This window comes from Halorubrum sp. SD612, assembly GCF_002135005.1.
This window is the reverse complement of record NZ_NEWI01000004.1, coordinates 1-49,759: the sequence shown is the minus strand read 5'-3', so window position 1 is coordinate 49,759 and position 49,759 is coordinate 1. Positions and strand designations below refer to the sequence as shown.

47 protein-coding genes and 2 pseudogenes are annotated in these 49,759 nt (G+C 70.1%); 26 read left to right on the top strand and 23 right to left on the bottom strand.

The features are described 5' to 3' along the window. Nucleotides 1-503, top strand: a pseudogene (locus tag B9G38_RS01225) (DNA topoisomerase VI subunit B); the annotation flags it as partial. Then, nucleotides 503-1,588 carry a DNA topoisomerase IV subunit A gene (locus tag B9G38_RS01220; RefSeq protein WP_049929589.1) on the top strand — a complete coding sequence of 362 codons (1,086 nt, stop codon included), beginning with the start codon at nt 503-505 and terminating at the stop codon, nt 1,586-1,588. The pseudogene B9G38_RS01225 and the gene B9G38_RS01220, both read left to right, overlap by 1 nt. Nucleotides 1,589-1,620: 32 nt before the next feature. Here the strand turns inward: B9G38_RS01220 and B9G38_RS01215 are convergent, their stop codons facing one another. Continuing rightward, nucleotides 1,621-1,857 (bottom strand): CDGSH iron-sulfur domain-containing protein, encoded by a 237-nt coding sequence (locus B9G38_RS01215; RefSeq protein WP_086219209.1) that lies wholly within the window; start codon nt 1,855-1,857, stop codon nt 1,621-1,623. A 107-nt stretch (nt 1,858-1,964) separates the two neighbouring features. Here B9G38_RS01215 and msrB point away from each other — a divergent pair, with 107 nt between their 5' ends. Continuing rightward, nucleotides 1,965-2,375 (top strand): peptide-methionine (R)-S-oxide reductase MsrB, encoded by a 411-nt coding sequence (gene msrB / locus B9G38_RS01210; protein ID WP_049929592.1) that lies wholly within the window; start codon nt 1,965-1,967, stop codon nt 2,373-2,375. Nucleotides 2,376-2,402: 27 nt separating this feature from the next. Here the strand turns inward: msrB and B9G38_RS01205 are convergent, their stop codons facing one another. The 4 genes from B9G38_RS01205 to B9G38_RS01190 form a co-directional block, all read right to left on the bottom strand. Next, entirely contained in the window at nt 2,403-3,149 is a 747-nt protein-coding gene (locus tag B9G38_RS01205; RefSeq protein WP_086219208.1) for a sensor histidine kinase KdpD, read from the bottom strand. A 68-nt stretch (nt 3,150-3,217) separates the two neighbouring features. Beyond that, nucleotides 3,218-4,372 carry an acyl-CoA dehydrogenase family protein gene (locus tag B9G38_RS01200; RefSeq protein ID WP_049929594.1) on the bottom strand — a complete coding sequence of 385 codons (1,155 nt, stop codon included), beginning with the start codon at nt 4,370-4,372 and terminating at the stop codon, nt 3,218-3,220. 152 nt (nt 4,373-4,524) lie between these two features. Next, a complete protein-coding gene (locus tag B9G38_RS01195; protein ID WP_086219207.1) occupies nt 4,525-5,664 on the bottom strand; it encodes a pyridoxal phosphate-dependent aminotransferase in 1,140 nt (379 codons plus the stop codon). Beyond that, nucleotides 5,661-6,149 (bottom strand): Lrp/AsnC family transcriptional regulator, encoded by a 489-nt coding sequence (locus tag B9G38_RS01190; RefSeq protein ID WP_049929596.1) that lies wholly within the window; start codon nt 6,147-6,149, stop codon nt 5,661-5,663. The genes B9G38_RS01195 and B9G38_RS01190 overlap by 4 nt, the downstream gene beginning before the upstream one ends. 131 nt (nt 6,150-6,280) lie before the next feature. On the opposite strand from B9G38_RS01190, the gene B9G38_RS01185 reads away from it, so the two are divergent. After that, on the top strand, nt 6,281-7,147 hold the full coding sequence (locus B9G38_RS01185) for an aldo/keto reductase (RefSeq protein WP_086219206.1): 867 nt from the start codon (nt 6,281-6,283) through the stop codon (nt 7,145-7,147). A gap of 31 nt (nt 7,148-7,178) precedes the next feature. On the opposite strand, the gene B9G38_RS01180 is transcribed toward B9G38_RS01185, so the two are convergent. Beyond that, a complete protein-coding gene (locus B9G38_RS01180; protein ID WP_086219205.1) occupies nt 7,179-8,585 on the bottom strand; it encodes an adenylosuccinate synthase in 1,407 nt (468 codons plus the stop codon). 304 nt (nt 8,586-8,889) lie between these two features. On the opposite strand from B9G38_RS01180, the gene B9G38_RS01175 reads away from it, so the two are divergent. Next, nucleotides 8,890-9,195 (top strand): hypothetical protein, encoded by a 306-nt coding sequence (locus B9G38_RS01175; RefSeq protein ID WP_049929599.1) that lies wholly within the window; start codon nt 8,890-8,892, stop codon nt 9,193-9,195. Between the two features lie 83 nt (nt 9,196-9,278). On the opposite strand, the gene B9G38_RS01170 is transcribed toward B9G38_RS01175, so the two are convergent. From B9G38_RS01170 to B9G38_RS01155, 4 genes are all read right to left on the bottom strand, one after another. Continuing rightward, a complete protein-coding gene (locus B9G38_RS01170; protein ID WP_086219204.1) occupies nt 9,279-11,546 on the bottom strand; it encodes a hypothetical protein in 2,268 nt (755 codons plus the stop codon). 131 nt (nt 11,547-11,677) lie between these two features. Further along, nucleotides 11,678-12,151 carry an NUDIX hydrolase gene (locus B9G38_RS01165; protein ID WP_086219203.1) on the bottom strand — a complete coding sequence of 158 codons (474 nt, stop codon included), beginning with the start codon at nt 12,149-12,151 and terminating at the stop codon, nt 11,678-11,680. 81 nt (nt 12,152-12,232) lie between these two features. After that, nucleotides 12,233-13,210: a transcription initiation factor IIB family protein gene (locus B9G38_RS01160; protein WP_086219202.1), complete on the bottom strand. Its 978-nt coding sequence runs from the start codon at nt 13,208-13,210 to the stop codon at nt 12,233-12,235. A 270-nt stretch (nt 13,211-13,480) separates the two neighbouring features. Continuing rightward, complete coding sequence (locus B9G38_RS01155) at nt 13,481-14,137, bottom strand: hypothetical protein (RefSeq protein WP_086219201.1); 657 nt, start codon at nt 14,135-14,137, stop codon at nt 13,481-13,483. Nucleotides 14,138-14,256: 119 nt separating this feature from the next. Here B9G38_RS01155 and B9G38_RS01150 point away from each other — a divergent pair, with 119 nt between their 5' ends. From B9G38_RS01150 to B9G38_RS01140, 3 genes are all read left to right on the top strand, one after another. Further along, complete coding sequence (locus tag B9G38_RS01150) at nt 14,257-15,426, top strand: Xaa-Pro peptidase family protein (protein WP_086219200.1); 1,170 nt, start codon at nt 14,257-14,259, stop codon at nt 15,424-15,426. Nucleotides 15,427-15,510: 84 nt separating this feature from the next. Next, complete coding sequence (locus tag B9G38_RS01145; protein WP_086219210.1) at nt 15,511-16,695, top strand: MFS transporter; 1,185 nt, start codon at nt 15,511-15,513, stop codon at nt 16,693-16,695. Nucleotides 16,696-16,849: 154 nt separating this feature from the next. Continuing rightward, on the top strand, nt 16,850-17,971 hold the full coding sequence (locus tag B9G38_RS01140) for a hypothetical protein (RefSeq protein WP_086219199.1): 1,122 nt from the start codon (nt 16,850-16,852) through the stop codon (nt 17,969-17,971). A 72-nt stretch (nt 17,972-18,043) separates the two neighbouring features. On the opposite strand, the gene B9G38_RS01135 is transcribed toward B9G38_RS01140, so the two are convergent. Beyond that, on the bottom strand, nt 18,044-18,280 hold the full coding sequence (locus B9G38_RS01135) for a hypothetical protein (protein ID WP_008442562.1): 237 nt from the start codon (nt 18,278-18,280) through the stop codon (nt 18,044-18,046). Nucleotides 18,281-18,351: 71 nt separating this feature from the next. Between B9G38_RS01135 and B9G38_RS01130 the strand changes: the two genes are divergently transcribed. Continuing rightward, the gene (locus B9G38_RS01130) at nt 18,352-18,738 is read left to right on the top strand and encodes a hypothetical protein (RefSeq protein ID WP_086219198.1); all 387 of its coding nucleotides are present in this window, start codon (nt 18,352-18,354) and stop codon (nt 18,736-18,738) included. Between the two features lie 84 nt (nt 18,739-18,822). On the opposite strand, the gene B9G38_RS01125 is transcribed toward B9G38_RS01130, so the two are convergent. The 7 genes from B9G38_RS01125 to B9G38_RS01095 all read right to left on the bottom strand — a co-directional run bounded on the left by B9G38_RS01125 (nt 18,823) and on the right by B9G38_RS01095 (nt 26,013). Further along, nucleotides 18,823-19,425, bottom strand: a complete 603-nt coding sequence (locus B9G38_RS01125; protein WP_086219197.1) for a CDP-alcohol phosphatidyltransferase family protein — start codon at nt 19,423-19,425, stop codon at nt 18,823-18,825. Nucleotides 19,426-19,451: 26 nt separating this feature from the next. After that, nucleotides 19,452-20,009 (bottom strand): adenylate kinase family protein, encoded by a 558-nt coding sequence (locus B9G38_RS01120; protein WP_086219196.1) that lies wholly within the window; start codon nt 20,007-20,009, stop codon nt 19,452-19,454. Then, the gene (gene hisC, locus B9G38_RS01115) at nt 20,006-21,100 is read right to left on the bottom strand and encodes a histidinol-phosphate transaminase (protein WP_086219195.1); all 1,095 of its coding nucleotides are present in this window, start codon (nt 21,098-21,100) and stop codon (nt 20,006-20,008) included. Before hisC ends, B9G38_RS01120 begins: the two co-directional genes overlap by 4 nt. Before the next feature lie 83 nt (nt 21,101-21,183). After that, nucleotides 21,184-22,629 carry a GTPase gene (locus tag B9G38_RS01110; protein WP_086219194.1) on the bottom strand — a complete coding sequence of 482 codons (1,446 nt, stop codon included), beginning with the start codon at nt 22,627-22,629 and terminating at the stop codon, nt 21,184-21,186. 280 nt (nt 22,630-22,909) lie between these two features. Beyond that, complete coding sequence (locus B9G38_RS01105) at nt 22,910-23,653, bottom strand: fumarylacetoacetate hydrolase family protein (RefSeq protein WP_086215868.1); 744 nt, start codon at nt 23,651-23,653, stop codon at nt 22,910-22,912. A gap of 95 nt (nt 23,654-23,748) precedes the next feature. Beyond that, nucleotides 23,749-24,876: a zinc ribbon domain-containing protein gene (locus tag B9G38_RS01100; RefSeq protein WP_086219193.1), complete on the bottom strand. Its 1,128-nt coding sequence runs from the start codon at nt 24,874-24,876 to the stop codon at nt 23,749-23,751. Between the two features lie 39 nt (nt 24,877-24,915). Continuing rightward, nucleotides 24,916-26,013, bottom strand: coding sequence for a sensor histidine kinase (locus tag B9G38_RS01095; RefSeq protein WP_086219192.1), 1,098 nt, complete (start codon nt 26,011-26,013; stop codon nt 24,916-24,918). Nucleotides 26,014-26,258: 245 nt separating this feature from the next. Between B9G38_RS01095 and B9G38_RS01090 the strand changes: the two genes are divergently transcribed. From B9G38_RS01090 to B9G38_RS01080, 3 genes are all read left to right on the top strand, one after another. Next, nucleotides 26,259-26,981 carry a metal-dependent hydrolase gene (locus B9G38_RS01090; RefSeq protein WP_049929617.1) on the top strand — a complete coding sequence of 241 codons (723 nt, stop codon included), beginning with the start codon at nt 26,259-26,261 and terminating at the stop codon, nt 26,979-26,981. A 315-nt stretch (nt 26,982-27,296) separates the two neighbouring features. Next, a complete protein-coding gene (locus tag B9G38_RS01085; RefSeq protein ID WP_086215872.1) occupies nt 27,297-28,694 on the top strand; it encodes a sugar porter family MFS transporter in 1,398 nt (465 codons plus the stop codon). A 94-nt stretch (nt 28,695-28,788) separates the two neighbouring features. Continuing rightward, entirely contained in the window at nt 28,789-29,187 is a 399-nt protein-coding gene (locus B9G38_RS01080; protein WP_086219191.1) for an OsmC family protein, read from the top strand. Between the two features lie 39 nt (nt 29,188-29,226). Here B9G38_RS01080 and B9G38_RS01075 read toward each other — a convergent pair whose 3' ends face one another. Both B9G38_RS01075 and B9G38_RS01070 read right to left on the bottom strand, forming a co-directional pair. After that, a complete protein-coding gene (locus B9G38_RS01075) occupies nt 29,227-31,818 on the bottom strand; it encodes a PAS domain S-box protein (RefSeq protein WP_086219190.1) in 2,592 nt (863 codons plus the stop codon). A 218-nt stretch (nt 31,819-32,036) separates the two neighbouring features. Continuing rightward, on the bottom strand, nt 32,037-32,702 hold the full coding sequence (locus tag B9G38_RS01070) for an O-methyltransferase (RefSeq protein ID WP_086219189.1): 666 nt from the start codon (nt 32,700-32,702) through the stop codon (nt 32,037-32,039). Between the two features lie 131 nt (nt 32,703-32,833). On the opposite strand from B9G38_RS01070, the gene B9G38_RS01065 reads away from it, so the two are divergent. Next, on the top strand, nt 32,834-34,507 hold the full coding sequence (locus B9G38_RS01065) for a methylmalonyl-CoA mutase (RefSeq protein ID WP_086219188.1): 1,674 nt from the start codon (nt 32,834-32,836) through the stop codon (nt 34,505-34,507). A gap of 39 nt (nt 34,508-34,546) precedes the next feature. Here the strand turns inward: B9G38_RS01065 and B9G38_RS01060 are convergent, their stop codons facing one another. After that, entirely contained in the window at nt 34,547-35,350 is an 804-nt protein-coding gene (locus tag B9G38_RS01060; RefSeq protein WP_086219187.1) for a formate/nitrite transporter family protein, read from the bottom strand. Between the two features lie 112 nt (nt 35,351-35,462). Here B9G38_RS01060 and mce point away from each other — a divergent pair, with 112 nt between their 5' ends. Further along, on the top strand, nt 35,463-35,849 hold the full coding sequence (mce, locus tag B9G38_RS01055; RefSeq protein ID WP_049929624.1) for a methylmalonyl-CoA epimerase: 387 nt from the start codon (nt 35,463-35,465) through the stop codon (nt 35,847-35,849). A gap of 31 nt (nt 35,850-35,880) precedes the next feature. Here the strand turns inward: mce and B9G38_RS01050 are convergent, their stop codons facing one another. Next, nucleotides 35,881-38,043, bottom strand: coding sequence for a S9 family peptidase (locus B9G38_RS01050; protein ID WP_086219186.1), 2,163 nt, complete (start codon nt 38,041-38,043; stop codon nt 35,881-35,883). A 132-nt stretch (nt 38,044-38,175) separates the two neighbouring features. On the opposite strand from B9G38_RS01050, the gene B9G38_RS01045 reads away from it, so the two are divergent. The 9 genes from B9G38_RS01045 to B9G38_RS01005 all read left to right on the top strand — a co-directional run bounded on the left by B9G38_RS01045 (nt 38,176) and on the right by B9G38_RS01005 (nt 45,900). After that, nucleotides 38,176-38,853 carry a cyclase family protein gene (locus B9G38_RS01045; protein WP_080508532.1) on the top strand — a complete coding sequence of 226 codons (678 nt, stop codon included), beginning with the start codon at nt 38,176-38,178 and terminating at the stop codon, nt 38,851-38,853. A gap of 101 nt (nt 38,854-38,954) precedes the next feature. After that, entirely contained in the window at nt 38,955-39,236 is a 282-nt protein-coding gene (locus B9G38_RS01040) for a 50S ribosomal protein L44e (RefSeq protein WP_086219185.1), read from the top strand. Nucleotides 39,237-39,238: 2 nt separating this feature from the next. Further along, complete coding sequence (locus B9G38_RS01035; protein WP_086219184.1) at nt 39,239-39,412, top strand: 30S ribosomal protein S27e; 174 nt, start codon at nt 39,239-39,241, stop codon at nt 39,410-39,412. 18 nt (nt 39,413-39,430) lie between these two features. Beyond that, nucleotides 39,431-40,231, top strand: coding sequence for a translation initiation factor IF-2 subunit alpha (locus tag B9G38_RS01030; RefSeq protein ID WP_086219183.1), 801 nt, complete (start codon nt 39,431-39,433; stop codon nt 40,229-40,231). A gap of 52 nt (nt 40,232-40,283) precedes the next feature. After that, nucleotides 40,284-40,463 carry an RNA-protein complex protein Nop10 gene (locus B9G38_RS01025; RefSeq protein WP_049929627.1) on the top strand — a complete coding sequence of 60 codons (180 nt, stop codon included), beginning with the start codon at nt 40,284-40,286 and terminating at the stop codon, nt 40,461-40,463. A gap of 77 nt (nt 40,464-40,540) precedes the next feature. Then, nucleotides 40,541-41,293: a proteasome assembly chaperone family protein gene (locus tag B9G38_RS01020; protein ID WP_086219182.1), complete on the top strand. Its 753-nt coding sequence runs from the start codon at nt 40,541-40,543 to the stop codon at nt 41,291-41,293. Between the two features lie 127 nt (nt 41,294-41,420). Continuing rightward, nucleotides 41,421-42,587, top strand: a complete 1,167-nt coding sequence (locus tag B9G38_RS01015; RefSeq protein WP_086219181.1) for a thiolase domain-containing protein — start codon at nt 41,421-41,423, stop codon at nt 42,585-42,587. Further along, nucleotides 42,584-43,048: a Zn-ribbon domain-containing OB-fold protein gene (locus B9G38_RS01010; RefSeq protein ID WP_086219180.1), complete on the top strand. Its 465-nt coding sequence runs from the start codon at nt 42,584-42,586 to the stop codon at nt 43,046-43,048. The genes B9G38_RS01015 and B9G38_RS01010 overlap by 4 nt, the downstream gene beginning before the upstream one ends. A gap of 140 nt (nt 43,049-43,188) precedes the next feature. Beyond that, nucleotides 43,189-45,900, top strand: coding sequence for a PAS domain S-box protein (locus B9G38_RS01005; RefSeq protein ID WP_086219179.1), 2,712 nt, complete (start codon nt 43,189-43,191; stop codon nt 45,898-45,900). A 41-nt stretch (nt 45,901-45,941) separates the two neighbouring features. Here B9G38_RS01005 and B9G38_RS01000 read toward each other — a convergent pair whose 3' ends face one another. Next, complete coding sequence (locus B9G38_RS01000; protein ID WP_049929632.1) at nt 45,942-46,709, bottom strand: VOC family protein; 768 nt, start codon at nt 46,707-46,709, stop codon at nt 45,942-45,944. 449 nt (nt 46,710-47,158) lie between these two features. Here B9G38_RS01000 and B9G38_RS00990 point away from each other — a divergent pair, with 449 nt between their 5' ends. From B9G38_RS00990 to B9G38_RS00980, 3 genes and pseudogenes are all read left to right on the top strand, one after another. Then, a complete protein-coding gene (locus B9G38_RS00990) occupies nt 47,159-48,937 on the top strand; it encodes a histidine kinase N-terminal 7TM domain-containing protein (RefSeq protein WP_086219177.1) in 1,779 nt (592 codons plus the stop codon). A gap of 30 nt (nt 48,938-48,967) precedes the next feature. Next, on the top strand, nt 48,968-49,408 hold the full coding sequence (locus B9G38_RS00985; protein WP_049929634.1) for an EamA family transporter: 441 nt from the start codon (nt 48,968-48,970) through the stop codon (nt 49,406-49,408). 98 nt (nt 49,409-49,506) lie between these two features. Continuing rightward, nucleotides 49,507-49,759: pseudogene (locus B9G38_RS00980) on the top strand (MATE family efflux transporter); the annotation flags it as partial.

The following is a 49,759-nucleotide window of genomic DNA, read 5'->3' as shown; positions in this document are numbered from 1 at the left end:
TCGCGAACGTCCCCGAGATCGAAGACGAGATCGAGCTCGCGGTCCGGGAGGCCGCCCGCGAACTGAAGTCGTTCCTCAGTAAGCGGCGCTCGATGCAGCAGCGCCGGGAGAAACAGGACGTGCTCGGTCGCATCCTCCCGGAGATGGCCGACAAGGTCTCGGAGGTCACCGGCCGGCCGCGCCCCGACATCGACGGGGCCCTGGCGCGGATCATGAACAACGTCAGCGTCGAGCGCGAGGTGAACGGCGAGGCGGTGACGCTCACCGTCGAGAACCACTCGGACGTGAACGAGGAGCTGGAGATCACCGACATCGTCTCGGCGGAGCCGACCGACCTCTCCGACGGAACGGTGGTGGATATGGACGGCGAGTGGTTCGTCCAGTGGAAGCCCGAGGTCCCCTCGGGCGACGAGCGAGAACTGACGTACGCGGTCGACGGCGACCCCGAGTTCGAGGTCAGCGTCGGCGGCGTGGAGACCGAGAAACTCACGGTGAACGACTAATGACGACCGAAAGCGACGCACGAGACGAGCTGATCGACCTGGCCGCCGACTTCTACGACCAGTTCGCGGCGGGGTCGATTCCGGAGATGACGCTCCCCACGCGGACGAAGAGCAACATCGAGTACGACGAGGAGAGCGGCGTCTGGACCTACGGCGACCGCACCTCGACGCGAAGCGCGAACTCGGTGCGGGGCGCGCGCAAGCTGCTGAAAGCCGCCTACACGATCGAGTTCCTCGCGAACCAGCTCGACGACGATCGCTCGTCGACGCTGCGCGAGCTGTACTACCTGTCGGAGTCGTGGGACAACGACGAGGCGCAGTTCAACTCCCAGGACGAGTCGAACGACCTCGTGGAGGACTTAGAGATCGTCACGGGCGTCACCCGCGAGGACTTCCACATGCGCCCGGAGGAGTCGGGCGCGAAGGTGATGGGGCCGCTGCTCCTCCGCGAGCAGACCAACCGCGGTGAACGCGAGATCCACTGTCAGCTCGACGTGGGGCAGGGCGGCTACCAGATCCCGAACAACCCGGACACCATCGAGTTCCTCGACAACGACGCCGAGTTCGTCCTCTGCGTCGAGACCGGCGGGATGCGTGACCGGTTGGTCGAGAACGGGTTCGACGAGGCCCACGACGCCCTCGTGGTCCACCTCGGCGGCCAGCCCGCCCGCGCCACCCGCCGGCTCACGAAGCGCTTCCGCGACGAGCTGGACCTCCCGGTCGTGGTGTTCACCGACGGCGACCCGTGGTCCTACCGGATCTACGGCTCCGTCGCGTACGGCTCGATCAAGTCCGCACATCTCTCGAAGTACCTCGCGACGCCCGAGGCGCGGTTCATCGGGATCCAGCCCGAGGACATCGTCGAGTATGACCTCCCCTCCGACCCGCTATCCGACTCGGACATCAACGCCCTCGAATCCGAGCTGGAGGACCCGCGGTTCCAGACGGACTACTGGGAAGAGCAGATCGAGCTCCAGCTCGACATCGGCAAGAAGTCCGAACAGCAGTCCCTCGCGAGCCGCGGGCTCGACTTCGTCACCGACACCTACCTCCCCGAGCGGCTCGGGGAGATGGGCGTGATCTGACCGCCGGCGCCGTCGCGCTCGGCGGCCCGCCGCTACGCATCTTCGAACGCGATCTCGTCGACCTCGCGGCGCTCGCCGTCGGCGTCGTCGTCCTCGTACTTGTACACGACGCCGTCTTCCTCGTCGGCCGTGGCCCTATGCGAGCCGTCACAGAGCGGTTGCGAGTCGGAGAGCCCGCACCGACAGACGTAGATCAGGCCGTCGTCTCCCTTGTCGTCGTCGTCCAGTATCGTCGGCCCCCGCTCTTCGTGCGTGACTTCGCGTGCCATGGGCGCGAATCGGACCGCCGGGTGGATACCGTTTGGGGCCGCGGGCCGCAACTTCTCCGCGGCTCGCCCGTCGCAACCCCCTTGCCCGTGGGGCGCGTATCGGGGGTATGAGCGAGACAGACGAGCGCGACCCGGCGGAGCTGACCGACGACGAGTGGCGCGAGCGACTCTCCGACGAGGAGTACCGCGTGCTGCGCGAGAGCGGCACGGAGGCGAAGTTCTCCGGCGAGTACGTCGACCACCACCCCGACGACGGGGAGTACAAGTGTCGCGCCTGCGGCACGGTCCTGTTCGAGGCCGAGACGAAGTACGAGTCCGGCTGCGGCTGGCCCGCCTTCTACGCCGCCGAGGAGGAGTCGGTGACGACGACGGTGGACACCAGCCACGGGATGCGCCGCACCGAGGTCCGGTGCGCGAACTGCGACTCGCACCTCGGGCACGTGTTCGACGACGGCCCGGAGCCCACGGGGAAGCGGTTCTGTATCAACTCGGTCGCGATGGAGTACGACGACGAGTGAGCCGCCGCGACACGGCGCGTCGCGGGGTCACTCCGAGCAGAGCGGAAGCCTGACGACGAAGACAGCGCCCCTCGGCTCGTCGTCCTCGACCCACACGCCCCCGCCGTAAATCTCGACGAGCGAGCGGACGAGGTACAGCCCGATCCCCGCGCCCGGGCTGTCGAGGCCCTTCTCCCCCTTCCCGAATATCTCGTCGCGCTGGCCTTCGGGGATCCCCGGCCCGTTGTCGGCGACGCGGACCTCGGCGACGCCCTCGTCGACGGTCGCCGACACCGTCACCTTCGGCGGGGTCTCGTCGTTGTGCTGGACCGCGTTCCGCAGGAGGTTCCGGAACACCGAGCTCAACATCTCGTCGCCGACGACCTCGACCTCCGGGTACGAGCCCTCCACCGTGAAGACGGCCTCTGAGTACGCGGACCGCACCTCCTCGACCTGCTGTGAGAGGACCCGGTCGAGCGCGACGCGGCTCGGCTCGGCGTCCTCGCGGAGCATCACTTCGGCGAGGTCGCGGACCGTCGTGGTGAGCGAGACGGCGCTCTGCGTGTTCCGCTTGATCACGTCGAGGTACTCCCGCCCCTCCTCGTCGACGTGGTCGTCGAGCAGTTCGGCGTACGCCCCGACGAGCTGGAGGTCGTTGCGGATGTCGTGGCGCATCACCTGGTTCAGCAGCTGTAGATCGTCGCGCTGTCGCTTGAGGCGCTCTTCCGGGTCCGCCCTGTCGCCGCTCTCGAAGCGCGCGTCGTTGCCCTCTCTGAGGGCCTCCTCCTCGTTCATACCGACGATATAGGCCTACCGGGGGTTTTAGATGTCGGTCGCGGGCGACCGGCGGTCCGTCGCCGCCCTCACATCCCCTCGTCGAGCAGTTCGCGGGCGACGATGTTCTTCTGGATCTCGGTCGTCCCCTCGTAGATCTGCGTGATCTTCGCGTCGCGGTAGAGCCGCTCGACGTCGTGGTCGTTGACGAAGCCGGCGCCGCCGTGGATCTGGACCGCCTCGTCGGCGACCTCGACCGCGGTCCGGGAGGCGAACTCCTTGGCCATCGACGCGAGCGCGGTCAGGTCGCCGGCCTCGTTGTCGACCGCCCACGCGGAGCGGTAGGTGAGCCAGCGGGCGGCCTCGGTATTCGTGTGCATCTCCGCGAGCTTGTGTTTGATCGCCTGGAAGTCGGAGATGGAGCGGCCGAACTGCTCGCGCTCCTCGGCGTACTCCAGCGCGCGCTCGGCCGCGCCGCGGGCGATGCCGACGCCCTGCGCGGCGACCGCGGTCCGCGTCTCGTCGAAGAACTGCATGAGCTGGAGGAATCCCATCCCGCGCTGGCCGATCAGGTTCTCCTCGGGCACCCGCACGTCGTCGAAGCGGAGCTCCGCGGTGTCGCTCGCGCGGATGCCGAGCTTCCCGGTTATCTTGTCGCGGGTGAGCCCGTCGCGGTCGCCCTCGACGAGGATCTGCGAGTAGCCCGAGTAGCGGTCGTCGATATCGGGGTCCGTCTCGCAGACGACGACGAAGTAGTCCGCGACGGTGCCGTTCGTGATCCACATCTTCGACCCGTTTATGACCCACTCGTCACCGTCCTTCTCCGCCCGCGTCGCCACGCTCGTCACGTCCGAGCCGGCCTGCGGCTCGGAGATGGCCGACCCCATCACCGCGTCGCCCGCGGTCACTTCGGGGAGGACACGCTCCTTCTGTTCCTCGGTGCCGAACTCCATCAGCGCCTCGGCGCCGAACCCGGCGCTCGAGATACAGAGCCCGATCCCGGGGTCGGCCGCGAACAGCTCCTCGGTGAGGATGGCGTTCTCCAGCGAGGAGTAGCCGATCCCGCCGTACTCGACCGGGACGTGCGGCGCGAGCAGCCCCATGTCGGCGGCCTTGTCCATCACCTCGTGGGGGTACGCCTCGTCGACGTCGTACTCGGTCGCGACCGGTCGGATCTCCTCGTCGGCGAACTTCCGTACCTCCTCGCGCAGCTGCTTCTGTTCGTCGGTTAGCTGGAACTCCATGGCTCGAACATCAGGATCGAGCGTGATAGTCTTTGGCGAACGACAATGAATTTGGAAGTAGTTGTTCGTTTACGCGCCGCGAGTATGCCACCAGCGCGTCAGGCGCCCCGCGACGGCCGTATCGCGACGGGGACCGCGCCGCGACCGCGGCCTCAGCGTTCCTCGACGAATGCCGCGATCCGGTCGGTCGCCTCCTTCAGCTCGCGCATCGAGGTCGCGTACGACACCCGGAGGTGCCCTTCTCCGCCCTCGCCGAAGACCGACCCCGGGACGACGGCGACGCCCTGCGCCTCCAGCAGCTCCTCGGCGAACGCCTCGTCGTCCCCGCCGCACTCGGGGAACGCGTAGAAGGCGCCGCCCGGCTCGAAGGTGTCGAGGCCCATCTCGTTGAACCGGGAGACGACCAGCCGCCGGCGGCGGTTGTACTCCTCGACCATCTCCGACACTTCGTCGTCGCAGCGGTCGAGCGCCTCGATCGCCGCGTACTGCGGCGTCGTCGGCGCCGACAGCATCGTGTACTGGTGGATCCGGTTCATCGCGTCGATCGCGTCGGTCGGCCCCAGCGCGTACCCCAGCCGCAGTCCGGTCATCGCGTACGCCTTCGAGAAGCCGTTGACGACGACCGTGCGCTCGCGCATCCCCGGCTGGGTCGCGATCGAGGCGTGGTCGTCCCCGTACGTGAGCGCGGCGTATATCTCGTCGGCCACCACGCGGAGCTCGTTGTCGCGGCAGAACGCCGCGACCTCCGCGAGTTGCTCATCGGTCATCGTCGCGCCCGTGGGATTGTTCGGGTAACACAGCACGAGCAGGTCAGCGTCGGCCGCGCCCGCGGCCTCCAGCGACTCCCGGGTGAGCGCGAAATCGTCCGCGGCGCGCGTGGGGACCGTCAGCCGCTCGCCGCCTGCCAGTTCGATCCCCGGTCCGTAGGAGATGTACGTCGGCTCGTGGACCGCCACGGTGTCGCCGGGGTCGACGAGCGCGCGGAAGGCGAGGTCGACCGCCTCGCTCGCGCCGGTGGTGACCAGGACCTCTTCGGACGGGTCGTACGACTGGTCGTAGCGCTCGTGGTGCGCGGCGACACGCTCGCGGAGCGCGGCCATCCCGCGGTTCGCGGTGTAGGACGTTTTCCCGCGTTCGAGCGAGTCGATCGCGGCGGTGCGGGCGGCCCACGGCGCCGAGAAGTCGGGCTCGCCGACCCCCAGCGAGATCACGTCGTCGCGCGCCTCAGCGAGCTCGAAGAACTTCCGGATCCCCGACTCCGGGAGGGTGCGCGCGCGGTCCGAGATCCTCATGGCGACACGGAGAGGCGGTCGTCGTCGTCGCCGTCCTCGAACCGGATCCCGCCGTCCTTGTACGTCTCCATGATGTAGTGGGTCACGGTCTGGGTGACCGCCGGCATCGGCGCGACCTGCTCGGAGATGAACTCGGAGACGTCTTGCATGTTCTCGCCGAGCACCTCGACGGCGAAGTCGTAGTCGCCCGAGACCAGGTGTAAGGCGTCGACGGCGGGGAACTTCGCGATCCGGTCCGCGACCTGCTCGTACCCCGTCTCGCGGTCGAGTTCCACGTTGATCTCGACGACGGCGCGGATCTTCCCCTCCTCGACGCGGTCCCAGTCGACCACGGCTTGGTAGCCGTGGACGACGCCGTCGCCCTCCAGCGCGTCGATCGCGTCAGCTACCGCCGCCGCGTCGAGGCCCGTCTGGGCCGCGATGTCGTCGATGTCCTCGCGGGCGTTCCGCGCCAACACGTCGAGTACCTCGCGCTCGGCGTCCATACCCTACGATTACTCGGGGGCGGTTTATGAGTAGCGACGGGCGCAAGACGGGCGGCGGCGCGCCGCGCCCGTTCGCCGCGTCCCCTTCCGCCACCCCTACCGCTTTCAGCGTGGCGCGAGACGGACGGACCATGGCTTCCGACACCAGCGGCGGACGCGACACGTTCGACATCGGCGGGGCGTTCACGGTCGACCGACTCGGTTTCGGCGCGATGCGGGTCACCGGTGAGGACGTCATCGGCCGGCCCGCCGACGAGGAGGACGCGAGGGACGTGCTCCGGCGGGCAGTGGACCTCGGCGTCGACTTCGTCGACACCGCGGACTCCTACGGCCCGGGCGTCTCCGAGCGGCTCATCCGCGAGTCGATCGGCGATCCCGACGACGTGGTGATCGCCTCGAAGGCCGGGCTGCTCCGCAACCGCGAGGGCGACTGGCTCCCCCACGGCGACCCGGACTTCCTCAAGAACCAGGTCCTGTGTAGCCTCGACCGCCTCGGCACCGACACGATCGACCTCTACCAGTTCCACCGCCCGGACCCGGACACCGACTTCGCGGAGTCGGTCCACGCGTTCGCGGAGATGAAAGATGCCGGGCAGATCGCGCACGTCGGGCTCTCCAACGTCACCGTCGAGCAGTTGGAGACCGCGACGGACATCGTCGACATCGCGACCGTCCAGAACCGGTACAACGTCGGCCACCGCGACGACGAGGCCGTGCTACGCGCTTGCGAGGGCCGCGGCGTGGGCTTCATCCCGTGGGGCCCGATGTACGCGGTCGACGACGACGAGTCCGCCGACGCGCTCGACGAGGTCGCGGCGCGACGCGACGCCACGCCGCGGCAGGTCGCGCTCGCGTGGCTCCTCGACCACTCCGACGTGACGCTCCCGATCCCGGGCACGTCGAGCGTCGACCACCTCGAATCCAACCTCGCGGCCGCGGACCTGTCGCTGACGGCGGAAGACATGGCCGCGCTGAACGCGATAGATCCGCGGGAATAGGCCCGAAATCCGACGGTAGACGGGCGAGTTCCTATTCGTCGAACGGGTTCGTCAGTTCGACCGTCTCCTCGCGGTCGGGGCCGACGCCGACGGCGTAGACCGGCGTGTCGATCTCGTCGGCGACGAACTCCAGGTAGTCGCGGGCCGCCTCGGGGAGCGCGTCGTAGCCCGCCTCGGCGACCGCCGAGGAGTCGAACGGCGCCCACGTGTCGAGCGTCTCGTATACCGGCTCGCAGCGCTCCCACCGGTCGGTCGTGGTGGGGACGGTGTCGAGCGTCTCTCCGTCGAGCTCGTAGCCGGTACACACCTTCAGCTCGTCGAGCCCGGCGAGCACGTCGACGTGGTTGACCGCGACCCCGGTGAACCCGGAGACGCGCGCGGCGTGACGGAGCATCGGCAGGTCGAGCCAGCCGATCCGGCGTGGGCGGCCGGTGACCGTGCCGAACTCGCCGCCCTTCTCGCGGATCTCGTCGGCGAGCGCCTCCTCGTCGGCGTCGCCGTCGAGTTCGGTCGGGAGCGGCCCCTCGCCGACGCGCGAGAGGTACGCCTTCACGATGCCCACGACCTCGCCGTCGCCGACCGTCGTGACGCCGAGCCCGGAGCCGACGGCCGCGCCGCCCGCGGTCGGGTTCGACGAGGTGACGAACGGGTAGTTCCCGTGGTCGACGTCGATGTGCGTCCCCTGCGCGCCCTCGAAGAGGATCTCGTCGCCCGCCTCGTGACGGCGGTGAAGGTAGTCGGAACAGTTGACGGTCATCTCCTCGTCGGCGAGGCGCTCGCCGATCGCGGCGAACTCCTCGTGGAGGGCGTCGACGTCGAAGGCGGCCGCGCGGTCGTCATCGCTGTCGTCGTCGCCGGACTGCGTCCGGCTGCCAGAGGCGCGTTGCGCCTCGCTGTCGAGGTCGAGCCCGTACACGTCCTCGACGAGCGCGCGCTTCTGCGGGACCGCGTACTCGAGCTTCTCGCGAAGGGTCTCGGGGTCGAGCAGGTCCGCGACCCGGATCCCGCGGCGGCCGGCCTTATCCTCGTAGGTGGGGCCGATACCGCGACCGGTCGTGCCGACCGCGTCGCCGGCGTCGTCGTCGGCTTTTACCTCCTCCTCGATCCCGTCCAGCACGCGGTGGTACGGCATGATCACGTGCGCCCGGCGGGCGACGCGCACGTCGGGGTCGAGCCCCTGCTCGCGCAGGTTGTCGATCTCGGCGAACAGCGTCTTCGGGTTGACGACGCAGCCGTTGCCGAGGATACCGACGGTCCCCCGGACCGCACCGCTGGGAACCAACGAGAGTTTGTACTCCGCGCCGCCTTCGACGACGGTGTGGCCGGCGTTGTCGCCGCCCTGATAACGGACTACGACGTCCGCGTCCCCTCCCCACCGGTCGACGAGCGCGCCTTTGCCCTCGTCGCCGAGTTGGGAGCCGACGATGGTGAGTGTCATACGACCTGCCGATTCCCGGCGGGGAGTAAAACCGATTACGGTCTGTGACTGCGACATAACCACGAATGAGGATCACTGAATAAACGGCTCACAGGAAATAGGCTCGTTCGTGTATCTTCCCAGTTTCCGGACCTGTACTCACTCTCGCGGTCTCCGTCGCGATCGGGCGCGCCGCGTCCGAGCCGCGCGCTGCGCCGCAATCGAACACGTTAATTACTGCCACGTCAAAGGGTGCGATCTGACAGGGTGACCGCGGTCGCCGACAGCAACTTTTAAACGGGGGCATGACAAGTTAACATGTGCCATGATAGATCGACTAGAGAAAGAGGTAGACATGCTGGAACGTCACCTCCAAGTCCTGCGGATGGTCATCGAAAATGAGCCGATCGGCATCGTGAAGATGTCGAACGAGACTGGGTACCCGCACCACAAGGTCCGATACTCGCTGCGCGTCCTCGAAGAGGAGAACCTCATCGAGCCGTCCAGCCAGGGAGCGATCACCACGGAGCGAACCCACGAGTTCGTCGACGAACTCGACGAGAAGCTCGACGAGACCGTTGATAAGCTGGGGTCGATGCGGATCGACGACGCCGCGGAACTCCAGAACTGACTGCGATTCCGATTTGGCCCGCCGACGTAGGTGCCGCGTTTTCTCTCTCAGCCCGCGCTCGCGAGCCGCGGCGGTCGGACCGACTACAGGTCCGGGACCGTCATGTGGAACCCACCGTCGCGCGCCTCGACGAGGCACAGGTGGAACCCCTGCTTGCGCGAGAGCTTCACGAAGCTCGCCCGCTTGGACCGGCTGAACAGGCCGCCGCCGACCGCATCGCTCGCGGTCTCTAAGGCCCCGGGCTCGAAGAAGCTCTCAGTCACCGCGAACGCCCCGGCGAACGTCTCGTTGGAGGCGGCGATGTCGCGCCCGTTCTCGACGAGCGACTCCAGCGTCCCCTCGGGCGTCGGGTCCCGGCTGTCGTTCAGGTCGGCGACGAACAGCGGGTGTCCCATGCGATCGCGCAACACGAGGTCGAACGACCGCTGCTCGCGGACCTCCTCGCCGCCCTCGCGGAGTTCGACCGACACCGTCCCGCCGATCTCGGCGCGGTCGATGTCCGGGAGCGCGTCGTAGAGGTCCCGAAGCGTCCCCTCGTTCCCGGTACCGCGGACCTCGAACGGGAGGTCCTCGACGAGCCAGCGGGTGAAGCCGTACTCGATGGTGTCCCCGAGGAACTCCTCGAACGGCCGCCCGTCGACGGCGAGGCCCTCCGTCTCGAAGCTGGTGTGGTGTTCGACCCGGAGGTTCTCGCGGAGGGCCTCACGGTCGACGCTCCCGTCGTGGGCGTCCGCCAGCGTCGCGCCCTCCTTCGATTCGTACCTGATGAACAGGTTCGTTCCGCTGCGCGCCTTCGCGGGGGTGAGCGTCCGCTCGGCGTCCGGGAGCCGGTCCTTCGCCTCGGAGAGCTCGCGGCGGAGCCGGTCGCGCTCCTCCCGGAGGTCGCCGACCTCGGACTCGAGCCGCTCGACCTCGTCGACCAACTCGTCGCGTTCGGTCGCGATCTCGTCGCGCTCGGCCGCCAGCCGGTCGCGTTCGTCGGCCAGCGACTGGCGCTTCGTCTCTGTCTCCTCGAGGGCCGCCTCGAGCTTCCGAAGCCGCTCCGGGCTCGCGTCGCCCGTCGCGTCGCGGGCGTCGCGCTTCGAGACCGCCGACGGCGTCGACGCGGACCGCTCGGTGGGGCGCGGCGACGGCGACCCGCCGTTCGCGTTCGATCCGCTCCGCTCGGCCCGCCCGGGGTCGGCCGCCGAACGAGAACGCTGCGACGGCGGGTCGGGACGCTCGTCGGCCCCGCGGGGTTCGTCGCCAGCCTCCGACGGGTCGAGCGCCGGGATGGACTTCTGCTCCCGCCACTCGGCCTCCTCCGAGAAGATGTCCTCGTCGCTCGACGCGTTCCCGGTGCCCGACGCGCCCTCGGCGTTCGATGCGTCTCCCGGGTCCGACGTTCCCCGGGTGTCCCGCGAGGCGGCGTCTCCGGTCGCTTCGGTCGGTGGCCGGCGCTCGCGGTCCGCCACCCCCGCCGCCCCGACGTCCGTCTCCGCGGCGTCCATCTCCGCGGCGTCGGCGGCTCCGATCTGTACCGCGTCGGGCGACTCCTCGCCCTCCTCCGTCGTCGCTTCACCGCCCGCTTCGGCCGCGTCGGGCCCGTCCGAATCTGAGTCGCGAGCGGCGGTCGTCGGGTCGTCTCGGGGCCGGGCCGCCGAGCCGTCGTCCCGCCCGGTGTTCGGCGCGGGATCACCGGCGTCCGCGGGGGAAGCTTTACCGGCTCCGCCCGGCGTGTCCCTCCCGTCGTCGCCCCCCGAGTCGGGGTCGCTCCCCGCGTCTTCCGTCTCGTCGGTCGTCCCGTCGTCCGTAGCGTCCGCCGTCCCCGCGTCGTCCGGGAGCGGGCGGACGTCGAGATCGACCTCGTACACGGTGTAGATGCCGACCTCGTCCGCGGCGAGTTCGAAGGCGTCGTCCCCCGTCTCCAGCCGGCGCGCGTTGCCGACGTACGCGGCGGCCATCGACTCGCCGCCGGTGTACGCGACGTAGTAGTCGCCGGAGAGGACGTTCTCCGACAGCTCGATGTAGCCGGTGAATCCGCCCTGCGAGAGCTTCCGGTCCGCCTCCTTGAGCGGCGTGTCATTGGTGTAGTACTTCGCCCGCGGCTCGCCGCCGAGCTCCTGCATCGCGAAGAGCACCGGGAGCGCGTCGTCGGGGGCCCGGTAGACGGTCCCCGAGGCGTCGGCGAAGGCGTCGAGCGTCGCGTCGACCACGCCGACGACGCGCCCGTCGACGAGGAACACCCACCCGACCCCGTCGGTCGCGGCGCCGGAGAACCCGTCGTCGACGATCCGCCCGAGCCCCGCGAGCCCGTCGGAAAACGAGCGCTCGTCCCACTCGGCGATCGCTTCCCTTCGCTGTGCGTCCATCCTTGCGTTTACGTCGCCAACACCGACTCAAATACCTTCCGGAGCGTGAGACGGCCGTCTGACGCCCCGCTCCGCCGCTCCGACCGGCGGACGGCGGCGGCCCCGAGAGCGCTCTCGACGGCCCGTCCCGCTCACCCCTCGTCGACGGCGGCGATCGCCTCCCGACCGAGGTCGACGACGTCCTCCGGGAGGTCGCTCGCCGCGAGTTCAGACCGGGTGTACCAGCGCCACTGGTCCGGGTCGACCTCGTCGTCGCCGTCGGGAGCGATCACTCGGGAGTCGACGCGGGCGTAGTAGAGGTGATCGACGTGCTGGTGGCCCACCGACCCGTCCTCGTGGACGTTGATGTCGTGGAGCATGAGGTGGGCCGGCTCCGGGAGCCCGCGGGTGTTCGGGCCCGTGATCTGCGACTCGGCGGCGACCAGCTCCGGCGTCAGCCCCGTCTCCTCGCGGACCTCGCGGCGAGCGGCCTCGTGCGGGAGTTCGTCGCGGTCGACGTGGCCGCCGGGCGGCAGCCGGATGCCGAGCCGCTCGTGGTCGTGAAGCGCCGTCGCCCCGTCGTTGACGATGTACGTCGTCGCCGTGAAGTGGCGGGTCGTCTCCATACGTGCGGGTGGCGACGCGTCGCCTTCGCGGTTTCGACCCGGACGGAGGGCGACCGACGCGGCGGCGGGCAGAAAAGCAGCTCAGTTCAGCGCGACGGAGTCCTCGGCCTCGAGGAGCTCGTGGTACCGGTTCCGGATGGTGACCTCGCTGATGTTCGCGACCTCGCTGACCTCGCTCTGGGTCACCTTCTCGTTGACCAGCAGCGAGGCGGCGTAGACGGCGGCGGCGGCGAGCCCGACCGGCGACTTGCCGGAGTGGATCCCTTGCTCCTTCGCCGTGTCGAGCAGGCTGCGGGCGCGGCGCTCGGCCTCGTCGGAGAGGCCGAGGTCGGAGGCGAACCGCGGGACGTAGCTCTCGGGGTCGGCGGGCTGGATCTCCAGCTTCAGCTCGCGGACGACGTAGCGGTACGTCCGAGCGATCTCGTCCTTCTCGACGCGGGAGACGCCCGCGATCTCGTCGAGGCTCCGCGGCGTCCCGGCCTGCCGGGCTGCGGCGTACAGCGAGGCCGTCGAGACGCCCTCGATGGAGCGGCCGGGAAGCAGGTCCTCGTCGAGCGCGCGGCGGTAGATGACGCTCGCGGTCTCGCGGACGTTGTCGGGGAGGCCGAGGGCGCTGGCCATGCGGTCGATCTCGCCGAGCGCCTGCTTGAGGTTGCGCTCCTTGGAGTCGCGGGTGCGGAACCGCTCGTTCCACGTCCGCAGCCGCTGCATCTTCTCGCGCTGGCGGCTGGACAGCGACTTACCGTAAGCGTCCTTGTCCTGCCAGCCGATGTTCGTCGAGAGCCCCTTGTCGTGCATCATGTTCGTCGTCGGGGCACCGACGCGGGATTTGTTGTCCTTCTCCTTGGAGTCGAACGCGCGCCACTCCGGCCCGCGGTCGATCTCGTCCTCTTCGACGACTAGTCCGCAGTCGACGCAGACGGTCTCGCCGTGTTCCGTGTCCGTCGCTAGCTGACCGCCGCACTCGGGACACCGCAGTTCCTCCTCTTGGCTCTCCGGCTCGGTTTCGCGCTCGTCGTCGGCCGTCTCTGTCGTGTACGTTCGAAGGTTCTCGCTCATTGGTTTGGTACGTGGAGGGAACAACGAAACCGAGAGACGGATCTCGGTGTTTTCCTCACCTTCGGGTAAGTGAGCCAAATACTTAAATGTTTGTGTAGTTGGTCCCTCTGAGACACGCCCGAAAACGGAGTGTACAACCCTGTAAGATTCGGTATTCGAGATGCCTCCTGCGAAACCACGTCACGAGCGAAACAGACGGACTCTCCCCGGGATATAGTATATAGGCGTTTCGCGGTGACGGGACGGCGTTCGCGGCGACCGATCCGGCCGTCAGTCCCCGGTCGCGAAGGTCGCGCTCGCACCGACGAGATGGCCGACGACGACGCCCAGTCCGGTCACCAGTAGCACTGTCGCGGCGAGGTCCGGACCGGCGGTGACGCCGGCCACCTCCGTCACAGGTATCCCGTCCGCGTCGGAGATCGGCACCGTCCCGTCGGTCGCGTGACGCGTCAACGGCACCCGAGAGACCGCCCGCAGCGCGAGCATCGTCGGGAGGTATCCGAGGGTCGCGCCCATGCCGGTCACGGCGCCGGCGAGCAGGTCGTCGATACCGAGGTATCGGACGGCGGCCGCGGCGCCGAGAGCGAAGGTCAGCGGGACCGCGCGGAGCGGCCACAGCGCGGTGTCGGCCTGTATCAGCGGGTGCCCGAAGATGACGTGGTTCGACAGCCCGGGTCCCGTCCGGACCCGGACCCAGTGGGCGTCGAGGAGGAACCAGATCGACCCCTCGACAGCGGATATCGGGCCGCCGACCATCCACCGGGCGACCTCGGACTCCCCCGGCGAGACGCCGGCGACCGCGAGCCCGACCCAGGTGAGCGCCAGTCCGAGCAGCGCCGCAGCGCTCCCGCAGGCGACGGCGACCGGCAGCCAGCCGGACGGGAGGTGTACGAGCGAGAGGAGGGTAGTTCGTCGGTCCGTCGACATCACGCCCCGGTCGTTCCGGCTTGGCGGGCATATGCTTTGTCGCGGGTCGTCGAGGCCCCTCACCGTCTCGCCGGTTCCGAGAGGACAACCGCTTTGCCCCTCCCCGAACAGGGGCACGTATGAACCGACCGCGGCTCGACGACCGCCTCGCCGACCTCGAGACGGACGGCTACCTGATCGACGCCTCGCAGGAGGACGCCAACCAGCTGTACCTCTCCGGGTTCACCGGGCCCGACCCGTTCCTCACGCTGTACGCCGACGGAGCGGTCCACGTCCTCGTCGGCGGCCTGGAGTACGGGCGGGCGAAGAAGGAGGCGACGGCCGACGGCGTCGAGCGCCACGCCGACTACGAGTACGGCGGGCGCGAGGCGCGAAACGACACGTACGCCGCGTTCGTCCGCGACAAGGGCGTCGAGTCCGTCTCGATGCCGCCCCGCGGCCCGGTCGGTACCGCCGACGCCCTCCGGGAGCGCGGCGTGGCGGTGACCGTCGACACCGACGACCGGCTCCGGGAAGTCCGGGCGGTCAAGACCGACGACGAGATCGAGGCGATCCGCGAGGCCCAGGCGGCGAACGAGGCGGCGATGCGCGCCGCCGAGGACCTGATCGCCGGCGCGGACGTGGCGACCGAGAGCGACGACGCGGAGACGGGCGTCCTGCTCCGCGACGGCGAGCCGCTCACCAGCGAGCGGGTGACCGAGGAGATCGAGGTCACCCTCCTGCGGCACGGCTGCGCGCTCGACGAGACGATCGTCGCCGGCGGCGCGCAGGCCGCGGACCCCCACGACCGCGGCTCGGGCCCGCTCCGCGCGGACGAGGCGATCATCGTCGACATCTTCCCCCGGTCGAAGGCGACGAAGTACAACGCCGACATGACGCGGACGTTCTGCGTCGGCGAGCCGAACGAGACCCTCCGCGAGTGGTACGACCTCACCGAGCGCGCCCTCGACGCCGCGCTCGACGCGGTCGAGCCGGGCGCGACCGGGGAAGACGTCCACGCCGCCGCCTGCGAGGTGTACGAGGAGGCCGGCGAGCCGACCTTCCGCACCGACCCGGAGACGGAGACCGGGTTCATCCACTCGACGGGGCACGGCATCGGTCTCGACGTCCACGAGTCGCCGCGGCTCGCGAGCGGCGGCGGAGAGCTGGAGCCGGGCCACGTGATCACCGTCGAGCCCGGCCTCTACGACCCCGAAGTCGGCGGCGTCCGGATCGAGGACCTCGTCGTCGTCACCGAGGACGGCTACGAGAACCTCACCGACTACCCGATCCGGTTCGCGGCCGAGTGAACTCTCGGGCGGTCCGGGCGGAGAGGCTCCGGCTCGTCTGACCGCGATCGGAAGCCGCTTTGACCCGTGTCCGGTACGGCGACCGTGAACTGGCGGTACGAACACACGGCGCTCGCGCTCTGTACGCTCGCGTTCACCGGGACGATGGTGGCGCGGCTCGTCGTCAGCCCGCTCGTCCCGGAGATCACGGCGCGGTTCGGCGTGACCAACGGCACCGTCGGGCTCGCGCTCAGCGGCATGTGGCTCACCTACGCGCTGGCGCAGTTCCCCTCCGGCGTCCTCGGCGATCGCTACGGCGAGCGCCGCGTCATCCTCACCGCGGTGGGGGCCACCGCGATCGCGTCGGTGCTCCTCGCCGCCTCGCCCTCGATGCTCGCGCTCGGACTGTTTGCGGCCGTTCTCGGCGTCGGGGCGGGGCTCCACTACTCGGTCGCGACGACGTTCCTCACGCGGCAGTTCGACGATACCGGCCGCGCCATCGGCGTCCACGTGGCCGGCGGGCCGCTCGCCGGACTCGCCGCGCCGCCCGCCGCCGCGCTCGTCGGGTCGCGGTACGGGTGGCGCGCCGGCGTCCTCCTCGGGGCGGCCGTCGCGGTGCCCGTCTTCGCCCTGTTCGCGTGGCGGGTCCGGCCCACCGAACCGCTCCGCCCCGACCAGCCGATGGGCGAGCGGTTCGCGTTCGGTCCGCTCGCCGAGCTGCTCTCGCGGCCCGAGATCCTCTACACGACGGCGCTGGCGACGATGGGCGCGTTCACGTGGCAGGCGACCGCATCCTTCCTGCCGACGTTCCTGGAGGTCGGCACCGGCTTATCGAGTGCGCTGTCGGCGCTTTTGTTCTCGGCGTACTTCCTCGTCCACGGGGGAACACAGCCGGTCACCGGGTCGATATCCGACCGGATCGGCCGCGACGCCACCGCGATGGTGACCATGGGCGCCGGCGTCGTCGGGTACGGGGCCCTCGTCGCGACTGCGACGCTCGACCTGGGACTGCCGGTCACGGTCGCGGGCGTCGGCCTCGTCGGCCTCGCGATGTCGTGGGGCGCGCCGGTCCAGTCGCGGTTCATGGACCTGCTCTCCGACGCCGAGCGCAGCGCCGGGTTCGGGCTGGTCCGGACGGCGTACATGGTCACGGGCGCCTCCGGCAGCGTCGTCGTCGGCGCCGTCTCCGACGCCGCGGGGTGGCCGGTCGCGTTCGGGCTGCTCGCCTGCGTGATGGCGCTCGGGCTGGCCACGCTGTCGGCGAACCGGCTGTTTGGCTTGGGGTACTGACTCGCCGCAGGTATGTCAGTTACATGCCTGTTGTAGAGTTACTACACACAGATTCGGTCGACTGAACCCCGATTCGAACGCCAGCCAGAATATAATATACAAAACAAGTCAGCACGTATTTACGTACGTGTCTGGAGGGTACCGTAGACCACATATGAACAGGCGATACGTTCTCACCAGCGCGGCGGCCGTCTCTCTTCCACTTGCGGGCTGTAGCGGTTCGACCCCCGACGAGTCGGCGCCGCCGAACGGGTCCGAGGAAGCGTCCGACGGGGACGACGGGGACGACAACGGCTCGGAGAATCAGACGGAAAGCACCGAAGACGCGGCGCCGACACTGGACGATTTCGACTACCCGGACGGGGCACGTCAGGACGGTGTCGACGGGGTGACGCTGTTCGGCACGCACGAATCGACCCTGGTCGAGGCGGGGTCGTTGACGCACGAAGGGGAGCGCACCGACGTGTTCGACGACAACGAGTTCTCCCAGACGCAGACGAGCAAGTTCGACGACAACGCCGTCTCGCGTGAGGTAACGGAGAACGGGGAGACCGAGCGTGTCTGGTCGCCGGCCGACGAGGACGTGGCGTACGTCAGGATGGAGTCCGGGTTCGAGCAGGCCTACAGGGTGGACGAGCGCGCACCGCCGACGGACGAGGTGACCGGGCTGAGCGAGTTCAGGCGGTACATCTCCGAGGTGGAGTGGGGAGCGGCGACGGAACTGGTCGAGACCGCGGGCGGCTTGGGGGTCGTCTACGAGTCGGTCGGCTACTCGGAGCGACTCAGCTTCGGGGAGATGCGGGAGTTCGACGCGTCGATAACGGTCAGCGAGTCCGGATTCGTGAGCCAGCTGGAGTACGATCAGACGGAGCTCCAGGGCGGCGAAACGATCGCGTTCGACGTTACGGCCGCGATAACCGCGGTCGGCGACACGAGCGTGGACGAGCCCGACTGGGCGGACGCGGCGCGAGAGCAGGGCGTCCGGTTCGACGTCGCGTTCACCGACGACGGCACCGCGTTCCGGGTGGAGATGACGGGCGGCGACGACGTGTCCCGAGACGCACGTATTCGTCTGGGAGACGAACGGGGGAGCGCCAGCAGCAGGCTTTCGGAGCCGCTCTCGGTCGGCGACGTGCTGTTCGTCGGACTCTCCGAGAGCGGCGGCCTCCTGATCGACGAGAGCGAAGCACCCGCCGAGGCGCGACCGCTGGCCGGGGACCTTCGGCTCACCGTTCGCACGGAGTTCCCGCTCCTGACTCACACGCGGCGGCCGTAGTCCGCCGGACGCCGCTCGCTGTCGGCGTGGTGCGGTTCTAGGAAGAAGCCGGGTCAGGCGTCGAGACGACCCTTACAGCCGGTCGTCTTCGATGCTTCCGGGGTCTTCGGCGGTGTCGAACATGTTGTTCTCGGCGCCGTCGAGCATCTCGTCGCGGGGATCGTCGTCGACGACGCTCACGTTGTACGCCTCGATGCCGGACGCGATGAGGTCCTCGGCGGCCTGCTCCTCGGAAACGAACTCCTCATCGGCCAGCTGCTGAAACTCCGCGTACACGTCGTCCGAGAGGTTCAGCTCGAAAGTGGGCATACCTCCCATATCGACCGGACGCTTTTAAATTGTTCCCTCGTTTCGCGAGGCGTTCGGAGAGGCTGGTTCCAGTGAGCGACTCCGCCGAGACGATCATCGAAACGTACGACGACGGCCATCGGATCGTCCGCGAGGAGCGTGTCCGCCCCGACGCGTACCACTTCGACGGCTCCGACGGGCGCATCACGTCGTCCGACCTCCCGCAGGCGGCCCGGCTGTACGCCGATCTGTACGCTATCACCGGCGGGTTCGACGAGAGACAGACCGGCAGACGGGGTACCCCGCCCTCGGTCGTCCGAGCCGACGAGGAGGTCCGGATGACGTGTCTCGGCGTCAGGCTGTCGGTGGCGTACGCCGCCCGGGCGTTCGACGTCGACGAGTCGGTCGTCCGCGACGCCGTCAACGACGTCCACGCGCGGGGGTCGGAACTGCGCTCACGGGCGGGCGAGAACGGCTGAGAACCCATCGCCGCCGCCGATCCGAACATCTGCTCAGGCGCCGCTCTTGGGCAGGACCGGACCGGGGGAGGGAACCGCGAGCGGCTACAGGTCGCTCCACGCGCCGAGGAACCGCTGGACCGCGGTCAGGTGACCGACGACGGCGAACAGCGCGAGCAGCAGGCCGACGACGTTCAGTCCGGCGACGATCGGCGCCGAGTAGACCGCGGCGACGACGCCCACGACGCCCATCAGCGCGAGCCGGTCGGCCCGGCCGAGGAGGCCGCCGTACTCGCGGCCGATCCCGACCGCCTGGATCTGCGTGCCGAGGTACGAGGTGAGGAGGACGCCCGTGACGGCGGCGAAGCCCAGCGCGTACGCCTCCACGCCGGCCGTGAGCCCGCCGATGACCGCCACGTCGGCGTAGCGGTCGAGGACGTGGTCGAGGAAGTCCCCGCCGTCGGAGGCGATCTCCTGGTGGCGCGCGAGGGCGCCGTCGACGAGGTCGAGCCAGCCGTTGAGGAGGACGAGTAGCGCGCCGGCCGCGTACAGCGGCGTCGACCCGGCGGCGAAAGCCGCGGCGGCCCCGACCGCGGCGAGGAAGGCGATCACGCTCACCTGGTCGGGCGAGAGGCCGAGCCTGTCGGCCGCGGACACCCACGGGCCGAGCAGCCGGTCGGCCACGGAGCGGTACTGGTCGAGGGTCATCTACCGTCTCGACGCTCGCGGCCGGCTCATATATAATCGATGAAGTCCACGGTGCCGGCGCTCGGCTCGCGCTCCCCCTCGATCGCTGCCCGGATCGCATCGGCGACCGCCTCGGGGTCGCGGTCGGTGGCGTCCACCTCGTAGACGTTCTCCGCGCCGTGTTCGGCCACCGCCTCCGAGAGGATCACGTCGAGCGCCTCGCTCTCGGCGTTCTCGGCCGCTGCCTCGGCCGTCTCGCCGCGCGCCTCGAGTCGGGACTCGACCGTTTCGGGGTGACAGCGCAACACGACGACGCGGTCGACAGCGAACCGGTGCGCGAGGTGCGAGTCGAGGACCCCGGACCAGCCGCCGAGGTCCTCGCGGACCGCGCCGAGGTCGGCGACGAGCGTGTCGCGCTCGTCGTCGCGCTCGGTCCAGAGGTCGTCGTCGGACTTGATCCGGTCGTTGAGGTGGATCACGTCGTACTCCCCTTCGAGCAGCGCCGTCGCGGTCGTCTTCCCGGTCCCGGGCGTGCCCGTGACGGCGACGCGGTCGGCGCGGTCGCGGTCAGGGGTGGCGTCGGCGTCGTCGGCCCCCGCCGTCACGCCCGAACACCGAGGTCGAGGTCGGCCAGCGTCTCGTTGAGCAGTTCGACCGCCTCGCGGGTCTCCTCGCGGGTCCCCGTCGAGATACGGACGTGCTCGGGGAGCCCGAACGAGGTACAGTCGCGGATGATCACGCCGCGCTCTTGAGCCGCCTCCGCGACGCGCTCGCCGTCGCCCACCGCGGCGAGGACGAAGTTCCCCGCGGAGTCGACGGTGGGCGCGTCAAGCTCGTCCGCGATGTACTCGCGGGCCCAGCGGGCGGACTCGATCGACTGCTCGACGTGGCCCTCGTCGTCGAGCGCGGCGAGGGCGGCCCGGCACGCCAGCTCGTTGGCCGCGAACGGCGTGTTGACGCGGGCGTACGCCTCGCCCCACGCCTCGGGGACGACGCTGTACCCGATCCGGAGCCCGGCGAGCCCGTACGCCTTCGAGAAGGTGCGCAGGACCGCCACGTCGTCGCGCTCGTCGGCGAGCGGGATCGCGCTGTCGACGTCCGAGAACTCCCCGTACGCCTCGTCGACGACGACCAGCGTCTCCGGCGCGGTCGCGTCGGCGATCGCCTCGACCTCGTCGAGCGGCATCGTCGAGCCAGAGGGGTTGTGCGGCGAGGTGACGTAGACGATGCGCTCGCCCCCGTAGGCGGACAGCACCGTCTCCGCGTCCTGCGCGAAGCCGTCGGCGGTCGAGAGCTCGTACTCGGTCACCTCGCCGTGGTGGTACCGCGAGGACATCGCGTAGTACGCGAAGCCGGGGCTCGGCACCAACACCTCGTCGCCCGGCTCCAGCGCGGCCCGAGAGAGGTAGTCGATCGAGCCGTCGGCGCCGGGCGAGACCCACACCTGCTCGTCGTCGACACCCCACTTCTCGGCGATCTTCGCGGTGAGGTCCGTGTGCGAGGACTTCGGGTACTGGTTCACGCGGTCGGCGTGGTCGCGAATGGCCTCGACGGCCGCCGGGCTCGGGCCGTGCGGGTTCTCGTTCGAGGAGAGCTTGATGAGGTCGTCGGGGTCGATCCCGCGCTCGCGGGCGACCTCCTCGACGCCCCGCCCGGGCACGTACGGCGAGTGATCGGAGAGATCCCGTGGTCGCATGCCCGGAGGTCGGGGGCGGTCGGGCTTAAGGGTGGTCTTGACGGACGCCGGTCACGGCGCTCCCGGGTCGGTGTCGGGAGCGCTCACGGGGGCGAACCCGCGCCGCGCAGCCGCCGCTCCGCCTCGGCGACGACGTCGGGCCGTCCCGCCAGGCCGACGGCGATCGTCTCGCCGGCGTACTCGACGTCCGTCACGACGCTCCGGTCGTACGCCCACGAGAGCGCGGCCTGCGCGTCGCCGCCGTTCGCGACCTCGACGGTCGCGGTCGCCGTCGGCAGCGCGTCCGCCACCGCGTCCGCGAGGTCGCCGAGCCCCGACTCGTCCCGGACGCTCACCGGAACCGGCGACCGGACCGCGTCGGCGACGGGCGCGTCCCGCGGGCCGAGTTCGGCGACGACGGTTTCGTACGCCTCGACGGCGGACGCGAGCCCGTCGGCATCGACCTCGTCGACCTTCGACAGGACGGGGACGACCGGGCCGTCGGTCGCTTCGATCGCCGACAGCGACGCGCTGAGCTTCCGACGGAGGGCCGCGGGGTCGTCGCTCGCGTCCACGACGAGCAGGGCGCAGTCGGCGGCCCGGACCGCGTCGATGGTGGCGCGGAACGAGCGCACCGCCTCGTGCGGCAGCCCGTCGAGGAACCCGACGGTGTCCATGAGCAGGGTGCGCCGTCCGGCGACGGTCGCGCGACGCGTGGTCGTCGAGAGCGTCTCGAACGGGCGGTCGGCGACCGCGAGCGCACCGGCGTCGTCCGCCGGGTCCCCCGCGGCTGTGTCGGCGCGCGCTGCGGGCCGATCCGAGGCCCCGGCACCGAAATCGGGGTCGTCGACCTCGTCCGCGAGCCGCCGCGCCAGCGTCGACTTCCCGGCGTTGGTGTAGCCCGCGAGGGCGATCAGGTCGAACCCGGCGTCGCGGCGCTCCGCCCTGCGCGCCGCGCGGTCGTCGGCGATCTCGTCGAGCGCGCGCTCGGCCGACTCGATCCGCTTCTCGACGTCGAGGACGCGGCTGTCGCCCTCCGGCCGGAGGCGCACGTCCTCGCTCGCGTCGCGGGCGACCGCTTCCCGGAGTCTCGGCAGCTCGTAGCGGAGCCGCGCCAGCTCCAGCTGTCGGTCGGCGGCCCGCGAGTCGGCGGCGTCGGCGAACAGCTCCAAGGCCAATCGCGGGCGGTCGACGACCGCTGTCCCGGTCGGCAGCAGGTCGCCGAGTGAGAACGTCTGTCCCGGCGACAGGCTGCCGTCGTAGATGACGGCCTCGGCGTCGGCGTCGGCCGCGAGCCGCATCAGCTCCTCCGCCTTCCCGCGCCCGAGGTCGTAGGTCGGGTCCTCGCGCCGTCGCTGGGTGACCTCGCCGACCACCGCGTAGCCGGCCGCAGCGGCCAGCTCGCGGATCTCCGTTGTGTCTGGCTGGTCGTCCTCGGACCGCGCCGCGACTATCGCCCGGGTCGCATCGCTGTGCGCGGCGTCGGTCTCGGTTGTGCTCGGTCCGCTCGATTCGTCGCGTTCGTTCGTCGCGTCGTCGTCTCGTGACATTCGGTCGGGCGCTCGCGTCGGCCCGGAGAGGGGAGCGTCTCCGCTCCGCGTGCGGTCTCGGCGGCGCGTCCGATCGGTCGATCCGATTCGGACCGGTTGTCCCGCGTCCGACGGGGTCGGCCGGCGTCGGATCGCGCCGCGACGGTGCCGTCAAGGTTCGGCGACGAACGAACTGGTCTCCATACCTCCGACTCCGGGGGCTGGCATATAAGCGTTCACCGGAAACGAGGTGTGGTACCGAGCTACAGGAACGGCCGGACAGGTCGGTCGGCTCGGGCGTTCAGGGGACGCGAACGTCGTGTTCGAGCGTGCCGACGCCCTCGATCTCGATCTCCACCGTGTCCCCGTCAGAGAGGGCGCCGACCCCCTCCGGCGTGCCAGTGGCGATGACGTCGCCGGGCTCGAGCGTGAGGTACGTCGTGATCTCCTCGATCAGTGTCGGCACGTCGAAGATCATATGCTCGCGGTCGCTCGACTGCTTCGTCTCGCCGTTGACGCGGAGCTCGACGCTCGCGTCGGCGGGAACCTCGTCGGGCGTCGCGAGGACCGGGCCGAGCGGCGCGGCGCCGTCGAACGCCTTCCCGCGCACCCAGTTCTGCTCGCGGTTCTGGTCGTCGCGGTTCGACACGTCGTTCATACAGGTGAACCCCGCGACGACCTCCATGGCGTCGGCGGCGTCGACCGCCTTACACTGCTCGCCGATCACGACCGCGAACTCCGCCTCCCAGTCGATCCGGTCTTTGCCGGCCGGGACGGTCACGGTGTCGCCGTGGCTCGCCACCGCGTTCGGCGGCTTGAGGAAGAGCAGCGGGCGGTCGGGCACGTCGTTCCCGAGCTCTTCTGCGTGGTCGGCGTAGTTGCGGCCGATACAGACGATCTTCGAGGGCTCGCTCGGCGCGAGCACGTCGATCGCGGGGTCCGAGAGCGCGTACGCCTCGCCACCGAAGGCGACCGTGTCGGTCGCCGGGTCGTACTCGCCGTCGCGGATCGATCCGGCCGGATCGCGGAACCGTACGTGGTACATACGAGGCCGAACGGGCGGCCGCCCGAAAAGCGTTCGCGGAGGGGCAAGCGACGACCCATCGAAGGAAGCGACGACCGCGGCGGAGAGGCCCCGACTCACTCGGCGGAGTCAGCCGACTCGCGGACCGAGTCAGTCGCTGACTCCGCGCTCGAACCGTCGCCCACGGCGTCGTCCGCGGGACGGCCCGCGCCGCCGTCCGCGGCCTCGTCGTCGACCGCGACCCTCTCGTCGGCGAGGTCGCCGAGCGACGGCGAGTCGACGCGGTCGCCGAACACCTCCGAGCGCGCGCAGTCGACGCAGTAGTGGTTGTGGCGGACCGAGTGGGTGCGGACGGGGACGCCGGCGACGAGCGTCTCGTCGCGGCGCCGCCTGACGAGTCCGCGGTCGAACTCTTGGCCGCAGACCACGCAGGGATCGTCGACGGACTCGGGCGGTCGGACGAGCCGGTGGTCGACCGTCCGCTGCCGACCGAACCGCGTGATCCCGTGGCGGCGGTCGAGCCGTCGGCGGACTGGCGGAGCGACGCCGAGGCCGAGCCCCGCGAACGCGAGGCCGATCAGCGCGGCCGGCGGGGAGCCAGACTCGACCGAGAGGAACGCGATCCAGCCGCCGATCAGCAGCAGCAGCGCGGTCAGGACGTACGCGGAGGCGGTCTCGACCCGACCGCCGCCACCGTCGACGCTCGACGGGGCGCGCGCGGTCGTCTCGTCGCCGCGGACGAGTCGGCGCCGTTCGGCCAGCTTGGAGTAGTGCCACCAGCCGTACAGCAGGTTGCCGATGCCGCTGGTGAAGATGAACAGGAGGATGTGGACGCCGACGGAGCCGATCCCCCTGTCGACGAGGACGACGCGGTCGCCGTCGTCCCGCTCCACGTCCCACCCGGCGTCGAGGTGGTCCTGAACGCGGCGCCTGAAGGCGCGCTCGCTTTCGCCCGGGGACGGCTCCGAGCGAGAGGCGCGTTCCGCATCGCTCGGGCGCTCGGCCGCGTCGGTCCGGCTCTCTGACGCGGCCGGGGCGGACCCGTCGCCCGACCGCGACGCGCCGCAGTTCGAGCAGAACCGGTCGTCCTCGTCGAACGCCTCGCCGCACTCGGCGCAGTACGCGGCGGGGCCGTCGAGGTCGGCGCCGCAGTCGGGGCAGAAGCTCGCCCCGGCCGGAACCGCCTGAGCACACTCGTGACACCGGTCGGTCGGCGGCGGGGCGTCGGTCCGCTTGGAGGGCATCGACAGCCGGTTCGCGCGGGGGCGTGTTAACTCCTCTCCTCACCGCCGGCGGAGCCGGATCGACACGTCGTTCCCGCCGAGGTCGCTCGCGCCGAACGAGAGCTCTCCGCCGAACGTCTCGACGGTCAGCTCAGCGAGCCAGAGCCCGAGCCCGCTTCCGTGGTGCGTCGGCGTTATTGCCGATCCGTCGCGGATCACGTCCCGCTCGTCGGCCGGGATCTGGGGGCCGTCGTCCTCGACGTGGATCACGACCCACTCCCCGGACGCCGCGCCCGAGAGGCCCTCCGCGCTCGTTATCCGGAGACGGACCCGGGGCTCCGGGCTCGGATTGTGCTCGATCGCGTTGTCGACGAGGCTGTCGACCGCGTACCGGAGCCGGCTGTCGGCCATCACCCGACCCGTCTCGCCGGTCTCGATCTCGATGTCGGCGCTCGGCGTCCGCTCTCGGTGGTCGTCGACGACGGCGCGCACCGTCGGTTCGGGGTCGATGTCGGCCACCTCGTCGGTCGGATGTTCGAGGACCTGACGGATGTGGTTGGCCTCGTCGGCCAGCTGTTCGAGCTCGTGGGCGGCGCGCTCGATCGTGGCCGCCACGTCGACCGTCTCGCCGCGTCGATCCTCCAGTTGGGCCAGCAACCGCGTCGTGTGGCCGGCGACGACGTTTGCGTTGTTACGGAGGTTGTGCCGGAGGATCCGGTTCAACACCTCCAGCCGCCGCTCGTTTCTGGACACCTCCGTGAGGTCGGTGTAGACCGCGAAGCCGCCGTCGGGGGTGTCGTCGTCCGCGTCGCCGGTCGCGTACGGGATCCCCCGGTAGAGGAACTCGCGGAGGCCGGTCGCGGTCTCACGGGTCACCTGCTGGTAGTTGATCGCGCCGGAGGCGGTGTTCGTGTCCAACTCCCTCGCCTCCGCGAGCTTCCAGTCGGGGACGACCCACTCGTTGAGCGACTCGCCGCGAATGTCGTCGGCCTCGTAGCCGAAGACGTCGACGAACGCCCGATTGACGTCGCTGACCGTTGGCCCTCCGTCGGCGAGCGTGAACTCAACGACAGCGTCCTGAACGTGTTCGATGAGGTGACGATATCGGCCGTCATTCGAGCCGTCCTCGACGCGTTCGTCGGTCGGCTCACCCGCCATGTCGAGGCTCCACTGTCACGGGCGTCGTAGGACGATCCGATTGTTAAGGCTGTATTCGCGGGAAGATATTGCGCAGGCCGCCGCTCGAACTGATCGCTCTGCCGAAAAACGGCGGAAACGAGACGAACAGACACCGCCGGTCGCGGTGCGGACCGGTTCGCCGTGGCCCCGCTCTCTATCGCGCGCCGATTGGGATCCGCAGCGTCGAGTTTTATTAACGTTCGCCGAGACGCATCGAACGGACCATGGAACTCACCTGGCACGGCCACTCCACGTGGCACGTCGTCGTCGACGACACGGAGCTGCTCATCGACCCGTTCTTCGATAACCCGAAGACCGACGTCGATCCCGCGGACCTCGACCCCGATTACCTGCTCTTGACCCACGGCCACGCGGACCACATCGCCGACGCGGCCGAGTTCGAGGACGCCACCGTGGTCGCCACCCCGGAGCTGACCGCCTACGTCCAAGAGAACTTCGGCCTCGAGAACACCGTGCCGGCTGGGGGGATGAACATCGGCGGCACCGTCGAGTGCGGCGACGCGTGGGTGACGATGGTCCGGGCGGACCACTCGAACGGCATCGAGAACGACCCGGACTACGCCGGCGGCATGCCGACCGGCTTCGTCGTGGGCGACAAGAAGCCGACCCAGGAGTCCGACCCGGACTGTACCACCTTCTATCACGCCGGCGACACGGGCCTGATGTCCGAGATGGTCGACGTGATCGCGCCGTACCTCGAGCCGGACGCCGCCGCCTTGCCCGCCGGCGACCACTTCACCATGGGGCCCGCCGGCGCGGGAATCGCCGCCGACTGGGTCGGCGCCGACGTCGTCTTCCCGATGCACTACGACTCGTTCGGCCCGATCGAGATCGAGACGCAGGAGTTCGTCAGCGAGGTGAAGGCGGCGGGGGCCGCCGCCGAGCCCGTCGTCCTGGACGGCGACGAGACGTACACGCTGGAGTAGCGCGAGGGGCGTCCCGTGCCCACGGCGACGGGGCTCCGACCGGGCTCTTTTCGCGAAACGACGACGCGTCCGCGGAGCGCGAGGGCCGCGCGAGGCACCGTTTCGAGCCCGCGTTCGGCGTACCACTGTCACGCGTCGAGTCCCGACTGCCGGGCGGACCGGTAATAAGATACTATTCGGAACCGAATAAATATAATCCGTCTCAGTGGTAGATTTCGCCGCGCTCCGCTGACAGAAATATATTGAATATACGTAAATTAATAATAAATCAGAAGTCTTCTAAATAAAAGATGATTAGCGCCGGATCGGTACACCATGTCAACCGCCGATATGCGGGCCGCGATACGCGGAGACGGGGGACGGTTCGTGTACATCGTCTCCGCGCTCGCGGCGCTCAACGGACTCCTGTTCGGGTTCGACACGGGGATCATCTCCGGAGCCATCCTCTTCATCGACACCGCCTTTGAGCTGAGTCCCTTGGTGGAGGGGATCGTGGTCAGCGGCGCGATGGTCGGCGCGGCGGCCGGCGCGGCCGTCGGCGGGCAGCTGTCCGACCGGATCGGCCGCAAGCGCTTTATCCTGCTGTCGGCCGGGGTGTTCTTCCTCGGCTCGTTCCTCATGGCGGTCGCGCCCACCGTCGAGGTGCTCGTCGCGGGGCGGATGATCGACGGGATCGCCATCGGGTTCGCGTCGATCGTCGGCCCGCTGTACATCTCCGAGATTGCGCCCCCCGCCGTCCGCGGGGGGCTCACGTCGCTGAACCAGCTGATGGTCACCGTGGGGATCCTCTCGTCGTACTTCGTCAACTACGCCTTCTCCGGCTCCGGATCGTGGCGGATCATGCTCGGCGCGGGGATGGTCCCCGCCCTCGTGCTCGCCGCGGGAATGTCCCGGATGCCGGAGAGCCCGCGGTGGCTCTACGAGCGGGGCCGGACCGACGAGGCTCGCGCCGTCCTCCGTCGCACGCGCGACGGGGATATCGAGTCGGAGCTGTCGGAAATCGAAGCGACCGTCGAGGCCCAGTCCGGGAACGGGGTCCGCGACCTGCTCAGCCCGTGGATGCGCCCGGCGCTGATCGTCGGCCTCGGGCTCGCAGTCTTCCAACAGGTCACCGGGATCAACGCCGTGATGTACTACGCGCCGACGATACTGGAGTCGACCGCGCTCGGCAGCTCGCAGTCGATCCTCGCCTCGGTCGCCATCGGGACGGTCAACGTCGTCATGACCGTCGTCGCGATCCTCCTCGTCGACCGCGTCGGGCGGCGGCCCCTCCTGCTCGTCGGGACCGGTGGGATGATCGGGTCGCTCACCGTCGCCGGCCTCGTCTTCCAGTTCGCGGACCCGACCGGCGGAATGGGGTGGCTGGCGACGCTGACGCTGGTCTCGTTCGTCGCGTTCTTCGCCATCGGGCTCGGTCCGGTGTTCTGGCTGCTGATCTCCGAGATCTATCCGCTCGCCGTCCGGGGGAGCGCGATGGGGTTGGTGACCGTCGCCAACTGGCTCGCGAACCTCGTGGTGGCGCTCTCGTTCCCCGTGCTGCTCGACGGGATCGGCACGCCGATGACGTTCTGGCTGTTCGGCGCGTGTAGCCTCGTCGCGCTGCTTTTCACCTACCGCGTCGTGCCCGAGACGAACGGCCGGACGCTGGAGGCGATCGAGGCCGACCTCCGGGGGGCGACGGGACTGGGGTCCGACGCGTCAGAAGACGACTGAGGCCGGTCCGCCGCCCTCGGCGACGGGTCGCGGCGGTGTCGGCGCGCCGATGGCGGTAACTTTTATCCCCGCGAGTCCGAACTGCGAGACGACTATGGCAGACATCGAGACATCCACAGTTTCCGAGTCCGGATACGCCAGCACGAGTCAGGTCGGCGAGTTCGACCTCCAGATCGACGCGACCGACGAGACGGGACCGAACCCGAACGCGACGCTCGTCGCCACGTACGCCTCCTGTTACCTCCCGGCGTTCCGCGTCGGCGGCAGTCAGCGCGGCGAGGAGGAGCTCGGGCAGATCCAGATCGACGCCAGCGCCGAGCTGGACGACGACGACGACCTCGAGTCGATCGCCTTCGACGTCCACGTCGAGGCCGACCTCGACGACGAGACCGCCGCGGACATCGCCGAGCGCGCCGAGGGTATCTGCCACGTTCACAGCGCTCTCCGCGAGGAGCTGAACGCCGACGTCAGCGTCTACACCGGCGCGTTCTGAGCCGGGTCGACGCGGTCTTCTCTTTCCCGCGCCGTACGCTCAGTCCGACGACTCGGCGGTCTCCGCGGGCGACTCCGGCCGGTCGACGCCGGTGAACTCGAACCGAGCGCCGCCGCGTTCCCCCTCCGTCACCGCAACCTCCCAGCCGTGCGCCTCGGCGATGCGCTGGACGATGGAGAGCCCGAACCCGGTGCCGGTCTCCGAAGTCGTGTAGCCGCTCTCGAACACCTCGTCGCGGCGGTCCGCGTCGATCCCGGGGCCGTCGTCCGCGACGTAGAACCCGTCCGGGAGGTCGCCGACGACGACGCGGTCCCCGCCGTGTTCGTCGGCGTTGCGGAACAGGTTCCCGAGCAGCTGGCCGACCCGCCCGGAGTCGGCGCAGATCTCGCCGTCGGCCTTGACCGCGACCGTGACGCGAGGCTCTCCCTCCGTCTCGTCGCCGCCGAAGGGGTCCTCGCCCTCGGCCGACCCGAACGCGTCGTCGCTGTACCGGGCGGCCAGCTCGCCCAGGTGGACGGGCTCGAACGAGCCGACCGCCTCGCCCTGTTTGGCGAGCGTCAGGACGTCCTCGATGAGTCGCTCCATCTCGTCGAGCGCGCGCTCGCACCGGTCGAAGTACGAGTCGTCCCCGGTCTCGCGGGCGAGACGCAGGTACCCCGAGAGGACGTTGAGGGGGTTCCGGAGGTCGTGTGAGACGATGCTCGCAAACTCGTCGAGCCGCTCGTTCTCCCGTTCGATCCGGCGCTCGTACGCCTTCCGCTCGGAGATGTCCCGGCTGCTCGCGAGGAACCGGTCTTCTCCCCGAACGTCGATGCGTCGCACGTGGACCTCGACGGGGAACGTCGACCCGTCCGCGCGGGTGAACGTCGTCTCCAGCCGCACCGTCTCGTCCATCTCCAACCCCTGCCAGAGCCGTATCCCCTCGTCGGGCTCCAGCTCCGCGTCGACCTCCCACACGTCCATCCCGACGACCTCGTCGCGGTCGTACCCCAGCTCTCGGGTCATCTCCCGGTTGGCGTCGACGATCTCTCCCCCCTCGTCGTGGATGTCGATCATGTCGGGAGACCCCTCGAACAGCGCTTCGAGGCGCGCCGAGGTGCGTTCGAGCCGGCGCTGGCGCCGTCGCTGCTCGGTCACGTCCCGAGAGATGCCGAGGACGCCGTCGAGCTCGCCGTCGATGACCAGCCGGCTGAAGTCGTAGTCGACGATGGCGTCCGACTTCGTCGGCAAGTCGACTTCCGTCGTCCCGGTCAGCGAGTCGCGGTCACCCTCGACGAGCGCCCGCCACGGGTCCCCGTCGCCCGCCGCTCGAACACGCTCGACGAGGCGACTCGGCTCGCCGGCGAGCCCCTCCGGAGCGGCGTCGTACACCTCGGCGAGGTGGTCGTTGACGAGGGCGAACCGGCCGTTCGCGTCGTATGTACAGACGGACTCGGGCAGCTCGTCGACGATCCGCCGGTACCGTTCGAGGTCGCGTTCGCGCTCCTTCTCTTCGGTGACGTCGATGTGGATCCCGACGGCCCGCCGGGGCTCGCCGTCGTCGGTCCACTCGACGACACGACCGCGGTCGCGGATCCACTTCCAGTCGCCCGACTCCGTCCGCATCCGGTAGTCCGACTGGTAGAGGTCCGACTCGCCGGCGAAGTGAGCCTCGATGGCGCTCCACGCGGCGTCGATGTCGTCGGGGTGAACCCGCTCTTCCCAAGTGCCGAGCTCGAACGCCAACTCGTCGCGCTCGTGCCCCAGTATCGCCGCCCACCGCTCGTCGAACCGGACCTCGTCCGTCCGGACGTTCCAGTCCCAGACGCCAATGTCGGCGCCTTCCACGGCCAGCTGAAGGCGCTCGGAGAGCTCGCGGAGCTCTCGCTCCCGCTCTCGCCGCTCGGTCACGTCGCGGAAGTACAGCGCCCGCCCGCCGGGGGCCGGGTACGCGTTCACCACGAGGTCCGCGCCGAGCCGGTCGACGTGGTATTCGAACCGCTTCCCCTCGCCGGTCTCGGCGACCTCGCGCAGCGCCGTCTCGGCGTCGGTGCCGACGATCTCCGGGAACAGGTCCCAGATCCGCTCGCCGAGCACCTCATCCGGGTCGCGCTCGATGAACTCGGCCGCCCGCCTGTTGAGGTACGTCAGCCGCCACTCGGCGTCGAGTTCGCAGAAGGCGTCGCTGGTGTGCTCCAAGTGCGTGGCGAGCCGACGGTCGTCCCGCGTCTCCGAGACGAGTTCGGTCACCGCGCCCGCGAGCCGCGCGTACTGGTCGGCGGGCTCGCTCCGCCTGACGTACTCGTCGACCCCGGCGGAGATCGCCTCACTGGCGACCGCTTCGGACCCCGATCCGGTGAACAGGACGAAGGGCACGTCGCCGTGTCTGTCACGGACCGTTTCGAGCAGGTCGACCCCGTCGGTCTCCGCCAGTTCGTAGCCGGACACCACGCAGTCGAACGTCGCCGCGGACAGTGCGTCGAGCGCCGCGTCGGCGTCGACCGCCGTTCGCACCTCGATCCGGTCGTCGCGCGACTCGAGCCGCGAGGCGGCCGCCTCTGCGAATCCCAGTCCCCCGTCGACGACGAGCACGCGGACCGGCGACGCCGCTTTCGCTCCGGCCGTCCCGTCGGCTCTGTTCGCTCCGCTCATCCGGACTGATGTTTTCTATTCGACATGATAACCGTTTCGTTCGGTTTCACCGAATAACCGCCGAAACGGAGATACCGGAGCCAGCGGGGAGCAGCGCCGGCGCCGACGAGTACGCGAACCGGTGACGGCGCGTTCGCCCCGCCGTCCCGTCGGTCCCGTACGGTCCGCACACCCGGAGTAATATATGTAACTCGATATGATGACCGTTCCGTTCGATCTCATCGAACGACCGTCGAAACGGCGATTCCGGAGCCGACGGGGAGGATCGCCGTCTCCACCGCGTCGTCGGAGCGGACGGTCCCCACGTACTTGCCGATGCCGCGCGTCGCTCCGTCGACGGCGTCGTCCGGCAGCGGCTCGCCCGCCTCGAAGTGTGCGACGAGGGTCTCGAAGTCGATGGGCCCCCGGGCGATGTTGTCGGCGACGATCACGCCCCCGGACCGGACTTTCGGCAGGACGGTCCGGTAGGCGTCGGCGTACCGGCCCTTCTGGTGGTCGATGAGGACCACGTCGAAGGGCCCGTCGTAGCGGTCGACCGTCTCCATCGCGTCGCCGACCTCGAAGGTGACGCCGTCGGCGTAGCCGTGGTCGGCGGCGAACGCGACGCCGCGCTCGGCCTCGTCGGCGTCGAACTCGGTACAGACCACGCTCTCGGCGCCGCCGCGGAGGAACCACGTTGCCGAGTAGCCGAAGCCGGAGCCGAACTCGAAGACGCGGTCGGCGTCCGTCAGCCGCGCGAGCAGCCGGAGGACCGCCCCCGCCTCGGGACCGATGATCGGGAACCCCCACTCGTCGGCGAGGTCGGCCATCTCCGCTTGGACCGCGGTGTGGTCCGGCGCGGTCGCGGCGAGGAAGCGGCGCGCGGGGTCCGTGAGTACGTCCATGCGGCCGTGTCGAACGCGGGATACTTAAATCGCCCCCGCGAGGAGGGGGTGCCGTGGCGCTGCCGGTCGCGCGGCCCGCGCCCGCCCGTCCCTGAAAACTGTTAAGTCCCGTTCGGTCGACCGATTTAGTAATGTACGACCCTGAGGAACTCGCCGAGATCCGGGAGGGCAAGGAGTCGTGGGAGGCGGGCACCTACGGCGAGACGGTCGACCGGTTCGGCGAGCGCGAGGAGACGTTCACCACCGACACCGGCGGGCAGGAGGTCGATCCCCTGTACACGCCGGCAGACGTCGACCTGGACTACCGCGATGACCTCGGTTACCCCGGCGAGGAGCCGTACACCCGCGGCGTCTACTCGACGATGCACCGGGGGCGGCTCTGGACGATGCGCCAGTACGCCGGGATGGGCACCGCGGCGGAGACGAACGAGCGGTTCCGCTACCTCATCGACGAGGGCTCCTCGGGGCTGTCGATGGCGTTCGACCTCCCGACGCAGATGGGGTACGACTCCGACGCCGCGATGGCCGAGGGAGAGGTCGGGCGCTCCGGCGTCGCCATCGACACGCTCGACGACTTCGAGACCGTCTTCGACTCGATCCCCCTCGACGAGGTGTCCACGTCGATGACGATCAACGCGCCCGCGGCGGTCCTGCTCGCGATGTACGTCGCGATGGGGGACAAGCAGGGCGTCCCGCGCGAGCAGCTCCGCGGGACGATCCAGAACGACATCATGAAGGAGTACATCGCGCGGAACCTCTACATCTACCCGCCGGAGCAGTCGATGCGGCTTATCACGGACGTCTTCGAGTTCTGCGCCGCCGAGGTCCCCAGCTTCAACACGATCTCCATCTCGGGGTACCACATCCGCGAGGCGGGCTCGACCGCGGCTCAGGAGATCGCCTTCACCCTCGGCGACGGCATCGAGTACGTCGAGGCCGCCCTCGACGCCGGGCTCGACGTCGACGAGTTCGCCCCGCAGCTCTCCTTCTTCTTCAACGCCCACAACAACATCTTCGAGGAGGCCGCGAAGTTCCGCGCCGCCCGCCGGATGTGGGCGCAGATCATGGAGGAGCGGTTCGGCGCGGAGAACCCGAAGTCGAAGCAGCTGAAGTTCCACACGCAGACCGGCGGCTCGACGCTCACGGCCCAGCAGATCGAGAACAACGTCGTCCGCGTCTCCTATCAGGCGCTGGCCGCGGTCCTCGGCGGCACCCAGAGCCTCCACACGAACGGGAAGGACGAGGCGCTCGCGCTGCCGACGGAGAAGTCCGTCCGGACCGCGCTCCGCACCCAGCAGATCCTCGCGCACGAGTCGGGCGCGGCCGACACGATCGACCCGCTCGCCGGCTCGTACTACGTCGAGGACCTCACCGACGGGATCGAGGAGGAGGCGTTCGAGATCCTCGAGGAGGTCGACCGACGCGGCGGCATGCTGGAGGCCGTCGAGAGCGGGTGGGTCCAGCGGCAGATCCAGGACGTCGCCTTCGAGCGCCAACAGGAGATCGAGGAGGGCGAGCGGGTCATCGTCGGCGTCAACGAGTTCGAGGTCGACGAGGAGCCGGAGATGGACTTAGAAGAGGTCGACCCCGATCAGGAGCAGAACCAGCGGGACCGCCTGAAGGGGGTCAAGGACGAGCGCGACGACGACGCGGTCGACGAGGCGCTCGCCGGACTGCGCGAGGCCGCACAGGGGACGGAGAACGTGATGCCGCACGTCGTCGACGCCGTGAAGGCGTACGCGACGGTCCAGGAGATATCGGACGTGCTCCGCGACGAGTTCGGGGAGTACAAGCCGGGGCGGTGAGGTCGGAGACGATCCGCGGTCGCCCCTGTCCGGGCGTTTTCAGTCCGCGCCGCGGACGACGTGACCGTACTTCAGCAGCGCGACGAACACCGCGCCGCCGACGGCGTTCCCGACCGTCGCCAGCGCGAGGAACGCGATGTAGTCCATCGGAGTGATCGCCGAGGAGACGATCAGCCCGAACAGTACCTCGACGTTGCCCGCGATCGAGTGCGGGAGGTGGAGCAGACCGATCGTTCCGGTGACTATCAACACGAGGAGGATCCGAGCGGTCGTGTCCTGCGCCGCCGCGACGAGCCACGCCAGCAGCCCCATGAGCCACCCGGCGAAGACGCCGCCGACGAACAGCCACGGGAGGTCGTGGTCGACCAGCTTCAACGCGATCGTCTCGAAGGAAGTCGGGTCGACGACGCCGAGTTCCGGCATTAGCAGCGTCACGAGCAGCGTGAACAGCAGCCCGCCGACGATGTTCCCCGCGTACACCAGTCCCCAGAGCCGGCCGAGCTGGCGGACCGAGGCCTGCCGATCGATCACCGGGATGACCGCCAGCGTCGTGTGTTCGGTGAAGAGCTCCGAGCGCCCCAGTATCACGAACATGAAGCCGACGGAGTAGACTGACGCCAACAGGAGCTCCGTCGTCAGATCGCCGAAGGTCCCCGGAGAAAGCGTCAACACGACTGCCATCATCAGCGGTCCGAACCCGATGTCGAGCCCGGCGGACAGTCCCGAGAGGAGGAGCCCGGACCGTTCGCGGTTCATCTCGTGGAGCCCGCTTTTGAGCAGCGACCCGAGGATGTTCCGCGAGGTCATCTGCTCCGTCGAGCCGCCTGTCTCTGAGTCGCTCACGGCTGGGTGATGATACGGGGTACGGCAGGGACGCACCCAAACCTTGGGATAGGGGCAGGGCGACCGGGAACCGCGCGGTCATTATAAGTCGACGCCGCCGGAACTGAACCGTATGCGCTTCGACCACGTCGGCGTCGCGACCCGCGACGCGACCGACTTAGCCGACCTGTTCGGCGGCCTGCTCGACGCCCCGGTCGCCCACGAGGAGACGTTCGACGACATGCGGATCGTCTTTCTCGAACTCGACGGCGGTGGGTACTTCGAGCTGCTCGAACCGGACGCTGGCGGGACGATCGCGGAGTATCTCGACCGCGAGGGACCGGGAGTTCACCACGTCGCGCTCGCGGTCGACGACCTGCCGGCGGCGCTCGACCACGCGCGCGACCTCGGTATCGACCTCGTCGACGAGGAACCGCGCCCGGGGGCGTGGGGCCACGAGGTCGCGTTCTGCCACCCGCGGTCCACCGGCGGCGTCCTCGTCGAGTTCGTCGAACACTGAGAGCGGTTCCGCCGGAGGGAGCCGCCGCGATTCAGTCCGCCGCCTCGATCGCCGGGTCGTGCGTCTCGTACCAGCCGAGAATCTTCTCTAGCCGGTGGATCGCGCGGTCCGGGTCACCGATGTTGTGGTGCTCGTCGGGGTAGACGACCAGCTCCGCGTCGACCCCCTGCTTGCGGGCGGCGACGTACAGCTGCTCCGACTGGGAGGGCGGACACCGCCAGTCCTCGCCGCCGGCCATCACGAGCAGCGGGGTCTCGATGTTCCCGGCGTCCAACATTGCCGTCGACGACGCGTACGCCTCGGGGTCCTCCCACGGGAGCCCGAACTCCGCCTCCAGCCAGACGTGGGTGTCGTCCGTGCCGAACGCCGAACGGAGGTCGTAGATGCCGTGCTCCGGCGCCGCGGCGGTGAACAGGTCCGGCTCCTGCGTGACGAGGAACCCCTGCGCGATGCCGCCGTACGAGAAGCCGTGGCCGAACACGCGGTCCGGGTCGACCCACCCGCGGTCCGCGAGCGACTCGACGCCCGCCGCGATGTCGTCGACCTCTGCGGTGCCCCACTTTCCGCTCAGTTCCGCGGTGAACTCCCGGCCGCGGGAGGTACCGCCGCGGTAGTTCGGCCGGAACACGAGGTACCCTCGGCTCGTCAGGGCGGCGTGGCCGAAGCTGAACACCGGCTCGTCGTACGACATCGGGCCGCCGTGGATCGCCACCACCAGCGGGTGGTCGCCGTCGTCCGGATCCACGTCGGGGCCGTGGTAGAGCACGCCGTCGAGCGTCCAGCCGTCAGACTCCCACTCGACGCGGCGGGCCTCCGGCATCGGGAACTCGCCGGTCAGCGACTCGTTGACGCTCGTGAGGCGGCGAAGGGAGTCGGGTTCGGCGGCCGCGTCGAGGTCGGTGACGTCGACCGCGTACAGGTCGGTCCCGGACTCCGGCTCAGAAAGGACCGTCACCGCGGTCGCCCCGTAGTCGGCGACGTCGAACCCGACCATGGCCCGGTCGCGGCCCTGCGCCTCGAAGACGCGCTCCGCGCTGCCGTCGGTCTCGACACGGACCAACCGGGTGTGGCTCTCGTCGGCGATCCGGGTGTAGATCGACCCGTCGACCCACTCGACCCCGCCGCCGCGGGCGATCGTCCGGTCGAGAGCGGCAGTGACCGAGGTCGGGGCGTCGCGGTCGTCGGCATCCGGGTCGTCGCCTTCCCCCCCGGCGGCGTCGACGAGGTACACCTCCGCCGGCGCGGGCGGGTCGTCCGGGTCGCTCGCGGTCGTCGCGATCCGGTCGCCGTCCGGGTGCCACGCGGGCGCGCCGTGGGCGAGGTCGCCGCCCGTGAGCCGCTCCGCGTCGCCCCCGTCGGCCGACACCGCGTAGAGATCGCGGACGGTGGTGTCGTCGGGGCGGTCGAGCCGACAGGAGGTGAACGCGATCCGGTCGCCCGGCCCCCACGTCGGGTCCATGCCGGCGACGTCCTCGAACGCGCCGCCGCCGTGCGCGTCGTCGAGCCGCCGGGGGTCGGTCTCGGGGTCGTCGAGGTCGACGACGAAGAGGTACCGCGTCACGTCGTCGGTCCACCCGGCGCCGTTCACCTTGTGCTGAAGGCGGGTCGTCTCGATCGGGCCGCCCTCCTCGCGGACCTGGTCGAGGTACTCGGACTCCTCGTCGGTCGGGTCGCGCGACTCGATCACCAGTCGGTCGCCGTCGGGCGACCAGTCGAACCCGGCGACGCCCTCGTCGCGCTCGGTCACCTGTCGCGCGTCGCCGCCGAGGGCGAGGTCGAAGATCCACACCTGCGGCTTGGGCTCGTCGTCGCCGCCGAGGTGGTTCTCGCCCTCACCGTCGGCCGATTCGTCGTCCGCGTCGTCCTCGCTCGCGTCGCCCTCCGCGTCGCCCGCGTCCTCATCGTCGCGGTCCCGCCAGCCGACCCGCTTCTCGGCGTCGCGATCGCGGGCGGCCACGAACGCGAGGCGGTCGCCGTCGGGTCCCCACGTCGGCGAGGCGGCGCCCGACGCGCTCGTCAGGCGGTGGGGCTCGCGGGAGCCGTCGGTCGGGACGACGAACAGCGAGGAGACCGCCTCGTCCGCGGCCTGGTCGTACTCGGTCGCGGTGAAGGCGACGCGGTCGCCCGCCGGTGAGACGGCGACCTCGCCGATCTGGGTCAGGTCGTAGTAGGCGTCGAGCGGCAGTTCCGACATGGAACCACCCAGCGGCGGGCGCAGGAAATACGTTCGGGCCGCGGAACCCCGCGGACGACGGCGGGCCGACCCCGTCGTGTCGGGGGCACTGACGGCGACCGACTTAACCGCGCCGCGGTCCGACCGCCGACCGTGTTCCGCGACCTCTCGCGACCGACCGAGACGGGGATGCCGACGTACCCGGGCGACCCCGACGTGACGCTCGCGCCCGACGCGACCCACGAGGCCGACGGGTACGCGACGAGCGAACTCCGGACCGGCACCCACGCGGGAACCCACGTCGACGCGCCTCGCCACACGCTCCCCGAGGGGGAGGCGATCGACGACCAGCCGGTCGGTCGGTTCGCCTTCGACGCGCGCCTCGTCGACCTTCGACCGCTGCAACCGCGAGCGGCGATTCCGCCCGAGGTGCTGCCCGAGCCGAGCGACCTCGACCCCGGCGTCGACCTCCTCGTCCTCCGCACCGGCTGGGCGTCTCACTGGGGGAGCGACCGGTACCGCGACCACCCGTACCTCACCGCGGCGGCCGTCGAGCGCTGTCGGGCCGCGGGCGTCGGGGTCGGCCTCGACACCTTCGGACCGGATCCGACGCCGGCGGCGAGCGGCGCGGCCGACGCGCGGTCGTCCGAACGGAACGAGCCGGACGGGACCCCCGCTCACGACGCGCTCTTGGGCGACTCGCTCCCGATCGTCGAGAACCTCCGCGCGCTCGACGGCCTCCCGTCGCGGTTTCGGCTGTACGCCTTCCCGCTCCGCCTTCGCGGCGCCGACGGGTCGCCGGTGCGCGCGGTGGCAGAGTGGGCGGACTGAGCGGCGCATCGAACGCTCGGTCAGGAGCGGCGCCTCGCCGGCGCCCCAGACCAAACCCGTTTTAAGCGTCGGCGACGAACCGCGTTTCAAGGTCGATATCCATGGAAATGCCACGCCGCTTCAACACGTACTGCCCCCACTGTGACTCCCACCACGAGCACGAGGTGGAGAAGGTTCGATCGGGTCGCGCGACCGGAATGAAACGCGACGCTCGGCAGCGACGCCGCGCGCTCGCGACCATCGGCAACGCCGGCGGGTACTCGAAGGTGCCCGGTGGCGACAAGCCGACGAAGAAGACCCACCTGAAGTACCGCTGCGGCGACGGCGGGAAGGCTCACATGCGCGAGGGATGGCGCGCCGGCCGTCTCACGTTCCAGGAGTAAGCATGGCGGGAGACTTCCACCACGTCGCCTGCGGCGACTGCGAGAACGAACAGGTCGTCTTCGGCAAGGCCTCCTCCACGGTGTCGTGTGCGGTCTGCGGCACGACCCTCGCGACCCCGACCGGCGGTGAGGCCGAGCTTCACGGCGAGATCGTCGAAACCGTTGAGGCGCGGTAACCGCCTCGCATCTCCGTCATGAAGTACAGCGGCTGGCCCGAACCCGGCGAACTAGTGGTTGGCGAAGTCGACGAGATAGCCGACTTCGGCGTGTTCGTCGACCTCGACGAGTACGAGGAGAAGCGCGGCCTCTGCCACATCAGCGAGGTCGCCTCCGGCTGGATCAAGAACGTCCGCGACCACGTCCGCGAGGGACAGACGGTCGTGGCGAAGGTGTTGGAGATCGACGAGTCGTCGAACCAGATCGACCTCTCGATCAAAGACGTCAACGAACACCAGCGCAAGGAGACGATCCAAGACTGGAAGAACGCCCAGAAGGCCGACAACTGGATGCTGATCGCGCTCGGCGAGGACGTCGACGACGACCGCTACACGACGGTCGCGAACGCCCTCCTCGCGGAGTACGAGAGCCTCTACGACGCCTTCGAGGCGGCCGCGATCAGCGGCGACGAGGCGCTCGACGACGTCGACGTCGACGGCGACACCGTCGACGCGATCGTCACGGCCGCCCGCAACAACGTCTCCGTCCCGTACGTCGACGTGACCGGGTACGTCGACCTCGAGTCCGCGGCCCCCGACGGCGTCGACGACGTGCGCGACGCCCTCGCGGCGGCCGAGGGGAACGGCGAGATCCCGGACGGTGTCGACCTCGACGTCGGCTACGTCGGCTCACCAGAGTACCGGATCAAGGTCCGCGCGCCGAACTACAAGACGGCGGAGTCGCAGCTCGAGGCCGCCGCCGAGCGCGCCCGCGAGTCGATCGAGGCCGCCGGCGGCGCCGGCGAGTTCCACCGCGAGCGCCGCGAAGACGACGAGTAGCGCCGATCGGCCGAGGACACGACCGTTTTCCCGTAACACGACCCTTCTATCCGTGAAATCAGATATCCGCGTCTGCGCGAACTGGGAGCGCGTCCACGACCGACCGGTGTACGCGCTCGGCGACCGCTGCCCGGAGTGCGACGGTCCCACCGAGAACAGCGCGCCGGCCCCGTTCGGGCCGGAAGACCCGTACGGCGAGTACCGGCGGCGGGCGCGACGACGGACGGAGTGACCCCTCGGTCGGTCGCGAGGACGGTACCGACGCGCGAATAGCCACCCTCTTGTGACCGCCGCCCGGACGAACGGGGTATGGAGGACATCGAGATCGACGAGGTCGCGACGCCGGAGCTGGACGACCCGGTGTTGATCGAGGGGCTGCCGGGCGTCGGCCACGTGGGGAAGCTGGCCGCGGAACACCTCTTGGAGGAGTTCGACGGGGAGTTAGTCCGCCGGGTGTACGCCACGGAGTTCCCGCCGCAGGTGAGCGTCGACGATGAGGGGGTCGCGGAGCTGACCTGCGCGGAGTTCCACGCCGTCGAGACGGACGGCGCCGACCTGCTCGTGCTGACCGGCGACCACCAGGCCGGGTCGAACGCGGGCCACTACCGGCTCACCTCGACGTTCCTCGACGTCGCCGCGGAGTTCGGCGCCGAGCGCGCGTTCGCCCTCGGGGGCGTCCCGACCGGCGAACTCGTCGAGGAGTACACCGTCCTCGGCGCGGTCTCCGACGGCGACCTCACCGCCGACCTGGAGGACGCGGGCGTCGAGTTCCGCGCGGACGAACCGGCCGGCGGCATCGTCGGCGTCTCCGGCCTCGTGCTGGGGCTCGGCGGTCGCCGCGGCTTCGACGCCACGTGCCTGATGGGCGAGACGAGCGGCTACCTCGTCGACCCGAAGAGCGCGCGGGCCGTGCTGGAGGTCCTCGAAGCCGTCCTCGATCTGCGCGTCGACTACGAGAGCCTCGAGGACCGCGCCGAGGAGATGGAGGAGGTCGTCGGCAAGATCCGCGAGATGCAGGAGGGGCCGGCGGTGCCGGACGACGACCTCCGGTACATCGGCTGAGCGCGGGCAGACCCTCGACGCAGTCCGGCAATTTTTCTCTTCCTCGCCCACGCGCTGCTCCGCCGTCCGCCGACCGGGACTCCCGCTTCCGGCAGAGCTAAACCGCATCCCCGATCATCGTTCGTGTATGTCTGAGGTACGCGTCGCCGGTGTCGGGCTCACACCCTTCGGCAGCCACCCTGAACGGACCGGCCGCGATCTGTTCGCGGAGGCCGCGCTCCGGGCGTTCGAGGACGCCGCAGTGGCTCGGTCCGACGTCGAGGAGCTGAACTACGGGAACTTCATGGGCTCGCTCGCCGAACACCAGGGCCACCAAGCGCCGCTGATGGCCGAGGCCGCCGGGGTCCGCTGCCCGGCGACGCGCTACGAGTCGGCCTGCGCGTCGGCCGGGGTCGCGGTCCGCGAGGCGGTCCGGACGGTGGCGGCCGGCGACGCCGACGTGGTCCTCGCGGGCGGAATGGAACGGATGACGAACCTCCCGACCGACGAGGTGACGGAAGGGCTCGCCATCGCCGCCGACGACCTATTCGAGGTCCGGTCGGGCGTGACGTTCCCCGGCGCGTACGCGCTCATGGCGAACGCGTACTTCGACGCCTACGGCGGGACCCGCGAGGACCTCGCGCACGTCGCGTCGAAGAACCACGCCAACGCGGTGCCGAACGAGTACGCCCAGTACCGGAAGGAGGTGTCCGTCGACGAGGCGATGGACGCCCCGCCGGTCGCGGAGCCGCTCCACCTGTACGACGCCTGTCCGATCACCGACGGCGCGAGCGCGCTCGTGCTCGTTTCCGAGGAGTACGCGGCCGACCGCGACCTCGACGCGCCGGTCGCGGTGACGGGGGCCGGACAGGGGACCGACCGGATGGCGCTCGGCGACCGCGACAGCCTCGCGCGGACGCCCGCCGCGGACGACGCGGCCGACGCGGCCTACGCCGACGCCGACATCGGTGCCGACGCGGTCGACGTCGCGGAGGTCCACGACTGCTTCACCATCGCCGAGGTGCTGGCGCTGGAGTCGCTCGGACTGTTCGAGCCGGGTGAGGGGATCGCGGCGGCCCGAGAGGGCGTCACGACCGCCGACGGCGACCTCCCGGTGAACCTCTCCGGCGGCCTGAAGGCGAAGGGCCACCCGGTCGGCGCGACCGGCGGCTCGCAGATCGCGGAGCTGACTCGCCTACTGCGGGGCGACCACCCCAACAGCGACCACGTTCCGGACGCCGAGGTCGGCGTCGCGCACAATGCGGGCGGGACCGTCGCGAGCGCGGTCGTCCACGTGCTGGAGGTGGCGGAATGAGCGACGACGGCGCGGACGCGGCGGACGCCTCGTCGCCGACGGACCGAGAGTACGCCGAGTGGCTCGACGCGCTCGCAGACGGGGACGGGTTCGCGGTCGTCTGCCCGGAGGGGCACGGTTCCCTTCCCCCGCGGCGGGTGTGTCCCGAGTGCGGCTCCCCCGAACTCTCGCGGGAGCCCCTCGACGAGACGGGGACCGTCGAGACGTACAGCGTCGTCCACGTCCCCTCGCCGCGCTTCGCCGACGACGCGCCGTACGCGACCGCGGTGGTCGACTTCGGCCCCACGCGGCTCACCGGCGTGGTCCGCGACGGCGACGCGGAGCGAGACGGAGACGACGCCGCCCCGGCGGTCGCGATCGGCGACGCGGTGACGGTTGACGTCGGCGAGCGGGCCACCGACGGCGAGCGGCTGGTCGCCTTCCGTCCGGCCGCCGGTGAGACCCCGGCCGAAGACGAGTGAGCCGCGAGCGGCGGGCTGACGGACCGGTTCGGGAGCCCCGGGCGATCGCGGCCGGCGACCGCTGACCGCTCGGACGGAGCCGACCGCTCGACGCCTGCGGGGCAAAACCGTTATACCCGAATGGTAAGTAATCCGAGTGTATGATCGACCGCATCCCGGTCCTGCTCGTCGACGACGACCCGGACCTGCGTGCGGTCGTCGCGTCGTTCTTACGGGAGGAGCGAGACCGGATCGCGGTCGAGACGGCGCCCGACGCGGCCGCCGGACTCGAGACGCTGTCGGAGCGCGACGTGGAGTGTATCGTCTCCGACTACGAGTTGTCCGGTCGAGACGGCCTCGATCTCCTCGACGAGGTCCGTGAGCGCGACCCGGACCTTCCCTTCATCCTGTTCACCGGAGGGGGGAGCGAGGCGGTCGCGAGCGAGGCGATATCCGCGGGGGTTACCGACTACATGCGGAAGTCCGGCGACACGGAGCAGTGCGAGCGGCTGGCGGACCGGATCGTCGAGGCCGTCGAGCAGCGGCGGGCCGAGCGGGAGGCCGAGCAGGCCGTCGGACAGTTCCGCGCGGTCGCAAAAGGGGCGTCGGACGCGGTCCTGTCGGTCGACACCGACGGCGTGATCCGGTTCGCGAACGCCGCCGTCGAGCCGATGTTCGGGTACGAACCGGCCGATCTGGAGGGTGAACCGCTCACGACGCTGATACCGGAACGACACCGCGACGACCACCTCGAGGCGGTCGATCGGTATCTCGCCGACGGCGAGCGGAGCGTCGACTGGTCAGACGTCCGGTTCAACGCGCTCCACCGCGACGGCCACGAGGTCCCCGTCTCCATCTCGTACGGTGAGTTCACCGCGGACGGCGAGCGGCGGTTCGTCGGCGTGGTCCGCGACGACAGCGAGCGCGAGCGACACCGGGCGTTCATCGAACACGCCGGCGACGTGGTCACGGTGCTGTCGAGCGACTGGCGATTCCGGTACCTGAGTCCGTCGTGCGAAAGCGTGATCGGCTACGCGCCGTCGGACCTCCTCGGCGAGCGGGCGCTGGAGTACATCCACCCGGAGGATCGAGATGCCGTGAGTGAGGCGCTCGGCGCGCTCGAGGGCGACGGGGACCCCCCGACCGCCGAGTACCGGTTCCGAACGACCGACGGCGGCTACCGCTGGCTCGAGTCCGTCGGCAGCGACCGGATCGAGACGGACGGCATCGAGGGGTACGTCGTCACCACGCGCGACATCTCCGAGCGGAAGGAGCGCGAGCGGACGCTCGCGAGCCTCCGGGAGTGGACGCGGGAGCTCAACTACACGCGAACCACCGACGAGGCGGCCGAGCTGGCGGTCGAGGCGGTCGACGACCTGATCGACGCCGGGTTGAGCGGGATCCACCTGCTCTCGGAGGACGGCGAGAGCCTCCAGCCGGCCGCGCTCGGCGACTCTGTGCCGATGCTGTTCGAGGAGCAGCCGTCGTACGACCGCGACGCGCCGGCAGGATCGCGCGCGGCGCTGGCGTGGGGCGCCTTCCGCGGCGAGGGGTCGGTCGTCATCGACGAGCTCTCGTCGTCCGATCGGTTGGACGAGCCTTCCCCGGCGGAGAGCCTCGTGTTGGGCCCGATCGGCGACCACGGGCTGTTCGTCGTCTCCTCCCCGGACCCGCACGAGTTCACCGACACCGACGTCCTCGTGGCGGAGATCCTCACCGACCACCTCGAAGCGGCGCTCGACCGGATCGAGCGCGAGAGCCGCGTCGAGCGGCTCCACGGCGCCACGCGGACGCTCGTCCGCGCGGAGTCGCGGGAAGCGATCGCCGAGCAGGCCGTCGCGGCCGCCACCGACGTCCTGGAGTTCTCGATCGTTACCGTCCGGCTCTACGACGAGGCGGCCGGCGGGCTGGTCCCAGTCGCCGTCTCCGACCGCGCGACGGAGGTGTTGCCCGAGCGGGAGACGTTCACGCCGGACGGCGGGAGCCTCAACTGGGCGGCGTTCGAGGCGGGCGAGCTCCGGAAGTTCGACGACATCCGGACGACCGACGCGCTCGACGTCGACACGCCGCTCCGGAGCCTGCTCATCGTTCCGATCGGCGAGTTCGGGACGATATCGATCGGCGAGACGGAGCCGGGCATGCTCGGCAGCGTCGACGAGTACCTCGCCGGAATCCTGGCGACCGCGGCCGAGACGGCGTTCCAGGCCGAGGCGCGCACCCGTCGCCTCGCGGATCGGACTGCGGAGTTGGAGCGGCAGAACGACCGACTAGAGGAGTTCGCCGGCGTCGTGTCACACGACCTCCGGAACCCGCTCGAAGTCGCGCGGGGCCGGACCGAACTCGCGCGCGAGGAGTGTGACAGCGAACACCTGGCGGCGGTCGAGCGCGCCCACGACCGGATGACCGCGCTGATCGACGACCTCCTCACGCTCGCGCGCGAGGGCGACCCTGTGACCGACGCCGAGCCGGTCGACATCGCACGGGTCGTCGGCGCCTGCTGGCGGACCGTCGACACCAGCGACGCGACGCTGCGCACCGAAGTCGAGGGGACGGTGGTCGCGGACGAGGGGCGACTCAAACAGCTGTTAGAGAACCTGATCCGGAACGCGATAGAACACGGCGGCGAGGACCTGACCGTCACGGTCGGATCGCTGCCGGACGGTTTCTACGTGGCCGACGACGGCCCGGGGATCGACCCGGACCTGCGCGGGACGGTGTTCGACGCCGGCTACTCCACATCGCAGTCGGGGACCGGATTCGGGTTGCGGATCGTCGAGCAGGTGGCCGACGCGCACGGCTGGTCGGTGCGGGCCGTCGAGAGCGAGGCCGGGGGGGCGCGCTTCGAGATCACCGGGGTCGAGTCGGCAGACTGACGGCGACCGCGGAGGAGAAACGGAGTCGGACGGCGGCGGACTCAGTCCCGCGTGACCAGTTCGACCTCGTGGCCGTCCTGGTCCTTCGTGAACGCGTAGTTGTGGTCACAGGAGGCGGGGTCGCGGTAGTCGGGGGCCTCGCGGGTCATCAGCGCGTCCCACGCGTCGTCGAGGTCGTCGACGCGGACCGCGACGTGGCCCCACGCGTCGCCCATCGTGTACTCCCGGCCGTCGTAGTTGTAGGTGAGTTCGAGCTTCATCGCCTCCTCCGGCGCGTCCTCGGGCGCCACGAAGTAGTTCGAGAAGGTGTCGGCCTCCCAGCGGCCGGGGTACTCGGTGTACTCGAACTTGCGGGTCCAGTAGCCGAGCGCCTCGTCGGCGTCCTCGACACGGACCATCGTGTGGTCGATGCTCCACTTCGCGCCGTGGTCGCGCTTGACGATCTCGATCTCGTGGCCGTCCGGGTCCTTCACGAACGCGTAGCGGTTCCCGCAGGACTCGGGGTCGCGGTAGTCGTCGACGCCCTCCGACATCAGCTGGTCGTACGACTCCTGGAGCGCGTCCTCGGGGACGCGAACCGCGATGTGTCCCCACGCGTCGCCGAGCTCGTAGCTCCGGCCGTCGTGGTTGTACGTGAGTTCGAGGAGCGCGCCGTCCTCGTGAACGTCCTCGGGACCGAGGAAGACGTTGGTGAAGGTGTCGGCCTCCCAGCGGCCCTTCTCCTCGTAGTTCAGGTGGGTCTGGTACCAGTCGAGGCTCTCCTCTAAGTCCTCGACGCGGATCATCACGTGATCGAAGGTTCCGTCCATACGCGAGTTATCGGCCGCTCGTGTCAAAAGCGTACTGAACCCCGAAGGTGCCCGCGTCGTTCGACCGAGCCCGCTGATACCGCGAGCGCTCGCGTTTTGTTAACGCCTCACGACGTGGGTAAGTGTAGATCGATACCCCACGACGCACGTCTGTCGCCGACCTGCGGCGGACGTCTCCATGGCAAACGAACCGATCAGGCCGTCGACGCCAGACGGCACGGCAGCGCAGTCTCGTCCGCGCGCAACCACCCCCGCCGCGGGGTCCCTCGGACGGGTCGCCGCGTTCGACGCGGGCGCGCTGTTCACCGCGCGTTCGTCGCCGGCGTCGCGCTCCTCGCGCTCGGCGGGTGAGGCGGCGCCCACCGGTAGGTTCGGCCCGGTGACGCCGGAATTTTCAATCAGGTGAACAGACTCGATGAGTTATAAATCCGATCTGTGTAAAAAACGGCATGGCCGCGTTGAGCCCGCTCTCCGTCGCTCTCCTCGTCGCCGTGACGGTCGGTCTGGCGGCGGCGATCCTCGCGTGGCGGGAGCGACCGGAGCCGGGCGCGACGTGGCTCGCGGTGTTGCTCGCCGGGCAGGTCTGGTGGGCGACGTTCCTCGTCTTCGAACTGGAGGCGACCACGCTGCCGGCGAAGGCGCTGTGGTACGACGTCCAGTGGGTCGGCGTCGTGGCCATCCCGGTCGGCTGGCTCTTCTTCGCGCTGGCGTACACCGGCTACGACCGCTACGTGACGCCGTTCTCCGTTGCGCTGGTGTCGGTCGTGCCCGTCGCCACCGTCGCGGTCGCCGCCGCGGACGACCCGGGGAACCTCCTCACGGTCGGTCGATTCGTGCGCGAGACCGCGGTCGGAACGTTCCTCGACGTCGTCCCCGGTCCGCTGTACTACGTCATCGCGGGGTACACCTACCTCCTCGGCGCCGTCGGTTCGGTCCCACTTATCCAGCTGATCCGCGACGACGCGCGCCCGTTCCGCGGGCAGAGCGCGGCGCTGCTCGTCGGGACCGCGGCGCCGTGGGCCGGGAGCGTCGCCTACCTCTCCGGCGCGATTCCGATCTCGGGGCTCGATCCGACCCCGCTGGTGTTCGTGGTCTCGGGGGTGGCATACCTCCTCGCGCTGTCGCGGTTCCGACTGCTGACGCTCGCGCCCGCGCCGCGCCGCCGCGCGCGCCAGCTCGTCTTCGAGCAGCTCCACGACCCCGTCTTCGTCGTCGGCACCGAGGGGCTCGTCGTCGACCTGAACGAAAGCGCGGCCGAGACGTTCGGCGTCGACCGGCGCGCGGCGATCGGCGAGCCCGCCGACGCGGTCGTCCCGAAGTACGAGACGGTCAGCGAGCCAGACGGCGCCGAGGGTGACGCGCCGCGAGCGGTCCCGATCGTCGGCCGCGACGGGCGGCGACCGTACGAGGCGACTGTCAGGGACGTGACCGACGACCACGACCGCACCACCGCCCGAGTGATAACCTTCCACGACGTCGGCGCGTACCTCGGCCAACAGCAGCGGCTCAACGTGCTCAACCGCGTGTTCCGTCACGACGTGCGGACGGAGACCAACCTCATTCAGGGGTACGCCGCGCGGCTCCGGACCGACCCGACGGACGAACGCGCGCTCTCGGTCATCGAGGAGAGCGCCGGGCGGATGCTCGAACTCAGCGAGCGCACCCGGACCGCCGGCGAGCTGTTCGCCCCGACCGAGGAGTCCGGGTCGGCGCCGCTGCCGGACGTGGTCGACGAGGCCGTCGCCGACGCGCGGGAGATCGATCCCGACGCGCGGATCGAGGTCGGAACGGTGCCGTCCGTCTCGGTGTCGGTGGTGCTGCGGGTCGTCTTGGAGAACCTCTGTTCGAACGCGGTCCGACACAACGACGCGGACGAGCCGTGGGCCCGGATCGACGCCCTCGTCGAGGACGGCTGGGTCGAGGTCACCGTCGCGGACGACGGTCCCGGCATCGACCCCGCGGAGTACGACGTGTTGGACCGCGGCACCGAGACGCCGCTGCGCCACGGGAGCGGGATCGGCCTGTGGATCGTCAAGTGGGGCGTCGACCACCTCGGCGGCCGGATATCGTTCGCGGAGCGCGAGCCGAGGGGGACGGCGGTGACGGTCTGCGTCCCGGTTCACGACCGGGGCGGTTCGGACGCCGACCGCGAAGGTGACGTTCCCGACGACTCGCGGTCGGCCGACGAGTCGGCCCCGCTGGGGCCGCCGCCGAACGCGGGTCGATAGGCACTTGCCTCCGGGCGGTGACCCCGTGGTATGGACGCTACGGCCACGACCTACCTCCCGTACGCGCTGCTCGCCATGGGTGCGTACGCGCTCGTCTCGCCGCTGATGCGCGTCGCCACGACCGGTCCGAACGCGATCCCGAGCGACGTCGCCGTCGTCGTCTCGAACACGCTGCTCGTCGCCATGGCGCTCGGCGTGATCGCGTACACCGGACAGGAGTTCACCGGCCACCTCGCCTCGCCGAAGCTGGCGCACGTGCTCGCCGCGGGCGTGTTCCTCGGTATCGGGATCCTCGCACTGTACCGTTCGCTCTCCGCGGGTCCGGTGAGCGTCGTGACGCCCATCTTCGCGATGTTCCTCGTCTTCTCGTCGGTGATCGGCTTCCTCTTCCTCGGTGAGTCGTTCACGGCTCGGAAGGGGCTCGGGATCGTCTTCGCCGCCGCGGCCGTCTACCTCGTCTCGGGCGCCTGATCGGGCGACGGCTCGGCCCGCGACCCCCGCTCGATCCGGAACCGCCTGCCGCGTGACGAAACTCCTTTAGCCGCCAGCTGAAAAGGCGGGCATCTGCCGTGTCTCGCCTTCCGAACTCCCTCCGCGAGCTGATCTCTCGGCTGCCGAACCCCTTCCGCGCGCTGATCCTCTACATCGGCTTCGCCCTCGCGAGGGCCGGGCTGATCGACCGTCACCGCGTGGTGCGGACCACCGACCTCGCGTGGCCCCGGATCGTCACCGGGATCGCCCGGATGTCGAAGAACGCGGTCGACGTCGCGATGGTCGGCGTCGCGGTCGGCACGAGCGCCGTCGCCGGCGTCGGCTTCGCGG

What these genes read in the sequence shown, in the direction of transcription:
- B9G38_RS01220 (WP_049929589.1), top strand. Translation starts at nt 503, where the DNA reads ATGACGACCGAAAGCGACGCACGAGACGAGCTGATCGACCTGGCCGCC.
- B9G38_RS01215 (WP_086219209.1), bottom strand. Translation starts at nt 1,857, where the DNA reads ATGGCACGCGAAGTCACGCACGAAGAGCGGGGGCCGACGATACTGGAC.
- msrB (WP_049929592.1), top strand. Translation starts at nt 1,965, where the DNA reads ATGAGCGAGACAGACGAGCGCGACCCGGCGGAGCTGACCGACGACGAG.
- B9G38_RS01205 (WP_086219208.1), bottom strand. Translation starts at nt 3,149, where the DNA reads ATGAACGAGGAGGAGGCCCTCAGAGAGGGCAACGACGCGCGCTTCGAG.
- B9G38_RS01200 (WP_049929594.1), bottom strand. Translation starts at nt 4,372, where the DNA reads ATGGAGTTCCAGCTAACCGACGAACAGAAGCAGCTGCGCGAGGAGGTA.
- B9G38_RS01195 (WP_086219207.1), bottom strand. Translation starts at nt 5,664, where the DNA reads ATGAGGATCTCGGACCGCGCGCGCACCCTCCCGGAGTCGGGGATCCGG.
- B9G38_RS01190 (WP_049929596.1), bottom strand. Translation starts at nt 6,149, where the DNA reads ATGGACGCCGAGCGCGAGGTACTCGACGTGTTGGCGCGGAACGCCCGC.
- B9G38_RS01185 (WP_086219206.1), top strand. Translation starts at nt 6,281, where the DNA reads ATGGCTTCCGACACCAGCGGCGGACGCGACACGTTCGACATCGGCGGG.
- B9G38_RS01180 (WP_086219205.1), bottom strand. Translation starts at nt 8,585, where the DNA reads ATGACACTCACCATCGTCGGCTCCCAACTCGGCGACGAGGGCAAAGGC.
- B9G38_RS01175 (WP_049929599.1), top strand. Translation starts at nt 8,890, where the DNA reads ATGATAGATCGACTAGAGAAAGAGGTAGACATGCTGGAACGTCACCTC.
- B9G38_RS01170 (WP_086219204.1), bottom strand. Translation starts at nt 11,546, where the DNA reads ATGGACGCACAGCGAAGGGAAGCGATCGCCGAGTGGGACGAGCGCTCG.
- B9G38_RS01165 (WP_086219203.1), bottom strand. Translation starts at nt 12,151, where the DNA reads ATGGAGACGACCCGCCACTTCACGGCGACGACGTACATCGTCAACGAC.
- B9G38_RS01160 (WP_086219202.1), bottom strand. Translation starts at nt 13,210, where the DNA reads ATGAGCGAGAACCTTCGAACGTACACGACAGAGACGGCCGACGACGAG.
- B9G38_RS01155 (WP_086219201.1), bottom strand. Translation starts at nt 14,137, where the DNA reads ATGTCGACGGACCGACGAACTACCCTCCTCTCGCTCGTACACCTCCCG.
- B9G38_RS01150 (WP_086219200.1), top strand. Translation starts at nt 14,257, where the DNA reads ATGAACCGACCGCGGCTCGACGACCGCCTCGCCGACCTCGAGACGGAC.
- B9G38_RS01140 (WP_086219199.1), top strand. Translation starts at nt 16,850, where the DNA reads ATGAACAGGCGATACGTTCTCACCAGCGCGGCGGCCGTCTCTCTTCCA.
- B9G38_RS01135 (WP_008442562.1), bottom strand. Translation starts at nt 18,280, where the DNA reads ATGCCCACTTTCGAGCTGAACCTCTCGGACGACGTGTACGCGGAGTTT.
- B9G38_RS01125 (WP_086219197.1), bottom strand. Translation starts at nt 19,425, where the DNA reads ATGACCCTCGACCAGTACCGCTCCGTGGCCGACCGGCTGCTCGGCCCG.
- hisC (WP_086219195.1), bottom strand. Translation starts at nt 21,100, where the DNA reads ATGCGACCACGGGATCTCTCCGATCACTCGCCGTACGTGCCCGGGCGG.
- B9G38_RS01110 (WP_086219194.1), bottom strand. Translation starts at nt 22,629, where the DNA reads ATGTCACGAGACGACGACGCGACGAACGAACGCGACGAATCGAGCGGA.
- B9G38_RS01105 (WP_086215868.1), bottom strand. Translation starts at nt 23,653, where the DNA reads ATGTACCACGTACGGTTCCGCGATCCGGCCGGATCGATCCGCGACGGC.
- B9G38_RS01100 (WP_086219193.1), bottom strand. Translation starts at nt 24,876, where the DNA reads ATGCCCTCCAAGCGGACCGACGCCCCGCCGCCGACCGACCGGTGTCAC.
- B9G38_RS01095 (WP_086219192.1), bottom strand. Translation starts at nt 26,013, where the DNA reads ATGGCGGGTGAGCCGACCGACGAACGCGTCGAGGACGGCTCGAATGAC.
- B9G38_RS01090 (WP_049929617.1), top strand. Translation starts at nt 26,259, where the DNA reads ATGGAACTCACCTGGCACGGCCACTCCACGTGGCACGTCGTCGTCGAC.
- B9G38_RS01085 (WP_086215872.1), top strand. Translation starts at nt 27,297, where the DNA reads ATGTCAACCGCCGATATGCGGGCCGCGATACGCGGAGACGGGGGACGG.
- B9G38_RS01080 (WP_086219191.1), top strand. Translation starts at nt 28,789, where the DNA reads ATGGCAGACATCGAGACATCCACAGTTTCCGAGTCCGGATACGCCAGC.
- B9G38_RS01075 (WP_086219190.1), bottom strand. Translation starts at nt 31,818, where the DNA reads ATGAGCGGAGCGAACAGAGCCGACGGGACGGCCGGAGCGAAAGCGGCG.
- B9G38_RS01070 (WP_086219189.1), bottom strand. Translation starts at nt 32,702, where the DNA reads ATGGACGTACTCACGGACCCCGCGCGCCGCTTCCTCGCCGCGACCGCG.
- B9G38_RS01065 (WP_086219188.1), top strand. Translation starts at nt 32,834, where the DNA reads ATGTACGACCCTGAGGAACTCGCCGAGATCCGGGAGGGCAAGGAGTCG.
- mce (WP_049929624.1), top strand. Translation starts at nt 35,463, where the DNA reads ATGCGCTTCGACCACGTCGGCGTCGCGACCCGCGACGCGACCGACTTA.
- B9G38_RS01050 (WP_086219186.1), bottom strand. Translation starts at nt 38,043, where the DNA reads ATGTCGGAACTGCCGCTCGACGCCTACTACGACCTGACCCAGATCGGC.
- B9G38_RS01040 (WP_086219185.1), top strand. Translation starts at nt 38,955, where the DNA reads ATGGAAATGCCACGCCGCTTCAACACGTACTGCCCCCACTGTGACTCC.
- B9G38_RS01035 (WP_086219184.1), top strand. Translation starts at nt 39,239, where the DNA reads ATGGCGGGAGACTTCCACCACGTCGCCTGCGGCGACTGCGAGAACGAA.
- B9G38_RS01030 (WP_086219183.1), top strand. Translation starts at nt 39,431, where the DNA reads ATGAAGTACAGCGGCTGGCCCGAACCCGGCGAACTAGTGGTTGGCGAA.
- B9G38_RS01020 (WP_086219182.1), top strand. Translation starts at nt 40,541, where the DNA reads ATGGAGGACATCGAGATCGACGAGGTCGCGACGCCGGAGCTGGACGAC.
- B9G38_RS01015 (WP_086219181.1), top strand. Translation starts at nt 41,421, where the DNA reads ATGTCTGAGGTACGCGTCGCCGGTGTCGGGCTCACACCCTTCGGCAGC.
- B9G38_RS01010 (WP_086219180.1), top strand. Translation starts at nt 42,584, where the DNA reads ATGAGCGACGACGGCGCGGACGCGGCGGACGCCTCGTCGCCGACGGAC.
- B9G38_RS01005 (WP_086219179.1), top strand. Translation starts at nt 43,189, where the DNA reads ATGATCGACCGCATCCCGGTCCTGCTCGTCGACGACGACCCGGACCTG.
- B9G38_RS01000 (WP_049929632.1), bottom strand. Translation starts at nt 46,709, where the DNA reads ATGGACGGAACCTTCGATCACGTGATGATCCGCGTCGAGGACTTAGAG.
- B9G38_RS00990 (WP_086219177.1), top strand. Translation starts at nt 47,159, where the DNA reads ATGGCCGCGTTGAGCCCGCTCTCCGTCGCTCTCCTCGTCGCCGTGACG.
- B9G38_RS00985 (WP_049929634.1), top strand. Translation starts at nt 48,968, where the DNA reads ATGGACGCTACGGCCACGACCTACCTCCCGTACGCGCTGCTCGCCATG.